Annotated in this window: 51 protein-coding genes and 1 other RNA gene (1 of these 52 only partly in view); 26 read left to right on the forward strand and 26 right to left on the reverse strand. The window is 55.8% G+C overall.

Annotated elements, in window-relative coordinates; all coding sequences use genetic code 11:
- The first annotated feature begins 15 nt into the window (after positions 1–15).
- The gene (locus WBY09_RS00270; protein WP_197146491.1) at positions 16–384 is read left to right on the forward strand and encodes a DUF1636 family protein; all 369 of its coding nucleotides are present in this window, start codon (positions 16–18) and stop codon (positions 382–384) included.
- Between the two features lie 40 nt (positions 385–424).
- On the opposite strand, the gene WBY09_RS00275 is transcribed toward WBY09_RS00270, so the two are convergent.
- Both WBY09_RS00275 and nudC read right to left on the reverse strand, forming a co-directional pair.
- Positions 425–1,225, reverse strand: coding sequence for a transporter substrate-binding domain-containing protein (locus WBY09_RS00275; protein ID WP_197146490.1), 801 nt, complete (start codon positions 1,223–1,225; stop codon positions 425–427).
- Between the two features lie 78 nt (positions 1,226–1,303).
- Entirely contained in the window at positions 1,304–2,230 is a 927-nt protein-coding gene (gene nudC, locus WBY09_RS00280) for an NAD(+) diphosphatase (protein WP_197146489.1), read from the reverse strand.
- A gap of 190 nt (positions 2,231–2,420) precedes the next feature.
- Between nudC and ffs the strand changes: the two genes are divergently transcribed.
- The 4 genes from ffs (at position 2,421) to recR (ending at position 5,618) form a co-directional block, all read left to right on the forward strand.
- An RNA gene (ffs, locus tag WBY09_RS00285) (signal recognition particle sRNA small type) lies at positions 2,421–2,515 on the forward strand.
- 179 nt (positions 2,516–2,694) lie between these two features.
- Positions 2,695–4,584, forward strand: a complete 1,890-nt coding sequence (locus WBY09_RS00290; RefSeq protein ID WP_336231751.1) for a DNA polymerase III subunit gamma/tau — start codon at positions 2,695–2,697, stop codon at positions 4,582–4,584.
- A complete protein-coding gene (locus WBY09_RS00295) occupies positions 4,581–4,904 on the forward strand; it encodes a YbaB/EbfC family nucleoid-associated protein (protein ID WP_008889081.1) in 324 nt (107 codons plus the stop codon). The genes WBY09_RS00290 and WBY09_RS00295 overlap by 4 nt, the downstream gene beginning before the upstream one ends.
- A 120-nt stretch (positions 4,905–5,024) precedes the next feature.
- On the forward strand, positions 5,025–5,618 hold the full coding sequence (gene recR, locus WBY09_RS00300) for a recombination mediator RecR (protein ID WP_197146487.1): 594 nt from the start codon (positions 5,025–5,027) through the stop codon (positions 5,616–5,618).
- 144 nt (positions 5,619–5,762) lie between these two features.
- Here recR and aroQ read toward each other — a convergent pair whose 3' ends face one another.
- The 7 genes from aroQ to WBY09_RS00335 all read right to left on the reverse strand — a co-directional run bounded on the left by aroQ (position 5,763) and on the right by WBY09_RS00335 (position 12,613).
- Positions 5,763–6,209, reverse strand: a complete 447-nt coding sequence (gene aroQ / locus WBY09_RS00305; protein ID WP_197146486.1) for a type II 3-dehydroquinate dehydratase — start codon at positions 6,207–6,209, stop codon at positions 5,763–5,765.
- Between the two features lie 38 nt (positions 6,210–6,247).
- Complete coding sequence (locus WBY09_RS00310; RefSeq protein ID WP_197146485.1) at positions 6,248–8,125, reverse strand: bifunctional sugar phosphate isomerase/epimerase/4-hydroxyphenylpyruvate dioxygenase family protein; 1,878 nt, start codon at positions 8,123–8,125, stop codon at positions 6,248–6,250.
- 81 nt (positions 8,126–8,206) lie between these two features.
- A complete protein-coding gene (locus WBY09_RS00315) occupies positions 8,207–8,860 on the reverse strand; it encodes a GntR family transcriptional regulator (protein ID WP_063085768.1) in 654 nt (217 codons plus the stop codon).
- Positions 8,861–8,872: 12 nt separating this feature from the next.
- A complete protein-coding gene (locus WBY09_RS00320; protein ID WP_008889076.1) occupies positions 8,873–9,721 on the reverse strand; it encodes a shikimate dehydrogenase family protein in 849 nt (282 codons plus the stop codon).
- 11 nt (positions 9,722–9,732) lie between these two features.
- Positions 9,733–11,001 carry a TRAP transporter large permease gene (locus WBY09_RS00325; protein ID WP_064788160.1) on the reverse strand — a complete coding sequence of 423 codons (1,269 nt, stop codon included), beginning with the start codon at positions 10,999–11,001 and terminating at the stop codon, positions 9,733–9,735.
- Entirely contained in the window at positions 10,998–11,480 is a 483-nt protein-coding gene (locus WBY09_RS00330) for a TRAP transporter small permease (protein ID WP_286792022.1), read from the reverse strand. Before WBY09_RS00330 ends, WBY09_RS00325 begins: the two co-directional genes overlap by 4 nt.
- 107 nt (positions 11,481–11,587) lie before the next feature.
- Entirely contained in the window at positions 11,588–12,613 is a 1,026-nt protein-coding gene (locus WBY09_RS00335) for a DctP family TRAP transporter solute-binding subunit (protein ID WP_063085780.1), read from the reverse strand.
- Between the two features lie 454 nt (positions 12,614–13,067).
- Here WBY09_RS00335 and WBY09_RS00340 point away from each other — a divergent pair, with 454 nt between their 5' ends.
- The 4 genes from WBY09_RS00340 (at position 13,068) to WBY09_RS00355 (ending at position 17,412) form a co-directional block, all read left to right on the forward strand.
- Complete coding sequence (locus WBY09_RS00340; protein ID WP_008889072.1) at positions 13,068–13,802, forward strand: Crp/Fnr family transcriptional regulator; 735 nt, start codon at positions 13,068–13,070, stop codon at positions 13,800–13,802.
- The gene (locus WBY09_RS00345; RefSeq protein WP_336231752.1) at positions 13,786–15,150 is read left to right on the forward strand and encodes an adenylate/guanylate cyclase domain-containing protein; all 1,365 of its coding nucleotides are present in this window, start codon (positions 13,786–13,788) and stop codon (positions 15,148–15,150) included. The genes WBY09_RS00340 and WBY09_RS00345 overlap by 17 nt, the downstream gene beginning before the upstream one ends.
- Positions 15,151–15,266: 116 nt before the next feature.
- Complete coding sequence (gene fliW / locus WBY09_RS00350) at positions 15,267–15,752, forward strand: flagellar assembly protein FliW (RefSeq protein ID WP_008889070.1); 486 nt, start codon at positions 15,267–15,269, stop codon at positions 15,750–15,752.
- A gap of 202 nt (positions 15,753–15,954) precedes the next feature.
- Positions 15,955–17,412, forward strand: a complete 1,458-nt coding sequence (locus WBY09_RS00355) for a DUF4139 domain-containing protein (RefSeq protein ID WP_336231753.1) — start codon at positions 15,955–15,957, stop codon at positions 17,410–17,412.
- 61 nt (positions 17,413–17,473) lie between these two features.
- Here the strand turns inward: WBY09_RS00355 and WBY09_RS00360 are convergent, their stop codons facing one another.
- Positions 17,474–18,088, reverse strand: coding sequence for a hypothetical protein (locus tag WBY09_RS00360; RefSeq protein WP_287444265.1), 615 nt, complete (start codon positions 18,086–18,088; stop codon positions 17,474–17,476).
- A 180-nt stretch (positions 18,089–18,268) separates the two neighbouring features.
- On the opposite strand from WBY09_RS00360, the gene WBY09_RS00365 reads away from it, so the two are divergent.
- Entirely contained in the window at positions 18,269–18,844 is a 576-nt protein-coding gene (locus WBY09_RS00365; protein ID WP_287444264.1) for a hypothetical protein, read from the forward strand.
- Between the two features lie 47 nt (positions 18,845–18,891).
- Positions 18,892–19,848 carry a 2-hydroxyacid dehydrogenase gene (locus WBY09_RS00370; RefSeq protein ID WP_336231754.1) on the forward strand — a complete coding sequence of 319 codons (957 nt, stop codon included), beginning with the start codon at positions 18,892–18,894 and terminating at the stop codon, positions 19,846–19,848.
- A gap of 76 nt (positions 19,849–19,924) precedes the next feature.
- Here WBY09_RS00370 and WBY09_RS00375 read toward each other — a convergent pair whose 3' ends face one another.
- Positions 19,925–22,474, reverse strand: coding sequence for a sensor histidine kinase (locus WBY09_RS00375; RefSeq protein WP_336231755.1), 2,550 nt, complete (start codon positions 22,472–22,474; stop codon positions 19,925–19,927).
- 273 nt (positions 22,475–22,747) lie between these two features.
- Between WBY09_RS00375 and WBY09_RS00380 the strand changes: the two genes are divergently transcribed.
- Complete coding sequence (locus WBY09_RS00380) at positions 22,748–24,004, forward strand: HD domain-containing protein (RefSeq protein ID WP_336231756.1); 1,257 nt, start codon at positions 22,748–22,750, stop codon at positions 24,002–24,004.
- A gap of 12 nt (positions 24,005–24,016) precedes the next feature.
- Here WBY09_RS00380 and WBY09_RS00385 read toward each other — a convergent pair whose 3' ends face one another.
- Entirely contained in the window at positions 24,017–24,346 is a 330-nt protein-coding gene (locus tag WBY09_RS00385; RefSeq protein ID WP_064788153.1) for a DHCW motif cupin fold protein, read from the reverse strand.
- A gap of 158 nt (positions 24,347–24,504) precedes the next feature.
- Here WBY09_RS00385 and WBY09_RS00390 point away from each other — a divergent pair, with 158 nt between their 5' ends.
- Positions 24,505–25,479, forward strand: coding sequence for a DUF294 nucleotidyltransferase-like domain-containing protein (locus WBY09_RS00390; protein ID WP_336231757.1), 975 nt, complete (start codon positions 24,505–24,507; stop codon positions 25,477–25,479).
- A 24-nt stretch (positions 25,480–25,503) separates the two neighbouring features.
- Here WBY09_RS00390 and WBY09_RS00395 read toward each other — a convergent pair whose 3' ends face one another.
- From WBY09_RS00395 to WBY09_RS00435, 9 genes are all read right to left on the reverse strand, one after another.
- Positions 25,504–25,884, reverse strand: a complete 381-nt coding sequence (locus tag WBY09_RS00395) for a 5-carboxymethyl-2-hydroxymuconate Delta-isomerase (RefSeq protein WP_064780501.1) — start codon at positions 25,882–25,884, stop codon at positions 25,504–25,506.
- A gap of 129 nt (positions 25,885–26,013) precedes the next feature.
- Positions 26,014–27,309 carry an adenosylhomocysteinase gene (gene ahcY, locus WBY09_RS00400; protein WP_008889059.1) on the reverse strand — a complete coding sequence of 432 codons (1,296 nt, stop codon included), beginning with the start codon at positions 27,307–27,309 and terminating at the stop codon, positions 26,014–26,016.
- Between the two features lie 225 nt (positions 27,310–27,534).
- Positions 27,535–29,331: a phosphoenolpyruvate--protein phosphotransferase gene (ptsP, locus tag WBY09_RS00405; RefSeq protein WP_051007567.1), complete on the reverse strand. Its 1,797-nt coding sequence runs from the start codon at positions 29,329–29,331 to the stop codon at positions 27,535–27,537.
- A 79-nt stretch (positions 29,332–29,410) separates the two neighbouring features.
- Positions 29,411–29,686: an HPr family phosphocarrier protein gene (locus WBY09_RS00410; protein WP_008889057.1), complete on the reverse strand. Its 276-nt coding sequence runs from the start codon at positions 29,684–29,686 to the stop codon at positions 29,411–29,413.
- A 64-nt stretch (positions 29,687–29,750) separates the two neighbouring features.
- Positions 29,751–30,155 (reverse strand): PTS sugar transporter subunit IIA, encoded by a 405-nt coding sequence (locus WBY09_RS00415; protein ID WP_008889056.1) that lies wholly within the window; start codon positions 30,153–30,155, stop codon positions 29,751–29,753.
- Positions 30,156–30,172: 17 nt separating this feature from the next.
- Positions 30,173–31,105: an RNase adapter RapZ gene (gene rapZ, locus WBY09_RS00420; protein ID WP_008889055.1), complete on the reverse strand. Its 933-nt coding sequence runs from the start codon at positions 31,103–31,105 to the stop codon at positions 30,173–30,175.
- A 16-nt stretch (positions 31,106–31,121) separates the two neighbouring features.
- Positions 31,122–31,562 carry an HPr kinase/phosphorylase gene (locus WBY09_RS00425; RefSeq protein WP_336231758.1) on the reverse strand — a complete coding sequence of 147 codons (441 nt, stop codon included), beginning with the start codon at positions 31,560–31,562 and terminating at the stop codon, positions 31,122–31,124.
- A gap of 110 nt (positions 31,563–31,672) precedes the next feature.
- Positions 31,673–33,322, reverse strand: coding sequence for a stimulus-sensing domain-containing protein (locus WBY09_RS00430; RefSeq protein WP_336231759.1), 1,650 nt, complete (start codon positions 33,320–33,322; stop codon positions 31,673–31,675).
- An 86-nt stretch (positions 33,323–33,408) separates the two neighbouring features.
- Positions 33,409–34,125 carry a response regulator transcription factor gene (locus tag WBY09_RS00435; RefSeq protein ID WP_008889052.1) on the reverse strand — a complete coding sequence of 239 codons (717 nt, stop codon included), beginning with the start codon at positions 34,123–34,125 and terminating at the stop codon, positions 33,409–33,411.
- Between the two features lie 315 nt (positions 34,126–34,440).
- Between WBY09_RS00435 and WBY09_RS00440 the strand changes: the two genes are divergently transcribed.
- From WBY09_RS00440 to WBY09_RS00465, 6 genes are all read left to right on the forward strand, one after another.
- Positions 34,441–36,156, forward strand: a complete 1,716-nt coding sequence (locus WBY09_RS00440) for a sensor histidine kinase (RefSeq protein ID WP_336231760.1) — start codon at positions 34,441–34,443, stop codon at positions 36,154–36,156.
- The gene (locus tag WBY09_RS00445; protein WP_336231761.1) at positions 36,153–37,562 is read left to right on the forward strand and encodes a sigma-54-dependent transcriptional regulator; all 1,410 of its coding nucleotides are present in this window, start codon (positions 36,153–36,155) and stop codon (positions 37,560–37,562) included. The genes WBY09_RS00440 and WBY09_RS00445 overlap by 4 nt, the downstream gene beginning before the upstream one ends.
- Positions 37,563–38,022: 460 nt before the next feature.
- Entirely contained in the window at positions 38,023–38,988 is a 966-nt protein-coding gene (locus WBY09_RS00450) for a TAXI family TRAP transporter solute-binding subunit (protein ID WP_008889049.1), read from the forward strand.
- 31 nt (positions 38,989–39,019) lie between these two features.
- On the forward strand, positions 39,020–39,496 hold the full coding sequence (locus tag WBY09_RS00455) for a DUF1850 domain-containing protein (RefSeq protein ID WP_286792033.1): 477 nt from the start codon (positions 39,020–39,022) through the stop codon (positions 39,494–39,496).
- Between the two features lie 5 nt (positions 39,497–39,501).
- Positions 39,502–41,517 carry a TRAP transporter permease gene (locus WBY09_RS00460; protein WP_286792034.1) on the forward strand — a complete coding sequence of 672 codons (2,016 nt, stop codon included), beginning with the start codon at positions 39,502–39,504 and terminating at the stop codon, positions 41,515–41,517.
- Between the two features lie 185 nt (positions 41,518–41,702).
- Entirely contained in the window at positions 41,703–42,986 is a 1,284-nt protein-coding gene (locus WBY09_RS00465; protein WP_286792035.1) for an MFS transporter, read from the forward strand.
- 1,012 nt (positions 42,987–43,998) lie between these two features.
- On the opposite strand, the gene WBY09_RS00470 is transcribed toward WBY09_RS00465, so the two are convergent.
- Positions 43,999–44,181, reverse strand: a complete 183-nt coding sequence (locus tag WBY09_RS00470; RefSeq protein WP_008889045.1) for a hypothetical protein — start codon at positions 44,179–44,181, stop codon at positions 43,999–44,001.
- 138 nt (positions 44,182–44,319) lie between these two features.
- On the opposite strand from WBY09_RS00470, the gene WBY09_RS00475 reads away from it, so the two are divergent.
- Complete coding sequence (locus WBY09_RS00475) at positions 44,320–45,303, forward strand: LysR family transcriptional regulator (protein WP_008889044.1); 984 nt, start codon at positions 44,320–44,322, stop codon at positions 45,301–45,303.
- 16 nt (positions 45,304–45,319) lie between these two features.
- Here WBY09_RS00475 and WBY09_RS00480 read toward each other — a convergent pair whose 3' ends face one another.
- Both WBY09_RS00480 and fmt read right to left on the reverse strand, forming a co-directional pair.
- Complete coding sequence (locus WBY09_RS00480; RefSeq protein ID WP_336231762.1) at positions 45,320–45,862, reverse strand: GNAT family N-acetyltransferase; 543 nt, start codon at positions 45,860–45,862, stop codon at positions 45,320–45,322.
- The gene (gene fmt / locus WBY09_RS00485; protein ID WP_286792039.1) at positions 45,862–46,788 is read right to left on the reverse strand and encodes a methionyl-tRNA formyltransferase; all 927 of its coding nucleotides are present in this window, start codon (positions 46,786–46,788) and stop codon (positions 45,862–45,864) included. Before fmt ends, WBY09_RS00480 begins: the two co-directional genes overlap by 1 nt.
- A gap of 57 nt (positions 46,789–46,845) precedes the next feature.
- Here fmt and WBY09_RS00490 point away from each other — a divergent pair, with 57 nt between their 5' ends.
- Positions 46,846–47,835, forward strand: a complete 990-nt coding sequence (locus WBY09_RS00490) for a methyltransferase type 12 (RefSeq protein ID WP_197146469.1) — start codon at positions 46,846–46,848, stop codon at positions 47,833–47,835.
- Positions 47,836–47,896: 61 nt separating this feature from the next.
- On the opposite strand, the gene def is transcribed toward WBY09_RS00490, so the two are convergent.
- Both def and rmuC read right to left on the reverse strand, forming a co-directional pair.
- The gene (gene def / locus WBY09_RS00495) at positions 47,897–48,415 is read right to left on the reverse strand and encodes a peptide deformylase (protein WP_008889040.1); all 519 of its coding nucleotides are present in this window, start codon (positions 48,413–48,415) and stop codon (positions 47,897–47,899) included.
- A gap of 160 nt (positions 48,416–48,575) precedes the next feature.
- On the reverse strand, positions 48,576–50,105 hold the full coding sequence (gene rmuC / locus WBY09_RS00500) for a DNA recombination protein RmuC (RefSeq protein WP_336231763.1): 1,530 nt from the start codon (positions 50,103–50,105) through the stop codon (positions 48,576–48,578).
- A gap of 514 nt (positions 50,106–50,619) precedes the next feature.
- On the opposite strand from rmuC, the gene acs reads away from it, so the two are divergent.
- The 5 genes from acs to WBY09_RS00525 form a co-directional block, all read left to right on the forward strand.
- Positions 50,620–52,563, forward strand: coding sequence for an acetate--CoA ligase (gene acs / locus WBY09_RS00505; protein WP_008889038.1), 1,944 nt, complete (start codon positions 50,620–50,622; stop codon positions 52,561–52,563).
- A 217-nt stretch (positions 52,564–52,780) separates the two neighbouring features.
- The gene (locus WBY09_RS00510) at positions 52,781–53,863 is read left to right on the forward strand and encodes a tartrate dehydrogenase (protein ID WP_336231764.1); all 1,083 of its coding nucleotides are present in this window, start codon (positions 52,781–52,783) and stop codon (positions 53,861–53,863) included.
- A 335-nt stretch (positions 53,864–54,198) separates the two neighbouring features.
- On the forward strand, positions 54,199–55,689 hold the full coding sequence (locus WBY09_RS00515; protein ID WP_336231765.1) for a SulP family inorganic anion transporter: 1,491 nt from the start codon (positions 54,199–54,201) through the stop codon (positions 55,687–55,689).
- Between the two features lie 25 nt (positions 55,690–55,714).
- On the forward strand, positions 55,715–56,569 hold the full coding sequence (locus WBY09_RS00520; RefSeq protein WP_336231766.1) for a universal stress protein: 855 nt from the start codon (positions 55,715–55,717) through the stop codon (positions 56,567–56,569).
- A 154-nt stretch (positions 56,570–56,723) separates the two neighbouring features.
- Positions 56,724–57,671, forward strand: partial view of an alpha/beta hydrolase family protein gene (locus WBY09_RS00525; protein ID WP_336231767.1) — the 5' portion only. 108 nt of this gene lie beyond the right edge of the window; only the first 948 of its 1,056 coding nucleotides appear in the window; it begins with the start codon at positions 56,724–56,726; its stop codon lies beyond the right edge, outside the window.

Below are 57,671 nucleotides of genomic sequence, written 5' to 3' on the forward strand. Positions count from 1 at the left end.
GATAAGATCACCCGCATGACCGCCAAGTCCCGCCTGAATATCTGTACGACCTGCACGTCCTCCACCGCCAGCGCACCAAGTGATCCGCGTGATGGTCAGACGCTTTTTGAGCGCATTCAGGAAATCTGTGCCACGCGCGATCTGCCGTTTGAGGTGAAACCGGTTGAATGCCTGACCAACTGCAAGTCTGGCTGTTCGGTCGCGCTGAACGGATCGGGTAAATGGGGATATGTTTATGGCAATGTTGATCCCGACAGCATGGTCGAGGATCTCTGTGAACTGGCGTCAAAATATGCCGAAAGTGAAAAGGGCATTGTTGCCTGGCGCGAACGGCCAGATGCCCTGCGGCGCAATGTTATTGCCCGCATCCCGCCGATCGAGTAGCAGATGCGGTCGGGGCTTGGCGCAGGACTTTGGTCATTGCCTAGCCAGACAGACCGATGTGAAGTTGCTGCCACAGGCGTTCGACCTCGCCAGTGGATTGCAGTTTCGCAATCAATTGATTGAAGTGTTCAAGCGGGATCGACGATCCGGCTGACAGCACCGCCACCAGATCATGGACGGCATCGGGTTGATCTGAAATCACAAGGCTTTCGCGCAAGGATGGATAATCAACAAACCGGGCGGCCAGAAAGCCCGCCGAGACAATCCCAATCGGGGCTTCCCCGGCCAGAAGTCCGTCAAGGACCTCTTGCTCGTTATAGCGCAGCAAAACATCAAAGTTCTGGCGCAGATATTCCGGATCCGCGTTGAAATCGGCAAATCCGTAATGGAACCCCAAGACGCACAGGATCGGATGATTGGTCACATTCGACAGCAGGCTTTGGATGTCATCGCGTCCAGCCAGAGTTAGATAAAGATCTTTTTCCTGAACAATGGGTTCGGAAAAGCGAACATCAAATTCCAGCCACTCCCATTGTGAACTTTCCAGCAGAACAAGGTCCACATCACCACCGGTTACGGCCTGATAGCGTCTCCGCGATGAGGTTTCTGCAAGTTCAAACACATATTCGTCCTGCAAATCGTTCAGAAGTCTGATCAGGTGCAGAACCATGCCCTGAGGCTCGCCATCCTCATAGAAATAGACCACGCCATATTCATACGCACCGACCTTGACGGGGATCCGTTCATGGGCCTTTGCGGCCGTTACTGCGAACAAAATCGCAAGCAAACAGACAGCAACGCCGGTTACACCCAAATCACGTAGAAAACGTATCGCTACCAAAGCTTTTTCCTGAATACCGATCATCACCCAGTACAGCGATGCCGTATCACCAGGATGGTGACAAAGGCCTCTTTGTTTCTATATGTGGCCGGCGCACCAGTTTTCCAGAAGGAAGCGTGCGATAGATATCGGACGCGGCAGGTTGATACCTTTTTCGGGCAGGTTTGGCACATCGTCGCGATGCACCCACATCGCAAACTCGATTTCTTCGTTATCGGGCAAAAGGTCTGTTGTTTCGGCCTCGGCGACAAAGCCAAGCATCAAGGAACCCGGAAACGGCCAGGGCTGGGATGCGACATATTGCGGGCGTTTGATCCGGACACCGACTTCTTCGAACACTTCACGCGCGACCGCCTGTTCAAGGGTTTCGCCTGGTTCGACAAACCCCGCCAGAACCGACACCATGCCGGGCAAAAATTGCGGCGACCGTGCAAGCAACACATGATCCTGATGATGGATCAACATGATGACGGCCGGATCGGTGCGCGGGAAATGCGATTTGCCACAATCCGGGTTGCTGCATTGCAGACGATAGCCCGCCTCTGCCACCACATTCGGATGGCCGCACGCGCCACAGAACTGGTGCCCCTGATGCCAGTTGAAAATCGCACGTGCCTGTGCGGCAAGGGCGGCCTCATCCACCGAAAGATTGGCCATGCGGGTGCGCATATCGCCAAAACCACCACCGAGTTTGCGGATCGCCTCGTCACGATCTGTCACCACCGCGGCAATATCGACCGCAATCACTGGCCCGCTTTCATCACGACCAAGATAAATCCACTGCCCGCGATGAAGATCAACATCCAGATGCGGAACCGCCGGGGCGCCCAGCACCACCAGTTCATGGGCGTCCATATCCTCCGGCCAGGCAAAAAGCGGATCACCGGCATGGCAAATCAGGATGCGCAGCGACTCCTCGGCCAACAGAACCTGTTGCCAGTCTTCGCGTTTGCGCAAAACCGCATCGCGATCAAGATCAACGGATTCATAAAACAGCCTGTGCATGGTGGTCACTTTCTTGAAATTCTGATGCGGAATATATCGGGCAAGCCCATGGGATCGCCGACATTTCCTGTGGTGACGGAGCATGACATTAACGTGGGTGAGGATCGGTCAAAAGCCACGATTGCTTGATAACAGAAAAAATCCCAGCCAACCCTTGCGTTTTATGGACGCTTGCGCGATATAGGGGGCGAGAGGCTGGCAGTGGACGGACCGCTCGCCAACCCGGTCAGGACCGGAAGGTAGCAGCCGTAACGAGTTTTTCCGGGTCGCTGCTCAGTCTCTCACCCTTCAAACCCTCCCATTGAAATTGCTGATATTTTCTTTGCCACTGACATTGATGGGCAGATGGTTTTTTGCATGGGAACTTTCCCAAGTTTGTGTGGGAAATATCCCACTTGGTCTTTCCCATAGGGCTTCGAAGCTGCTAAAACCGAATGAGAATTAAAACAGTCCGGACCGGATGAATGAGCGAGCAGATCGAGACCGCCAGCGAAACGGCACCAGAAGGTGACACGGTGACAGACAGTAACGTCACGGACACAACCGCGCCCGTCACCACGGCCGAGCCAGAAAGCAAAAGCGAGTATCAGGTTCTTGCGCGGAAATACCGCCCGAAATCCTTTGATGAACTGATCGGCCACGGGCCGATGGTCAAGACGCTGTCAAACGCGCTTGAAAGTGGCCGCCTTGCGCATGCTTTCATCCTGACCGGTGTGCGCGGGATTGGTAAAACCACGACGGCGCGTATCATTGCGCGTGCGCTGAACTGCATTGGCGCAGATGGCAAGGGCGGTGCGACGATCGAGCCGTGTGGTGTGTGTGAGCATTGCCGCGCGATTGCCGAAGACCGCCATGTTGACGTTCTGGAAATGGATGCGGCGTCGCGGACCGGCGTTGATGACATTCGCGAACTGATCGAAGGTGTTCGTTATCGCCCGACGTCGGCACGCTACAAGATCTACATCATCGACGAAGTGCACATGCTTTCGAAAAGTGCGTTTAACGCGCTTTTGAAAACGCTTGAAGAACCGCCAGAGCATGTGAAATTCATCTTTGCCACCACCGAGATCCGCAAAATCCCGATCACGGTCCTGTCGCGCTGTCAGCGCTTTGACTTGCGCCGCGTGCAGACCGATGAACTGGCCGCGCACTATAGCCGCATCGCCGGGCTTGAAAATGCCGAGATCGAAGAAGAAGCCGTCACCCTGATCGCGCGTGCCGCCGATGGGTCGGTCCGTGATGGCATGAGCTTGCTTGATCAGGCAATCTCGCATGGTGCTGGCAAGGTCACCACCCAGCAGGTGCGTGACATGCTGGGTCTTTCGGACCGGTCACGCATATTCGACTTGTTTGATCACACCATGAAGGGCGAGATTAACGAGGCGCTGGAACTTCTTGGCGCGCAATATGCCCTTGGTGGTGATCCGCCGGTGATGTTGCATGATATGCTTGATCTGACCCATTGGCTGACACGCGTGAAGCTGTCGCCTGATGCCGCCAATGATCCCGGCGTGTCACAGATCGAACGCGAACGCGGCAAGGAAATTGCCGCCAAGCTTGCGATGCCGCAATTGACCCGCGCCTGGCAGATGTTGCTTAAGGGCCTTGAAGAAACGCGCATTGCGCCATCACCGATTCAGGCCGCTGAAATGATCCTGATCCGCCTGGCCTATGCCGCGGAAATGCCACCGCCCGGTGACCTGATCAAGAAGCTGCGTCAGGACATGAACAATGCCGGTAACGGCGGCGGCGCGCCACAAGGTGGCGGCAATGGCGGCGGTAGTGGTGGCCCGGGACCGCGCATGCAGGTTGTTAATGGCGGCGGCGGTGCAGCCGCCGTTGCCCAGCGCCGACCTGATCCGCTGGGCGAACCCGAACAGGTCGAACAGCCAGTCTATGCCAAGATGCCCGAAACGTTCGAAGAAGTTGCCGAGTTGCTTGGCAAGGACCGGGAAACCACCGGCCTTTCGATGCAGGTCAAAAACTATATGCATCTGGTGAAGTATGAGCCGGGTCGCATTGAATTTCGCCCGGCACGCGGGGCGGGGTCGGACCTTTCGACCAAGCTGATCAAGGCGCTGAATGGCCTGACCGGTCATCGCTGGCTGGTAAGTGTGTCGGAGCGCGAAGAAGGGGCACCGACCCTTAAGGAACAGGAACTTGAAGCCCTTGAACAGCGCAAGGCAGATGCCTCGCAAGATCCGCTGGTCAGGGCCATTCTGGATGGTTTACCAAAAGCCAAAATCGTTGCCGTCCATCTGCCACCCGGCCAGGAAAATGCCGAGGGCGAAGAGGACGAAAGCGGTTCCGTATATGACGACGCATTTTATCTCGAAGGAGACGACGAGCTATGAAGAACCTTGCAGGGATGCTGAAACAGGCCCAGCAGATGCAGTCCAAAATGCAGGAAATGCAGGAAGGACTGGTTGAACTTGAAATCGAAGGCCAGTCCGGTGCGGGCATGGTCAAGGTGATGCTGAATGGCAAAGGCGAAATGCGCGGCCTTTCGCTTGATAAAAGCATCGTTGACCCGAACGACACCGAAGTCCTCGAAGACCTGATTGTGGCCGCCTATAACGACGCCAAGGTCAAGGTCGAGGCCGCCGTTCAGGAAAAGATGAAAGACGTCACCGGCGGCATGAACCTGCCGGAAGGCTTCAAACTGCCGTTCTGATCTTTCATCGGACACGCGATAAAATTCGTACTTTTAATGTACGCGGCAAAGGGTGGCGTTGCGCCGCCCTTTGTTTTTGATACAAGCTAACTATCAGAAAACACCACACACGGGGTCATTATGACCGGACGGGAAATTGAAAATCTGATCAAGCTGCTTTCGCGTCTGCCCGGACTTGGGCCGCGTTCGGCACGGCGTGCGGTCTTGCAGATGCTCAAAAAGCCTGAAACATTGATGATCCCGCTGGCAGATGCGCTGCATTCCACGGCGGAGGTCATGACGACCTGTTCGAATTGCGGCAATATCGATGTCACCGACCCTTGCCATATCTGTGCAGACCAAAACCGCGGCACGGACATCATCTGTGTGGTCGAGGAAGTCCAGGATCTTTGGGCGCTTGAGCGCGGGGCATCGTTTAAGGGCAAGTATCATGTGTTGGGCGGGACGCTGTCGCCGCTTGATGGTGTTGGCCCGGATGACCTTAAAATCGATCAGCTGGTCAACCGCGTGCGCGAAAACGCTGTGTCCGAGGTCATCCTTGCCACCAATGCCACGGTCGATGGTCAGACCACAGCACATTACATCACCGAACGGCTGATCGAAACCGGGGTCAAGGTCACCCGCCTTGCCCATGGCGTGCCGGTGGGCGGTGAGCTTGATTATCTTGATGATGGCACACTGGCGGCCGCATTGCGCTCAAGAAGCTCGGTCTAAACAGCAATCATTCAGACAGAAAAAAGGGCAGCCATGAGCTGCCCTTAATTATTTTCACAATTACTGTGTCGTAATTATTCAAACCTTCTGAGGTCAGAATTACAGTATTCTGCCACAGCCGGATTGAATAATTCAGAGCCTTTTTCAGGCAGCCTTGATCTTTTCCGCAGCAAGGCGGGTTGCCAGCTCATAGCCATAGGCACCGGCACCTGCCATCACCGCATCGGCGACCGAGCTGATCCAGCTGGTATGGCGGAATTCCTCACGCGCGTGCGGGTTGGAAATATGCAGCTCGATGATATAGCCCTCAAAGGTCTTGAGCGCGTCATGGATCGCAACCGAGGTATGGGTATAGGCACCGGCATTGATGATCAGGGCGGCTGATTTGGTGCGGGCCTCGTGGATCATGTCGATGATCGCACCTTCATGGTTGGACTGGCCAAACCGCACCGAAACGCCAAGCTCCTTGGCAAGGGCACTGCATTTTTCCTCGATCGAGGCCAGCGTGTCATAGCCGTAAATTTCCGGCTGGCGCTGTCCCAGAAGGTTCAGGTTCGGTCCGTTGATGACTAGAATTTCCTGCACGCTCATTTCCTTGTTCCCGCCTTTATGCGCTTGGTGCCCTGTGGTTATTTCGCCGCATCGTTACGACGGTTCATGCGCGTCTGTGACGCAAGCCGGATCGGCGCATTGGCCGCCCCGAAGCCACGATACGCGCGACGCTCGACCAATTCAAAGAAGAAACGGTTGGCGAAGGTACGCGTATAGGCCTGATAATATTCACCTTCATCATCACGATCATAGAGAATATTACGTGCGCGCAAACGATCAAGCAGTTCCGGCTCCAACCCAAACCGTGCTTCGATATCGTCATAATAGTTTTCCGGGATCGGCAGGATTTCAACGCCATGTGCCATGCAATAATCCACCGAGGCAAAGATATCGTCGCTGGCAAAGGCCAGATGCTGCACACCGCTGCCAAAGAACTCGTTGAGGAACTGGGAATGCTGGGTATGCGGGCTTTGCGAGCCATTGAGGATCAAACGCACCGCATCGCTTTGCACCACCTGACTTTGCACAAGCCCGCCCGGATCCGGGATATCAAGGGTCGGCATTTTGCCGAGATCAAAGATCGAGGTGAAATACAAAAGCCAGGTCAGCATTTCCTCATACTGCATCGAGTATGACACATGATCGACCTTGCGAAGTTTTGCCTTTCCGGCGTCAGCGTAAGCACCCTTTTCGGGTTCAAACTCGACATCCCAGATGCGCGAAAGCTCGCTATGGTCATCAAGGAAATAAACAAGGCTGCCGCCGACACCCCGGATGGCCGGCATTTCAATTTCGCCTTCGCCAACCGCCTGACTGAAGGGGGCTGCCAGCAAAGATTGCGCGCGATCCATCGTTGCCTTGGCGTCATCGACCTTAAGCCCGACCGCACAGACCGACGGGCCATGCACGATGTTATAGGAATGCGCAAAGCCATCCTTGTCGCAATTGATCACAAGGTTGATGTCACCCTGTTTCCACCATGTCACCGCCTTGGTCTTGTGACTGCCGCGCTTTTCAAAGCCAAGGGCAGCGAACAGTGTCGCAAGCTTTTCGGCGTTTTCTTCCTCGACCGCGAACTCGACAAAGCCGACTTCCTTGGCATGCGCCTTGGGCGGCAGGGCCGTGCCCTTCTCACCAACCTGAACGCCTTCGATGCCGTCGCCGAGATAGATCAGGGAGCGCAAACCATCCTTGGCCACGTTCTTGGTCGAGCTTGAGCGGAACTGATCGTTGAAAATCTCAAGCGACAGCGGCCCGTCATAGCCGGTCATGGCAAGGTTGCGCATGAACTCACCGAGCGGGAAGTCCCCCTGCCCCGGGAAGCAGCGGAAATGGCGGCTCCAGGACAGGGCATCCATTTCAAGGATCGGCGCATCGGCCACCTGCACGAGGAAAATCTTGTCGCCCGGGATCGATGAAATCGCATCGAGCGGCACCTTGCGCGCCATGATGTGGAAGGTATCAAGCACCAGACCAACATTCGGGTGATTGGCGCGCCGCACGACTTCCCAGCTGTCGCGATAGTCGCTGATATGCTTGCCCCATGAAAGGGCCTCGAACGCGACACGCAAGCCCCGTTTGGCGGCACGATCGCCAAGCTCTGCCAGGTCCTTGGCGGCGCGATCAAGCCCGCCCAATGATTGCGGGGAGACGTTCGAACAAACCATCAATAGGTCTGTGCCCAGTTCTTCCATCAGGTCAAACTTGCGCTCGGCGCGCTCAAACGCGCGGGTGCGCTGGGGTTCGGGCATGCCTTCGAAATCGCGGAACGGCTGGAAGGTGACCAGTTTCAGACCCAGATCACGGATCGTTTTGCCAACATCTTCCGGCGATCCGTCAAAGGACAGAAGGTCATTTTCAAAAATCTCGACCCCGTCAAAGCCGGCAGCGGCAATGGCATCGAGTTTTTCCTGAAGATCGCCTGACAGTGAAACTGTGGCAATTGAGGTCAGCATTTTATCCCTCCGGGATGCATGTGGGGCACCGGCACATTCACAGAAGGATGCTGCAATCGCGGGGCGTACCCCGCGCGCAGATCAATGCTGTGAACGGCGCCGATAGGTTTCGATATGGTCGGTCAGTTTGGCAATCGCGCCATCCAGATCCCGTGCAAGCGACAGCTCACAGATTTCGCGATGCTCATCGATGATTTCCTGGGCACGGAAACCATGGGTTTTGAGTTCGATCACCACATAGCGGCGGAACTGATCGAAAATCTCGTGGTGCAGGCGCATATGCAGGTTCGACCCACAGGCCGAAATCAGCGCCTGATGAAATTCGCGGTCATACTGGCTCCAGCGCACGGTCAGTTCGCGGCTGTCACGGTCAAGCATCTGCTTTTCAACAGTGGAAAGCTTGTGATGGGCGGCCGCAACCCGGGCTTCCCATTCAACGTCGCCATGCTTGATCGAGGCCGCCAGACCATCGCGTTCAAGCAACAGTCGCATCGCCGTCAGTTCCATGAAGTTCGACGGCGATGTTTCAACAACACGGAAGCCCTTCTGGCCTTCGACAAACACAAAGCCCGACGCCACCAGACGATTAAGCACTTCACGCAGCGTGTTGACCCCGACGCTATAACGTTCGCGCAGCGCCTCGAGCTTAAGCTTCACGCCCGGCTGCAATTCGCCATACAAAATGTCATCGCGAATTTCGTTATAGACTGTCTCGGCAACGGTACTGCTGCTCATGGTCTTGGTCCCCTAGCCTGTCAATGCCTCGGGATAGGCATTGAAGTATTCGTCCCTCGCAGCGTCGGCATCAATCTCTGCCCCGCTGAAAACTTCAAATGCTTCAATACCCTGAAAGAAGAAGAGTTCAAAGCCGGTCATGACGTCGATCCCCGATTTGGCCGCAGCGCGCAGGAAGGCGGTTTGAACCGGGGTATAGACCGCATCAAACGCCCATTTCTGTCCACCAAACAGATCGGTATCAAACGGGCAGCCGGGATACTGGTTCATGCCAACCGGCGTGCAGTTGATCAAACCATCGGACGCGCGCACCGCATCAGAAAGGTCATCTTCACCGACAAAGGCCGCATTGGCATTGGCCGCAACAAGGGTTGCCACCAGTTCTTCACCGCGCGCGGCATCCTTGTCATGGATCAGGATCTTGTCCGCACCAAGCCCGCGCAGGCCAAACGCCGTGGCAAGGCCGACACCACCCGCCCCCATCTGCAAAACGGTTCCCGGCTTGGCATCGCCGAACTGTTTTTGATAGCCGCGCATGAAGCCGACAAAGTCGGTGTTATCCCCACGCCAGCCATCTTCGCGGAAGACAACGGTGTTTACCGAGCCCAGGGCTTCGGGCAGGCGTTTGCGCGGGGTGATCAGTTTGCGCGCACTTGTTTTGTACGGATGGGTCACATTGACCCCGGCATAGCCGGTTTCCGCACAGGTAGTCAGCTGCTTGATCAGGTCAAAATCCTTGATCACATCGCTGTCAAGATAGTCGTACGTGACATCCATACCGCACATACGGCCCAGCAATACGTGCAGTCGTGCCGACTGGCTCCGCGAAATGCCTTTACCAATAAGACCGAGTTTCAACATGGACAGGTATCCTAAAATCCAAACAGATCGGGCAAGAACGTAACGATGCCCGGTACAAAGGTGATGATCAGCAACACCGCCAGTTCAACGATAAAGAACGGCATGATCGCGCGGATCATTCGGGCCATACCGACGCCCGCAATCGCATCCGCAACAAACAAGCACAATCCCATCGGCGGCGTAATCAGGCCGATCATCAGGTTAAAGATCACGATGATCCCGAAATGGGTCGGATCAATGCCAAGGCTGATCGCGATCGGATGCAGGATCGGCACCAGCACCAGCATCGCAGCAATCCCTTCAAGCACCAGACCAACCGCCAAAAGCATCAGGTTGATCAGGATCAGGAAGGTGACCGGGCTGTCGACATAGCCCAGAACGAACTTGCTGACGGTCTGTGGAATACCGGCAAAGGTCATGAACCAGTTTGCCGCCGCCACCGTTGCCATGATGATCAGGATGCTTGATGAATCGCGCATCGCACCTGCGAAAATTGCCGGCAGATCGCCCGGTTTCAGTTCCCGGAATACGAACAGGCCAACAACCAGTGCATAGAACACAGCAAAGCTTGCCGCCTCGGTCGGGGTGACGATGCCAGCAAGGATCGAGCCGATGACAAAGACCGGCATGAACAGCGGAATAAGGCCGTTCCAGATCGCCTTGAGCTTCTCGCCCATATTCATGCGTTCGCGCGGCTTGGCGTGGTTTTTGACAAAGAAGCGCACATAAACCGACAACGCAATCGCCAGCAAAACACCGGGCACAATCCCGGCAAGGAATAAGGCCGGCACCGACACATTGGTGGTGATCAGCGCATAGATAATCACCGGAATGCTGGGCGGAATGATCGGACCGATGACCGATGATGCAGCCGTCAGGGCGGCGGCAAAATCACGCGGATAGCCTTCCTTTTCCATCGACGGAATAAAGATACGGCCAATTGCGGATGTATCAGCAACCGCAGATCCCGAAAGACCGGCAAAGATCACCGAGGACCAGATATTGACCTGGGCAAGACCGGCCTTGGCATGGCCTACAAGTGCATTGGCCAGATTGATCACACGCGATGTGATGCCACTGGCATTCATCAACTCGCCGGCCAGAACAAACAGCGGAATGGCAAGAATGGTAAAGCTGTCCATCCCGGCAAAAATACGCTGCGGCAGAAGATCAATGCCAAACGTGCCGGTACTGATATAGGCGACAATGCCAAGCGCGATCGCAAAGGCAACCGGTGCACCGATCGCAAGCAGTGCCAGAAGGGTGACGCCGGTAATCATGCTTCACCCCCGGTGGAATTCTTATTCAGACAAGATGCAAGGCGCAAAATGGCGGCAATCACCAGACAAACACCACCAACAGTGATGGCGATTTGCGCCCAATACATCTGAATGCCGATGCCCGAGGCAACAATACCGCCGCGCTTGGCGGCAAATACATAACCTGCATAGGCAAGGATACCGCCCAGCACCAGCGTCGCGGCATCAACAATGATTGCGAGCTTGCGGCGGCTGCGTGCGGGAATGGTATCAACAACAATGCTGAAAGTGATCTGGGTACCCTGCAGATAGGCATAGGCCACACCGAACATGCAGCCATAGATCATCGCGTATTTCGCGATTTCTTCGCTCCATTGCAGCGGGGAAGAAAACAGATATCGGCTGACACTGCCGGCAAAAACGACACCAAAAACAATTAGGATACTTAATCCCGAAAGTCCGGCGAGCAAACGCTTGTAAGCATTCTCGGTGCGTTGCATGGGTTCCCCCGGATCGCTCTGAAAATTATTATGCTTTTATAAGCACGGTGGCGGGAAAAAAGGGCAGGTCAGGCGCAAGGAGGAGCACCCGACCCGCCAAACACCGATTACATTGAAGCTTCAGCTTCGGAAACGGCAGTTTGCAGTTTTTCGATCCATGCAGCATCGATCTCGCCCGAAAGCCATTCGATGACTGCCGGCTGAGCGGCATCACGGAACATCTTGAGCTGTTCGGCGGTCGGCGTGGTTACTTCCATGCCTTCCTCTGCCAGTTTGGCAACGCCTTCGGCAGAGTTGAACTGCTGAACCGCACGGCCAACGTTCGATGCAACACCGGCTGCGCGACGCAGAAGTGCCTGATCAGCCTCGGAAAGGTTCTGATAGATTGCTTCGTTGATCACGATGAAGTCGGTGCCATACACGTGACGGTCAAGCGTCAGGTATTTCTGCATTTCATAGAACTTGTTGGCATAGATCACGCTGATCGGGTTTTCCTGACCGTCCACCGTGCCGGTGGTCAGTGCGGTCGGAACTTCCGGCCACGGAATCGGGGTCGGTTCGCCACCAAGTGCCTTGACCATTTCCACGAACAGCGGAACGGTCATGACGCGAATTTTCAAGCCTTCCATGTCTTTCGGCTCGGAAATTGCGCGCTGGGAGTTGGTGAAGTTACGGAAACCGGTTTCACCATAGGCCAGCGTACGCAGACCGGTTTTTTCCAGGCAGTGCGCGGCAAGTTCCTTGCCGAAATCACCATCCAGAACGTTCCAGGCAACGTTGGCATTCGGGAAAACATAAGGGATATCAAGAACGGCTGCCTCAGGGCAGACCTTGGAGAACGGACCCGATACCATCGACATGGCAAGCGTACCGTCCTGGGTATTCTGCAGCAGATCAGTTTCACCGCCCAGCGCACCGGCCGGGAACAGAGCGACCTCAATACGGCCAGCCGATTCTGCTTCGACAATGTTTTTAAAGACCTGTGACGCTGCACCTTTTTTCGAGGTGGTCCACTCTGCCGGGTCAACATGGGCAAAGTTCAGGGTCACATCGGCTGCCTGCGCGTTAAAACCAAATGACGCGGCGACCATTGAAGCGGCGCCAAACAAGGCACCTTTGGAAATCATCTTCATTTCTTCCTCCCGATATAAAACGACATCCGCGGACCGTGGTTGCTTTTGACACTCTTGTTCTTGGGCGGTCCCTGTTCGGAATTAGGATAATTTAAAAAACATAGGAGATTTTGTCAAATGTTCTATATTTTACCTGTGAGCCGCGTAAAATAAGGCCTTCGGACCCATTCAGATCGTTACCATTTTCTGCGGCCAGCCCCGATCTCTCTGTCAAATTCCTGCCAAAAAGCGATGCTTTAACATCTATAAGCTTGGGGGAGGGCTGTCTGAATTTCAAACCAGTGACATCAAAAAACCTTGTCGCATCACAAGCATTCCAGTGACTTGGCAACAGATGCAATGGCCAGATGCCAATTGCAAAACAGCTTGCTGTAAAGCAGGATATTTGTGCTACTTTGGCATTCGAATTCTGCGATTCGCCCGCTGAAACGAAACCATTTTCAAAGTGAACCCCGTGAACAGTGTAACCGGCCCAAAATCACCGCAACTTGCGAAGATTGCTTCGCGCATTCTGGCAGGCAGCTTCCTGTTTGAGGATCTGGACCCCGAACTGTTGGAGCAACTGTCAAACCAGGCGACTGTCCGCCGGTTTGACGATGGTCAGTTGCTGTTTGAAAAGGGTGCACCGGCAGACGGGCTGTATGCGGTCGAGGCCGGCAAGGTTCGCATTTCATCGGTTTCGGAAACCGGCAAGGAAATCGTGCTTAACGTTCTGGCCCCCGGTGCGGTATTTGGCGAAATCGCATTGCTGGATGGCGAACCGCGCACAGCGACCGCACGGGCGGTTGGCCCGACCCGGACACTTTTCATTTCGCGCGATGACTTCTTTGAAATCTTTGACCGTGAAGCTCCGCTGCGCCGTCACATCACCGCCCTTTTGTGCCGTCGCCTGCGTTGGGTCAGTGACCTGCTTGAAGATGCCAACTTCCTTGATCTGACCGCACGTCTGATCAAACGCATCCTGTGGCTGGCCGAACGTCATGGCGGCCCGGACCCGGAAGGCATTCGCATCGCACTTCCGCTGTCGCAGCAGGAATTGGGTCTGATGCTGGGTGTGACCCGTGAAGCGGTGAACAAGAAGCTGCGCGAACTTGAAAAACAGGGGATGATCACGCGCCGTGATGGTCGACTGGTCGTCAAGGACAGCGAAGGGCTGAAACAACTTCTTGCTGATGCCGTCAAAAACTGAGCCTTCCGAGTCAATTTTTGAACGCCTTGTCGCCCGCGAAGAAAAGCGCGGGCTGATCCTTGTTGCCTTCTTACGCATCTGCCTTCTGGCGTTCATCCTGCTTTTGTTTAGCAAACCTGATTCGCCGACTGGCAAGCTTTACACATTGCTTGAGGTCCTCGGCTGGTTCATTCCCGGCGTGTTTGTTCAGCTTTTCGTCGCCTTTCGCGGCGGCAAATCATACTGGATGATCTATCTGCTGGCGGTGATTGATGCGGTTCTGATTGTCTATGTCTCGGTTGTGCCTGATCCGCTTAATCCGTTGCTGGATCATCCGGCATGGCTATATGGATTTGTCGTGCGCGACCGTGGCGTGGTCTTTTCGATGATCATGATGGCAATCATCATCATGACCTTTTCGCCGCGCCTGATCCTGTGGTTCGGCTTCTGGTTGTTTGCGTCATGGTGCGGGGCGATCTGGTGGCTGATGACGCGGCCCGGCGTGATCGTTTCCCAGCATTTCGGCGATGAATGGAACCCCAGCCAGCAAGAAATCATCGATACCTATAACCTGCCGGAATTTGTCGATATCTCGGCCCTTGCCGAACAGGTGATTATTGTCATCGTCTTTACATTAGCCTGTGCGGTGATGGTTTCGCGTTTGCGGGTGTTGATCAACCAGTCCGCCGCATCCGAACGTGCGCATGGTAATCTGGCGCGATATTTCCCGACTGCCCTTGCCGATCAGTTGGCCGATCGTGATGAACCGATCCGTGTGGGTGAACGCCGCGAATGCGTTATTCTGTTTGCCGATGTTATTGGCTTTTCACGCTTTGCCGAAAAGCGCGACCCGCAGGAAGTCATGCGGTTCCTAAACCAGTTCCATCACATCGCAACATCGCAAATCGGTGCCTATGGCGGCATTGTTGAAAAATATATCGGTGATGCGGTGATGGCGAGTTTTGCCGCCTTCGACGATCTTGAAAACCCGGCGGCCAATGCATTTTGTGCCGCACAGGCAATCATCGCACAGGTCGCCGAATGGCAGACCCGGGCCCCGGCAAATGGCGGCGAACCGCTTGAAATCGGGGTTGGGCTTAATTTCGGCCCGGCCGTTGTGGGCGATATCGGCCAACGCGAGGCGGTCACACCCGCCGTCATCGGGGCCACGGTCAACCTTGCCGCCCGCCTTGAAAAGGCAACCCGCGAACTTGGCAGCGATACGGTGATGAGCGAACAATTCGCCAACCGCCTGCGCAAGGAAGCCCCGGTCGCCGGACCGATTCTTCTTGCCCGCTATGCACAAACGCAAACAATTCAGGTCAAAGGGTTTAGTGAACCTGTCGGGGTCCGCTTTAACGGCTGCTAAATAAACTGCTAATAGAATGTCTTCCGGTCTGCCAAGCCCTTGAATATCCGGCAAACCAATCCAAAGTGCTTTGATATTTCTGGTGCAGCATGAAAACGGATCAGCAGGAGGACGCGATGGCGACCGAAAAAGGCGCGAACCCGACGGCCAAGGGGCCCGTCCCGTCCGCCGTAAAACTGACCACCCTGTTTGGCGAACGCGAATTCGCCTGGGACAAGGCCATTTACTTCCCGGCCGGGCTTAAGGGCTTTCCTGATCATAACGTCTTTGCGCTGGCAAGCTTCCCGGGTGAAAGCGGCAATGCATTTCTTTTGATGCAATGCCTGACCGAACCGGAACTGGCCTTTATCGTGGCACCCTATAACCTTGAAAGCGATACGATCCGGCCCGAACACCTTGAACAGGGCTTTGGCATTCACGGCATCAAAAAGGAAGATGGCGCGGTGTTGCTGATTGTGACCCTGCACAAGCCCGATGATGGCCCCGTGAGCATGTCGGTCAATCTGCGCGCGCCGATCATTATTGATACCGCCCGTCAGGCTGCCTACCAGCATCACCTGCCCGAGGTCGGTGGATATTCCTTCCACCACGTTCTGAGCTAAGCATAAGCCCCATCTTCGGATTCTGACCTTTTGCTGCGCATCGAATTGCGCGGGCAAACGTTTGCGTGCATTGGCACCATGCGTTTATGCGTCTTGCCTGAAATTATCCCTGCATGTCCTTGATCCTGCCATCTTTTCACGCAAAGGTGGCAATCAGAGCAAATTGCATAGCCCCACTTCATCATGACAAAAGGGATCGGGAATGACAGCAGCATTACGCAATCGTTTTGCACTCGCCGCCTTGTTGGGATCAGCGGTATTTTTCGGACCGGATGCTGAGCCTGCCCGCGCGCAAAGCCCGTCCGTTGGACTATCAGCCGACAACCGCACCAGCCTGCAGCTGACGGTTTATCCCGGCAACCTGTCGCTGATTACCGAAAAACGCGATGCGGCCATTCCCGCAGGCCAAAGCACGCTTCGCATTGATGGCCTGCCCCAGACCATCATGAATGACTCCTTCCTGCTCGGCACTGCCAAGGATGCCGATCTTGTCTGGACGTCCTTGCGCAATCGCGGCAACGGATCAAACGCCATTGAAGACCTTGTGCGCGATCAGATCGGCAAGACCGTCACCATTCGCCGTGACGACGCCCTGATTGAAGGCACCCTTGTCGCGGTAAGCCATGTTGCCCTGATTGAAACCGATGCCGGTCTGGAACAGGTGCCGCTTGATCAGGTGATTGTTTCCGAACTGCCCGATGGCTTTACCACCAGTCCGACCCTTGATGCGGATATCGCGACCGGTAGCACGCTTGACCACGTATCGATGGCCTATCTTCTGGGCGGGATCGGTTGGAACACGTCCTATACCGCCTATTACGACCGCGCGGAAAACAGCCTGAAACTGACAGCAATCGCCAAGGTCATGAACGGATCAGGCAACGATTATGACAATGCGTCCTTGCGTCTGGTCGCCGGTGACCCCAACCGGGTGCAGCAGCCCCCGATGGCCAAGGCCGCACGCACCGAAATGATGATGTCGGTCATGGCCGATGGTGCTGCACCTTCTGCTGGCGCGCCGGACCGGGCAAGTTTTGAAAACCTGCATGTTTATGGCCCGTTTGACGGCCTTTCGATGCAGGATGGCGACACGGTCATTCTGCCGTTGCTTGATCCGCAAATCCTGCCGGTCAAACGCCACGCGATCTTCCAGGCATCAAGCAGCGTCTATAATATGGCGCAAAATGACACCAACGATTTCGTCCGCCCGGATCTTGAAATCGACATCACCAACGAAGGCGGCAAAGACGCCAAAAGCCCGTGGCCGGATGGCATTGTGCGCATCTATGCCCAAACTCCGGCAGGCGATACCGGCTATCTTTCCGAAGACATGATTTCGCTGACCCCGGTTGGCCGTGATGCGACCCTGCGTCTGGGCAAGGCCAGCGACCTGAACGGCACGCGTAATGTCACCTCGTTTGACCGCAAGGCGCGCCCGAACCTGCCAGACGCCATTAAGGCCGATCTGAAATGGACCATCCGCAATACCAGTGACCGTGTCGAAACCGTCACCGTCCGTGAAGACCTGCCAGTGGATTGGAAAGTGACGGCCGAAAGCCACAAGCACGAACGCGATCAACCCGGCCAGATCAGCTGGGACATCGACGTTCCGGCAAATGGTGAAGTGACATTGACCTGGTCGGTAGCAAGCACCCGCTGATCAATCAATCCATGCATTGGAACGGCTACAGGGAACCTTCCTTGTGGCCGTTTTTGTTTGCTCAGGACTTGCCGCGCGCAGAGTAAAACGCCTTGGCCAGCGGCAACAAAACATTGGCATCGGGCAGTTGTCCGGTCCGGTTGCACAGATCGGCATAGATACAGATCAGCTTGGTCAAAAGGACAAACGCATCCTGATTGCGCATCCCGGCAAAGGCGCCCAGCGCTTTGACCGCATCGCATGCCGCATCGCGCGCCAGATCAAGCTTGCCCGCCCCTTGCAGGGCCAGAACAAGCGCGGCCAATGAATAGCCAAGATCCAACCGTTCCTTGTCATCCTTGCGCCCGACACAATTGCGCAAGCGATCCTGACGCAGTTCGACGGCCTGACAGGCAGCATCCACCGCCCAGTCCCATTCACCGGCCTCAATCTCAAGCGCGGCCCGGTTATTGAGGCTAAGTGCCAGCCCCGCCACGGCCGCATCACGTGCCGTCGGCAGATGCAGTGCGAAAATTGCATCGGCGGCATCAAACAGCGCCAATGCCTCTTCGCGCTGATCGGGTCTGTGGTTGCTTGCCATTTCAAGATACAGCCGCGCAACCGCCAGCGAGTTGGGATCGGTTTTTTCAAGATAGGACAAGCGCAACGCATATTCTTCGTCCGTATTGTCCGTCATCCTGATCCCGCCACCTCGTTTTGCCGTCTCAAGGGCCCGATGACCCGTGCAAGAAAAAGACGTTTGGCAACCCCACCTTGTGAAGGACGGGCATTCGGGGATAAGCTGTTGGACTGTTGCCCACAGACTGCTAGACACATTCATGTCTGCTTTGCCCCACAGCCCGGAAACAAGCCCTAAATGAACACCTCCAGCGAAACCCTGCGCGCCCTTTACGGCACATGGCGTCTTGCCCGTGGCGACACCCAGGGTCTTGGATTTTTTAATTTTTCAATCGAGGGATTCTGGCGTTCGTTTCTGGCGGCAGTGATTGTGTTTCCGGCCTTTGCCATGTTGCGCTGGAACGACATCTTCGATGCCCCGGACGACTTCCCGGCAATGCGTTACATGCTGGTCGAAGTCATCGCCTATGTCATCAAGTGGGTCGCCTTTCCGCTGATCATGTTCCACGTCATCCCGATGCTGGGCCGTGCCGAACGCTATATCGCGTTTATCACGGTCTATAACTGGGCAAGCGTGCTTCAGATGGGGCTCTATCTGGCGGCCTTGATGCTGGGTGTTTTGTTCCCGTCGTTGGGGGCCGGTGGCTTTGTCTTTATCGCGGTGATCGCAACACTGGTGTATGGCGTCTATATCGCCAAGCTGACCCTGTCGGTCCCGATCCCGACGGCAAGCACCATTGTTCTGGCCGACTTCCTGTTGTCGCTGGTGATCACATCAATCGGTATCCGTCTGGCCGTCGGGCAGTTATTCTAAAACAATTGAAAACTTAAAAACAAAATCGCTTCAGGGAGAAACCCATCATGAAACCTGTTCTTGCCGTCACCCGCCGATTGCCCGATGCCGTCGCCAAGCGTGCGGCTGAAAGTTACGACATCCGTACCCAGGAAGATGACGATCCCCTGACCCGGGCCGAAATCCTGGCGCTGTGTCATGGTGCGGATGCCGCCCTAGTTTCGGTTGGCGATCCGATTGATGCCGAATTTTTCGATCATCTGTCCGACAGTGTGAAAATCATCGCCACCTTCTCGGTCGGGACCGATCATATCGATCTGGCCGCCGCCAGGAAAAAGGGCGTGATCATTGGCAACACCCCGGGTGTTCTAACCGATGCCACCGCCGATATTGCCTGGCTTCTGATCCTTGGTGCAGCACGTCGTGCCAGCGAGGGGGAGGCCGAAGTCCGCAACGCCACCTGGTCAAGCTGGCGTCCAACCCATCTGATGGGCACACAAGTGACGGGCAAGAAACTGGGCATCGTTGGCATGGGCCGTATTGGTCAGGCGGTTGCCAAACGCGCCCGCGGCTTTGATATGGACATCCACTATTACAATCGCCGTCAATTGCCCGCAGATCAGGAAATGGGGGCGACCTATCACGACAGTATCGCGGGTCTTTTGCCCCATTGTGATTTCCTGTCGCTGCATTGCCCGTCAACGCCTGAAACACGCGGCATGGTCAATTCGGATTTCATTTCCAAGCTGCCCGATGGTGCGATTATCGTGAACACCGCGCGCGGCGATGTCGTCAATGACCAGGATCTGATTGCCGCCCTGAAATCGGGCAAACTGACCGCAGCGGGCCTTGATGTCTATGCCGGTGAACCGAACATCGAACCGGCCTATCGCGACCTTGCCAACACCTTCCTGCTGCCGCATCTGGGCTCGGCCACGGTTGAAACCCGCAACGCCATGGGTTTCCGCGCGCTTGATAACATCGATGCCTTTGTTGCCGGTAAGGACGTGCCATTTACGGTCTGATCAACCATGATCACCCCATCAAAGCAAAAGGCGCCATCTGGCGCCTTTTTCGTATCTGTCTGACGGGTCTGCGGCCTTAGCCGAGATCGCTTTCCTCGCCCGCGGGCAGGATACAGGCGATCTTGCGGCCATCGCGGCTGATCTTCACACGTCCACCATGGATTTCGACCACGGCGCGGACCATTGCCATGCCAAGCGCACGACGGGCCGATGGGGATTCACCATCGCGCAAGCCTTCAAACAGCATAGGTTGCGGGGCTTCGTCCGAAAGCGAGATCGAAATTTCGATATCCTCGCCACTGCGCTTTGCGACCACGGAAACCTCGCTGCCTTCGGGTGCTGTGCGCAGCACATTGGTCACCAGAATGAACAAGGCCTGTTTCAGGCGGCGTTCATCGGCCACCATCCAGCCAATTTGGCGCGAACAATAAAGGCGCAGCGACACGTTCAGCTCCGCCAAGCGCGCCCGTGTCAGGGCTTCGAGGGAGCGCAGCAAACGTCGTGGATCGACGGTATCAAGTTCAAGGGCGACCTGCCCGGATCCAAGGGTTGCCAGATCGCGCATATCATCGACAAGTGCTAGCATGCTTTGCGCCTCGGTCCGGATGGTTTCGACCGAGCGCGCCACATTGCCGGTCAGATGCGGGATCAATCGATCAGACTCGCCATTGATGTGATCCAGCGGCTTGGTCAGTTCGCGCGACACGGTGGAAATGAAGTCGGACTTCATCTGGTCGGCGGTGCGCAGTGCCTCGTTGCGTTCACGAAGCGCACGTTCGACCCGGATGGTGTCCGTCACATCGATATAGGACATCATCACCGCCCCGTCGGGCAGCGGAACGATGGCAAAATCAACAATCGAATTATCGGCCCGTTCCAACCGGCCATTCATCGGTTCATGGTTGGTGATCCGCGCGACCATGCGGTTTTTGAACTTTTCCCAGTCGTCGCGTTCGCGCCAGTAATCCTTGGATTTCTCGACCACGTCGCCCAGATGGGGCGCGACATCAAGGAAGGTGCTTTCAAGGCCCCAAAGATCGGCAAAGCCATGGTTATAAAGCCGCAGGCGCCCATCCCCACTGATCACGCCAACCGCCTCGTGCAGGCTTTCAAGCGTTTCACGCTGAACCGCGATCAGGGTGTTGTACGAACTTTCCAGAACCAGCTTGTCAGTGACGTCCTCATAGACAAACATCAGCCCGCCAAACGGATGGGGCGAGATAAAGCGACGCAACGTCATGCCATTTGGCAGATGCATCAGGTCTTCTTCAGGTTTCAGAAGGTCCGTGAAACGCTGGTTTTCGGTATTGCGGAACTGGGCGAAATCGGTGACTTCGGGCAGTTTGCGTTCATCGCGCAGACGCCGCAAAACATCATCATGGGTCGGCTCGGTCCAGAGCCATTCATCATCAAGATCCCAAAGCTTGGTAAACGCGGTGTTAAAGAAAATAAGCCCCTTATCGCCGCCATAAACCGCAATCGCCGTGCCCAGGTTTTCAAGCACCTCGGCATGGGCGCGGATGTGACGCGACAGATCGGACTGCAACTCTTCGACCGGGGTGCAATCAATCGCAAAACCGATCAGGCCATCGGGTTCGTTCGCCGCCCCACCCGGCATTTCGGTAATGCGCAGCAATTTGCGATCGCCCCGAATGACAACATGGAAATCGCGGGTCAGGCTTTCATTATTGCGCTGAACCGATGCCGCCAGTGATCGCCCGTGATCGGGAATCACCCCCGCACCGATTTCGGCCTGTGCGGCGAGGGCATCCTCAATCGTTTGATATTCGACCGCATCGGCATAGGCGATGTTGCAATCAATCAGGCGCAGTTCGCTATCGCGGCGCCAGACCGGGAAGGGCAAGCTATCAATTAACTGACGCAGGCCCGATACTTCGTATTTAAGCAGCTGAAAATCGCCAAACTGGTTTTCGCGTTCGCGCGAATGGCGGGTTTCATCGCGGAACCACAAACCGTGCGCCAATACGTCCGATGACCGGTCCTTACGCGCGGCCATGCCGGTCACGTGGAATTTTCGCTCATCGACCGTGGTGATCCACAGCTCAAACCGGTCATGCCCGGTCTTGAGGTTCCGCACCCGTTCCTTGAGTGCTGCGGCATCTTCATCGCGCAACAGATCCAGCAGATCGGGAAAACGGCCATCCTGACCCAGCTGGAAGGCGCGTTTGAGCGATGGGCTGGCCCCCTCGGCAAAGCCATGGCGGCTCCAATAGTAAACCGGGTCGGGTCCGGCAAATAAAAGCTGTGTGAAAAGCTCTGTCTCGCCCGCCAGTTCGTGTTCGTGATCTTCGACTTCTTCGAGGTGACGACGCATGCGCAGCGACAGCCGCCAACCAACCCAACCGGCAATCGCCGCACCACCAACAGCCGCCAAGCCAACCACCAGCCAGTCGCGGTCGCTTAGGCCCGCCAGGCTTCCGAAAATCGTTGCACCAATGCCATCAGCCTGAGCCACAGCGGGAGTCGCACCCTCCGCTGTGTTTGTTGTGGTATTGAGGCGAAATTTTTCCTGGGCCTGCACGGTTATCGACAGACCAAACGTGGCAACCATCGCACCCGTGCTGCGCCAAAAGGCCGGGCGCGCCAAATCAGACAGTCTGCGCATGATCGCCACTGTCTTTTTGCCTGCGCAAAGCTGTGTGGATGCCTGTTCGGATGCTCGCCGTGTCACGTGTTGTTAACCGTTTGTGTTTATGAGCTATTATTATGGTGAAAACGCCGTGCTTTTACCACCGTTTCACATCATTACGGCAACAGGCTTGTCTGGTGGCGTATTTCATGGCGAAATCCTGCGGAAAAACCGCAATGACATGGCCGGTGATTCCGTTTATGTCTGCGGGACACACATTCTCAACTGAGCGCATCAACCATTCCTAAAATGAGCCCAAAACCGCAGCTAGATCTTTTTGCCCAGCGCGCAGAGCCCAAGCAGGCCGCGCCACAAAAGGACTCTGCCGTGCTCAAGGCGGCGGCAAAACCGGCACCCGAAATCGGTGATCTGTTTGATACCAATTTCAATGCCGATGACATCGCCGAATGGGAACTGCTGTTTCGCGATGTGCCGCAATATAACTACCACTTCAAACGCGCCCAGATCGCCTCGGCCTTTGACCGGCCATTGCACAAGAAACTGATCGCATCGCCCGCCTTTGAACGGTTGCGCGAAATCTCGTTTTTGGGTGCCATTGATTATCTGTTCCACCCCAATGGACGCCCGGCCAATATCCGTCATTCGCGCTATGACCACACGATTGGCGTGGCATTGTTGTCGCAACGTTATTGCCGTTTGATGGGACTATCGGATGCCGATTGCGACCTTTTGGGTGCCGCCGCCCTTTTGCATGATATCGGCCATGGCCCGTTTTCCCATACGCTGGAACCGGAATTCGCGCGCCGCTTTAACCGCAACCACCATCAATTGACCAATCAGATCATCACCGGCGAGGTCGACCTTGATCTGTCGGTTAATCATCTGCTGGTCAAACATGGTGTCGATCCGTACGAAGTGATCGCGCTTTTGTCCAAGAAGTCCGATCACCCGCATGCGGCCCTGTTTTCCGGCCCGGTCAATATCGACACGTTGGAGGGCATCAGCCGCACCAAGACGTATGTCCATCCCAACCATGTGCATTGCCACCCGCGCCTGTTGCTTGAGGCGGCAGTAAAACTTGATGCAGATTCGCTGAAACGTTTGGACAAGTTCTGGCAGCTGAAAGAAGACATCTATCGCAATTTCATCTTTGGTCCGATGTGCTTTGCCACCGACCATCTGTGCCGCGAATTTGTCGTCAAAAATGCGCCGGACTTTGCCGCCGATGACTTCCTGCTGACCGAAAAGGCGTTCTTGAACAGTCATCCGCCGTTCAAGAAATTCCTGCATAGTCTCAAAAACCGGATCGAGCTTGATGGCGTTGCCGATGTTGTCGATCATCAGCTCAGCGCATCGGCCAGCAGCTTTGACCTGCACGAGGCCAAGGTGCCGCGGCGTGAATTTCACATCAACAAGGATGTCGAAGTCCGCTGCTTTGCCGATCTGTCAAAACGCTATTACGAGGAAAAGCATTCCTTCCTGCGGCGTGTCGGCAGCCTGACCGATCCGGCCCAGCAGGCTGCCGCCGCCAGCCTGTTTGATTAAGGCACGGCCTTTTTAATCAACGACGAAAAGGGTCGCGCCGGTTTCGGTTGAGGAACGATGGGCCTCTGCGTTATCTGCAACCTGATAGCTCATACCCGGTTTCAGGACATAGGTCCGGCCATCCTCAAGCTCGGTCACCAGTTCGCCTTCAAGACACAATAAAATGTGCCCTTTGGAACACCAGTGATCTGCCAAATACCCGGCGGAATATTGCACCATCCGCACACGGATCGGGCCAAACTGGCGGGTCCGCCAGGTCGCCATGCCGGTTTCACCGCTATGTTCGGTCGGTTCAATCGCAGACCAGTCGGTTGTACCGAACGGCAGATCGGAAATGTCCATGATGGGAAAACTTTCGTGGTCAAGGGGGACGCAGAAGGTTCAAGATATTGAACAAGCGCGAAAAATATCTGCCGCGCCCATAAAACTGTCAATCAGCTTAATTGGACAGTGCCATATCAGTTAAACGTGGTTTTAATCTTTAACCATTAGGCAGATACTTGGATATCAACGAGTCGCACCAAGAGGCTGTCCCGATCTTGTTACCGCAAACCATCGCAACCAATCAGCACTACTCGGCCACCCGTCTGGCCGAGATGCGCGAAGCATTGGGTAAAAGCCTGTCGGGCGATACATTTTGCGTGGTGGTCACCGGGTCCTATGGGCGGCATGAAGCATCCGATCAATCCGATCTGGATTACTTTATCATTGGCCGCGAAGCCGAACGCAGTCAGGCCCCGCACCAACAGGTCGCCGACATCCTTGGCAAGATGGTCACCAAGAAACCGGCGGTAAACGGCCCGTTTTCGTCCTATATCACCGCCGAGGAACTGGTAAACCGCATCGGGCTTGATGGCGATACCAACTCGATCACCACACGTCGGTTGTTGTTCTTGCTGGAATGTGAGTGGCTCTATAACGAGGCGGGCAAACGCAAGTTTTTTGACGATCTGATCGCCAATTACGTCACCAGTTCGGTAACACGTGATTCCATTGCGCGTTTTCTGGTCAATGACGTGATCCGCTATTACCGCACCATCAGCGTCGATTTTGAAATCAAGACCCGCGAAGGCGATGCCAGCAAGGCCTGGGCACCCCGGCGGCTGAAACTGGTTTTCTCGCGCAAGATGCTTTATTTCGGCGGCATTATCGCAGCAGCCGAAACCGCAGGCCGGGATTATGCCGGCAAACGCGAAAAACTGTCCGAACTTTTACAGCTGCCACCCATAACGCGCCTGCAAACCGTGTTTGGCGAAAAAAGCCTGCCGGCACTCGAACTCTATGACCGCTTCCTGCGCGAACTTTCCGATCCGGAAGTACGTGCGCGCCTCGATGGCGTTGGGCCGCATGATCGCAATGATACGGAATTGCGGTCCCTGCTTGATGCCGGCAAGGGCTTTTCACGGGAACTGATCAAACTGCTTAATGATCGTTATGGCCCGGATCATCCAATCCACGAAGCGCTTCTGATGTAATCACCCCTAAACGCGGCGGCGCAATTAGGCCGCGCGCGGGCCGTCGGTGACATGCTTGAAGTAGTTTTCCCGATCAAGGTCATGGACCTCGACGGTAAACTGCACCTGATAATCGCCAACCAGCCATTCCAGCCGATCAATCAGGGCTGCAAGGGCGGCCTCGCCAGTGGCGAATTTCACCGCATTGATCCTGCCTGACAGAAGCCGGATATCAAGATGCACCATAGCGTTTTTCGGATCGCCATCGCCGATCACGACATTTTCCAGCGGCGTGATCCGGGTCTTGAAAGAACTCAGTTCCGCATCGGCCTCGCGGGCGATGACGTAATGCAGATCAACCGCCAGCTTGGACAATTCATCCTTGATTGGCAGTTGGGCAGAATATTCGATTTCAAGCTGGGGCATGGCTGTCATCCGTCTGACAAGATTAAAATGCTTCTAACAACTTGCTTTGTATCTGGACACCAAAAAAGCCGGTCTGAATGAACAGACCGGCTTTGATGCAAATCGGCAGATGCCAATTAGTAGCGCCAATTAGTAACGGTAGTGATCCGGCTTGAACGGACCAGCCTGCGGAACACCGATATACTCGGCCTGTTCGGACGACAGCTTGGTCAGTTTCACGCCAAGACGATCAAGGTGCAGGGCTGCAACTTTCTCATCAAGGTGTTTCGGCAGGACGTAAACCTTGTTTTCGTAGTTCGCGTGGTTTTTCCACAGCTCGATCTGGGCCAGCACCTGGTTGGTGAAGGATGCCGACATCACGAAGCTCGGGTGACCGGTTGCGCAACCAAGGTTGACCAGACGGCCTTCGGCCAGAACGATCAGACGTTTGCCATCCGGGAATTCGACTTCGTCGACCTGCGGCTTGACGTTGTCCCACTTGTAGTTACGCAGCGAACCGATCTGGATTTCGGAATCGAAGTGACCGATGTTGCAAACGATTGCGCGGTCTTTCATCGCACGCATGTGGTCAAGCGTGATGATGTCGATGTTACCGGTGGTGGTGACGAAAATGTCGCCAACCGGTGCTGCGTCTTCCATGGTGGTGACTTCGTAACCCTCCATCGCGGCCTGCAATGCGCAGATCGGATCGATTTCGGTTACCAGAACGCGTGCGCCCTGGCTGCGCATGGACGCAGCCGAACCTTTGCCCACGTCACCGAAACCGGCAACAACGGCGATCTTGCCGGCAACCATGACGTCGGTTGCGCGCTTGATGCCATCAACAAGCGATTCGCGGCAGCCATACAGGTTGTCGAATTTCGATTTGGTGACCGAGTCATTGACGTTGATCGCCGGGACCTTGAGCGTGCCTTTTTTCGCCATTTCATAGAGGCGGTGCACACCGGTGGTGGTTTCTTCCGACAGACCTTTGATGTCTTCGAGAAGTTCCGGATACTTGTCGTGGATCAGCTGGGTAACGTCGCCGCCATCATCAAGGATCAGGTTCGGCTTCCAGCCGTTCGGGCCGGAAATGGTCTGCTCGATGCACCACCAGAATTCTTCCTCGGTCTCGCCTTTCCAGGCAAATACCGGGATTTCAGCAGCCGCGATCGCCGCAGCAGCCTGATCCTGGGTGGAGAAGATGTTGCACGAAGACCAACGAACTTCTGCGCCAAGTGCCGTCAGGGTTTCAATCAGAACTGCGGTCTGAATGGTCATGTGCAGGCAGCCGACGATGCGCGCGCCAGCAAGCGGCTTGGCCGCGCCATATTCATCGCGCAGCGCCATCAGGCCCGGCATTTCGGTTTCGGCAATCGCGATTTCCTTGCGGCCCCAACCGGCCAGCGAGATATCAGCGACCTTGTAATCGGTAAAGTTCGACATATCGTCTCCAATCAAACAGGAATGGCGCATCCGCATGGAATTTCCATCCTGCCGATACGCCGAAGAATTCTGTTGCGATCATTTCCCTGATCGCTATAGGCCACATATAAAGATATCTTTATATCGTTTTCAAGTCCTTTTTTGACGGAATTTGCATTCCGGGCAAAACTGTCCCCTATGTTGGGACAGATGCCGATCACAACAAGCTATGAGGAACGGGATTTTTCAGGCGAGATCGTTGAAGTCATCAAGCATCATGGCAATCCGGGCAGAATCCCATTGTTCCATGACGCGGTTGGCCTGATGTTCGGAATTACGACTATCAAGCCGGCGCAGGCGCTGTTTGACCAGCAACAGATTGACCGGCGACATCGACAGGTTACGCAAGCCAAACCCGATGAAAAGCGGCACATAACGCGGATCACCGGCCATCTCGCCACAGACACTGACCGGGATGTCGCGTTCGCGGGCCACCTTGATCACATCGCGGATCAGGCGCAGCACCGCCGGATGCAGCGGGTCAAACATGCCCGCCACCTGATCATCGGTGCGGTCAATCGCCAGGGTATATTGCGTCAGGTCGTTGGTGCCGATGGCAAAGAAATCACTGTCGCGCGCCAAGGTATCCGCCGCCAGCGCCGCGGCGGGAATTTCGATCATCGCACCAAGTGGTGGCAGGGTTTCGGGGATCGGATGCCCGTCCTTGCGCAGGCGTTTTGCCACCGCCTCATAGATCTGACGCGCACGCGTCATTTCATGCACGTTCACCACCATCGGAAGCAACACCCGAACCGAGCCATGCAGGGATGCACGCAGGATCGCGGCAAACTGTGCTTCAAGCAGTTCGGGCTTGCGCAATGATAACCGTATGCCACGCAATCCAAGGGCCGGGTTCGGGCCAGACACGATTTCATCTTGAAGGGCGACGGCCAGTTTTTCACCACCGATATCAAGGGTCCGGATGGTGACCGGTTTGCCATCCATGCGTTTGACGATATCGGCAAGTTCTTCGTATTGCTCGTCCTCGTCGGGCAGATAGTCCTTGTTCATGAACATGAACTCGCTGCGCAGAAGCCCGATACCGGTCGCCCCGTTTTCCAGGGCCGCGGCAAGTTCGATTGGCAGTTCGATATTGGCATGCAGGTCAATATCAATGCCGTCACGCGTTGATGAGGGCACATCGCGAAGGGATGCCAGCTTTTCGCGCGCCGCCAGCCAGTCAGCACGGCGTTGGGTATAATGTTCAATATCGGCATCGCTTGGCGACAGGATCACTTCACCGCGCCCGCCATCGATAATGATCTGATCGCCGCCAGCAACGCCGCGAACGATATCAGCAGCCCCCAGAACGGCCGGGATACCAAGGGATCTCGCCATGATGGCGGTATGCCCCTCTGCCCCGCCAAGGGCGGTGACAAAGGCGGTCAGTTGGCCCGGTTCAAAGCGCGCCATATCGGCCGGACTGACATCCTCGGCAATCAGGATGGACCCCTGTGGCGCGTTGTCCATTGCCCGGTCGGTTTCGCCGATCAGGCAGCGCATCAGGCGCAGGCCGACCTCGCGAATGTCTGTGGCGCGTGCCGCAAGATAGCTGTCTTCCATGCCCGAAAACTGTTCGGCAATCGCATCGATCACTTCGCTGACCGCATGCACGGCATTAAGCTTGCGCGAGACGATCAGCTCTTCGGCCCCGCGCACCAGACGCGACTGGGTCAGCATGTGGATATAGGCATCCATCAGGAAGCCAAGTTCCTCGGATGCGGCACTTTCGGCACTTGATGATTGGGATTTCAGGCGTTTGAGCTGATCAATGCTTTCGGCAACGCCATCATGAAGACGTTTGCATTCAGCCTGCACGGCATCTTGGGAAATCGGCTTGCGGCTGACATGGACGATCTGGCGATCCAGAACAAAGGCGCGACCGATCACAATCCCGCCCGATGCGCCCAATCCGGTTATGACCCGGCGAACGCCCGAGTTATTTTCATCTGAAACAGTTTGGTCTGTCGGAGGAACTTGCAAGCCTTGTCTGCTACCAACTCGTTCTTGTTGTTTCCCGAAACTCAGACGCCCGCGGCCTCACATCGTGATCCGCGGGATCCTATTCTTCGTCGAACTTGGCATCGACCAGTTCGTTAAGCGCATCAATCGCCTGTTTGGCGTCCGGGCCGGTGGCCTCGACCTCGATCTCGGTGCCGATCGATGCGGCCAGCATCATCAAACCCATGATCGACACACCCGACACTTCGGTGCCACGGTTGCGCACCATGATGCTCGATTGAAATTCACCTGCCAGTTTAACAAATTTTGCAGCTGCCCGCGCGTGCAATCCGCGCTGGTTGCTGATTGTTAAAGTGCGTTTTTCCTTCTGCGCCATGTATGTCCCCGCAAGCCTGATGCACTGTCCCCGCGCATCCGGCCCTGTTCTTTTTGTGGCTGACTTATTCCTCGCCGCTCAGCAAACGCGACGCAACGTTGATGTATTTACGCCCCGCATCCTGGGCCGCATTGACCGTTTCGGCCAAGGTGCCGTCGATGCGAACAGATGCGAGTTTAATCAGCAAAGGTAAATTAACCCCTGCGATGACTTCGACATTTGCCTGTTCCATAATGGAAATCGCCAGATTGGACGGGGTCCCGCCAAACATGTCAGTCAGAAGGACAACACCTTTGCCGCTGTCGACCTTTTCGACACTGGCAAGAATATCTGCGCGGCGTTGTTCCATGTCGTCATCCGGTCCGATACAGACCGCTTCGACATTTTCCTGTTCGCCAACAACATGCTGCAAGGCAGATACGAACTCTTTCGCGAGATCGCCGTGGGTGACCAGCACCATCCCGATCATGCAGTTTTCTCCATTTTTCACTCCCCCGAGGTCGGCTCGTCCGGTTTGTCCCGATGGCTGAGATGTGTGTCATATCCCAGATCGGCAATCCAGTCATTGAGTAACCGCGCGATATAAACCGAACGATGTTGACCACCTGTGCACCCGACCGCAATGGTCAGATAGCTTTTACCTTCCTGCGCATAGCGCGGCAAAATCGGCTCCAGCATTGCCTTCAGGCGGTCGATAAACCCGGCGAAATCCGGGTCTTCTTCTATGTATTGCCCAACAGCCGCATTCATCCCGGTCATCAGGCGAAGCTCGGGATCATAATGCGGGTTGCGCAGAAAGCGAACGTCAAAAACAAGATCGGCTTCTGCCGGCACGCCCTGACGGAACGAAAAGCTGCGCACAAAGATCGCAAGGCCTTCATTTTCGCCAATGTCGAACTGGTCTTGCAGGATCTTGCGAAGCTCGGCCGATTTCAGGCGCGATGTGTCAATGCGCATATCCGCGGTCGCTGCAATCGGTGCCATCAGGCGTTTTTCATGTTCAATCGCGTCGACCAACGGCCGATCATGGCTGAGTGGATGCGGGCGTCTGGTTTCGGTAAACCGGCGCTGCAGAACCGTTGTGTCGGCATCAACATAGATCATCAACGGATCCATGCCGGTCTGTTTGCGCAGGCGACCGACAATCTCGACAAACTGATCAACGCCGAAATCACGGGTCCGGATATCAAGGCCGATGGCAATCGGCTGTTCCGGGCGGCAATCGCCTGGCACCAGGGCGGACAGCATGCGCAGCGGCAGGTTATCGACCGCATCAAAGCCGAAATCTTCAAGAATTTTAAGGGTCGTCGTGCGCCCGGCACCGGATACCCCGGTCACAAGAACCAGTCCGCTTTTGCCATCAAACGCCCCCAGGGCCTTATTCTGGCTGTCCGAAGAATTCGCCGAAGTTTTCTGCAAGTCTGGGTCCTGTGGATTACGGTTCAAGTGTCATTCCACCCGTCGCGAGCGCCAAAGCTACTCCAATCTTTGCCTCGATGGCCAGATCGGATGCACATAATGTCCAACGCGGGATCGCAATGCCACAAATCTCTTCAAGTTCGGGTTCGGGCATGCGTTCAACCGTGTTTGGATCGGTGACCAGATCAATCAGAACCCGCACGTCGCCTTCGGTTTTTTGCGGCAAACCGCGCACAACACCGATGCCGCGGACTTCACACAACCCGGCAATCTGATCGGGTGCGCTGGCAATCAGGCGACCATCGCGCGCCACAAGGTCGGTTCGATCATCGGAAACAAGAAAACCGCCCGCATCAATCAGACGCAGCGAAAGCCCGGATTTTCCAGATCCGGATGGTCCGCGCAACAGCACCGCATGGGCGCCGATCCGGACACAATTTGCGTGAAGCTTGGACATAATGCAAAACGATGCTTGGCAGAGGTTGGCTTGTCAAACCCCAAAAGCCCGGGGCGTGATCCACTTAACCTCCCGCATAGGCATTTCGCACTTTCTGCGCAGAAAAAACCTTAGTCGAGCGGCAGGCGAATGGTAAAGACAGCGCCCTTGACCTCGTCACGGACCACGCGATTCTGTGCACTGAGCTCGCCATTATGGGCGGCAATGATTCGCTTGGAAATCGAAAGCCCCAAGCCCGAATGCTGCCCGAATTTCTCGGTCGCGGGGCGTTCGGTATAGAACCGGTTGAAGATCGCCTCTTCCTTGCCGGGCGGGATGCCCGGGCCATCATCCTCGACCGTGATCACCGCCCAGTTTTTATCCCGCCATGCCCGCACGCGCACTTCGCCACCTTCGGGGGTAAAGGTAATCGCGTTGGAAATCAGGTTCCTGAACACCTGTGTCAGACGGCTTTCAAGCGCCGGGACATTTAGGTTTTCAGGCACCGAAACCTTGACCCGCGGGCCCTCGGCATCGGCGTTATAAAGTTCACCCAGCGTATAAAGCAGCACACCAAGATCGACTTCCTCGCTTTCGGCGCGCGACAATTCGGCATCCATACGCGAATAATCGGAAATATCACTGATCAGGCGATCAAGACGCTGGACATCTTCGGCGATGATTTCCATCAGGCGGCGCTGGCGTTCCGGATCCTTAAGGCGCGTGGCAGTTTCCACCGCCGAGCGCAGCGAGGTCAGCGGATTCTTGATTTCATGCGCAACATCGGCGGCAAACCGTTCAATCGCATCCATGCGATCCCACAGCGTTTCGGTCATATCGCGAAGCGTGGTCGACAAATCGCCGATTTCATCACGGCGATCCGACAGATCGGGAATGGCGAACTGGCGGTTTTTGCTGCGCCGGACCCGTTCGGCCGCACGTGCCAGCCGGTTCAGCGGCCGTGTGATCACCCCGGCAAGATAGATCGACAACAACACCGTAATGCCAAAGGCAAAGACAAAGATTTTCAGGATATCAAGGCGGACCGCATGCAGGGCGTTTTCAATCGATTCGCCGCTTTTGGTCATCATCACTGATGCCAGAACCTGCTTGAACCGTGCAACCGGCACCGACACCGACAAGACCCGGCGTCCTTCGCTATCAACACGGACCACCCCGCGCGAATAGCCCGCAAGGGCTGCACGCACTTCCGGATAATCGGCCGCACTGGCAACCGGCGGATCGACATAAAGCGGCAAGGGTTGCTCACCCTCAAATAATGTCAGGATGCCATCGGTCAGTTTGCGCATGATATCGGCAAAGGCATCTTCTTCGCCGGGTGGTGGAAGCTGTTCGGCCTGAATGGTGCCCGCACCAAGTGACTGGATGCTGCGACTATCAGCCAGAAGGCTGCCATTGGTCGCGAAAAGACGGGTGCGTGCGCCGGTAATCCCGACGAGACGGCGCACCATTTCGCGCGCCACTTCGATTTTCACCCGGTTGGTTGCATCATCACTGGAACTCACCGCCGACGTCGACAGGGCGGCGGCATACATTTCCGCCTGCACCGCCATGGCTTCCAGTTCGGAATGAATAAGTTCCTGTTTGTAGCGGCCCAGATACAAAATACCCGCCACCAGCACGAAAAGTGCCAGCGCATTCACGGCCAGAATCCGCCAAGTCAAAGGCGAAAAAAGCCCGTGGCGTTCCTCTATCCGTGTCGTCCGGGGTTCGGACGGACCTGTGTGCTGGTCGTGATCACCAGTCCCAAGATCGCTCATTCAAACCTGCAATAACCGGCCCGGGAAGCGGGCCTGCAAAAGAGTGCGCGCCGAAGCACAAAGCTCCGGCGCGTCATAAATCCTGATCAACCTGCCACAGTGGCCGTGTCGCGGTACCGGTAACCGACGCCATACAGGGTTTCGATTTCCTTGAATTCCTTGTCGGTCTCGCGGAATTTCTTGCGCAGGCGTTTGATGTGACTGTCGATCGTGCGGTCATCGACATAGATATGTTCGCCGTAGGCCGCATCGATCAGCTGGTCACGGTTTTTCACGTGCCCCGGATGTTTGGCCAGTGCCTGAATCAACAGGAACTCGGTCACGGTCAGATTAACGTGCTGACCCTTCCAGCTGCACATGTGGCGCGACGGATCAAGCACCAGATCACCGCGTTGCAGAACATCATCCGACCCGTTCGGGCGCACACCGCCCGCACGCATGATTTCCGCGCGACGCAAAAGGGTGCGAATACGTTCAATCAGCAAACGCTGGGAAAACGGCTTCTTGATGTAATCATCGGCACCCATGCGCAGGCCGGTCAGTTCATCAACCTCGTCATCTTTGGACGTCAGGAAGATCACCGGCATTTCGGTTTTCTTGCGCAAATGGGTCAGAAGTTCCAGTCCGTCCATACGGGGCATCTTGATATCAAGCACCGCAAGATCAGGCTCTTCCTTCGTGATGGCATGAAGTGCCTCCGAGCCATCAGAATATGTCAGGACCTCATATCCTTCTTCTTCCAACGCCATCGAAACCGACGTCAGGATATTACGGTCGTCATCAACAAGTGCGATCTTACTCACCTGGACCTCATCTACTGGACAGATACATTTCACTCATTCGTGTGGTGACTATACAATTTACATTCCAATGTGGCGAAAAAATAACCACTTGCGGCATAATTAAGGCTTGTCGAATACAGTCGCAGTGCAATCTGTCACATCGCTGTATTTGTTGACTTTGCGCCACTGCGGCAAATAACAATCATCGCATCAGGGTAAAATGCCCACCTGTCCCGAACGCGGGACAAACCAAATTGATCCCTGACCCGACGGGAGGTCGCGATTTTCTATTGGTTAAGCAAGTTCAGCCGTGCCAGCCTGACCGCTGCCGGGGTTTTGATTTCGACACTTGTTGTCTGGCTTGTTGTCAGTTCGACCGGCAATCTGACGATCAATGAATTGCATCGCACCGCACAGGCACGCTTGGCGTTGTATGACAGTTCACTGCGCGCAGCCGTCGATCAATATCGCTATCTGCCCTATGTCGTTGCCCGCCATCACGAAGTGATCGCTGCCATCACCGGCACCGGAAATCCCCGCACCGCGGACATGTATCTTGAACGGGTCAAACAACGATCCGGCGCGGCCGCCCTTTATGTCATGGACAAAACCGGCATGACGGTCGCGGCAAGCAACTGGAACACACCCGACAGCTTTGTTGGCGAGGATTACGGATTTCGCCCCTATTTCAGTCAGTCGATTACGGGTGGCGAGGGATTTTTCTTTGGCATCGGGGTGACCACCGGGCGGGCCGGCCTGTTTATTTCCAACCCGATCCGCGGTGACGATGAAATCATCGGCGTTGCAGTGGTGAAGATCGAACTCGATGAAGTCGAAAGTAACTGGCAGGAAGGTGGGGAAACCGTCTTTGTCGCCGATGAAGACGGTGTGATTACCATGACCAGTCGCGGCGACTGGAAATACCGCACGCTTTCGGAACTCTCGCCCGAGGTGCGCGGCCGGATTGTCCGCCATCAACAATATCCCGGCAAGGAACTGGCATCCCTTGATATCGGCCAGCAACTGGCCAAGGGTACGGGCATTGTCACCATCAATTCCGAACGCTTCCTGTTTGATGACAAACACATGCAAGACAGCAAATGGCGGCTCTATTACCTGACATCGATGGATTATGTTTCCAACCGTCAGGCCGCCGCCCTGTTCATTGCCGTCAGTGGTGCCGGACTGATCATTCTGATCATCCTGTTTTTGCGCGAACGCGAACTCAAGCTCGCCTCCCAGCGCGAGGCGCGCGAATTTGCCCGCATTCAGGCACTGAACATCCGCCTTGAGGAAGAAATCGCTGTTCGGCGCAAAACCGAAGAAGAACTGCGCGGCACCCAGAACGAACTGGTCCAGGCCGGAAAGCTTGCCGCCCTCGGTCAAATGTCGGCTGCCATCGCCCATGAAATCAACCAGCCGATCACAGCAATCCGGACATTCTGCGCCAGTGCCAAACTGATGCTGGAACGTGGCAAAACCGAAAAGCTTGATCAGAACATCAACCAGATCTCCGCACTCACCGAACGCATGGGCGCGATCACAGGCCAGCTCAAGACGTTTTCGCGTAAATCCACCGGCGTGCTGGAGCCGGTCGACCTCAAGGTCGCCCTTGATAACACCCTGCAATTGCTTAGCCCCCAATTGCAGCAGGAAGAATGCACGCTTGAGCGCAATGAACCCGATACGCCACTGGTGATCCAGGCCGATCTTGTGCGCATCGAACAGATTTGTGTGAACATCATCCGCAACGCACTGGATGCCATGGCCGACAGTTCGGTCAAACGCATCCGCATTGACCTTACGAGCACCAAAGCCGACGTCATCATGCAGATTACCGATACCGGGCCTGGCATGAATGAAGAAACCCTGTCGCTTTTGTTTGATCCGTTCTTTACCACCAAGGATCCGGGGCAAGGCGTGGGATTGGGACTTTCGGTAACTTATGGCATTGTGCGGGACTTCGGGGGCAGCATAAAAGCCTATAACACCGAAACGGCCGGGGCCTGTTTCGAAGTCCGTCTGCCGTTACTCAAGGGTAAAACACCGTGACGACCACCAAGCAAGTGCCACACAGTGACGCAGAAATTCAGATCACACCGCACATCATCATTGTCGACGATGACGAGGCGATGCGTATCTCGCTTGCCCAGTGGCTTGAACTTTCCGACTTTGACGTCACGGTCTATGAAGATGCCCGCCAGGCCCTGCATGATATCAGCCCCGAATTTGCCGGCGTGATCCTGACCGATGTCAAAATGCCCAAGCTTGATGGCATTACATTTACCCGTTCCGTGCTGGCCGCCGACCCGGACATACCGATCATCCTGATGACAGGCCACGGCGATGTGCCGATGGCGGTCGAGGCGATGAAAAGCGGCGCCTATGATTTCGTCGAAAAACCGTTCGAGCCCAAAGACATTGTCGAAAGTCTTGAACGCGCCATTGAAAAGCGCCATCTTGTTCTTGAAAACCGCAACCTTCGGCGTCAGATCGCAAGCCGCGGCAGCCTTGAATCCCGCCTGATCGGCAATTCGATGCCGATGCGGAACCTCAAGGATGAAATCGCCAATATCGCGCCAACCGAAGTCCCGGTTCTGATTTCAGGCGAAACCGGTACCGGCAAGGAACTGGTCGCACGTGCCATCCATGACCTAAGCGACCGGCGCAATGAAAAATTTGTCGCGGTAAACTGTGCCGCCATCCCCGAAAGCACGGCCGAAAGCGAACTGTTTGGCCATGAAAAGGGCGCCTTTACCGGGGCGGCAAGCCAACGGATCGGCTGGATCGAACATGCGATTGGCGGCACGCTGTTTCTCGATGAAATATCAAGCATGCCACTGGCCCTTCAGGCCAAATTGCTGCGCGTGATTGAACAGCGCGAAGTGGTCCGTCTGGGGTCGAACGCGCCGGTGAAGGTCGATTTCCGTTTGATCTGTGCGACCAACGAAGATCTGGTCGCCGCCGTTGCGAAGCGCAATTTCCGTGAAGATTTGCTGTTTCGCATCAACACGTTTGAACTGTCCATCGCCCCCTTGCGCGAACGCCAGGATGATGTCGCGCTTCTGTTTGATATCTTTGCAGAACGGGCGGCTGAGCGGTTCGAACGCCCGTATGAACGCCTGTCCCCGACATTAATCGCGCAACTCAGGGCCCATGAATGGCCGGGCAATGTCCGCGAACTTAAAAACATGGCCGAACGATATGTTCTTTTGGTCGGAAGCCCTGAGGAACGCTTCAAACGGCTGTTCAAGGGTGGTTTTGAACCAACAACAGCCCCCACTGGCGATCTTGCCCTTGCCGATCAGGTCCGCGAGTTTGAGGAACGCATCATTCGCGATGCGCTTGACCGCCATGACGGCAATGTCAAATCGGTGATGGAAGAACTCGATATCCCGCGCCGGACACTCAACGAGAAAATGAAAAAACTCAACATCCGGCGTGACAAACCGGCCTAAGGTATTGTTGCATTGCGATATTTTGTTCGCACACGCAACAAGTCGGCAAGAATCCGCCGATCCATTTTGGTAAATCGGCAAGATTATGCCGAATTGACAAATTGAAGCAATCTAAGTCATTGATTTGTAATTGTTAATTTTATTTCCTGTTTGGCATACTCATTGCAGTTTAAAACACCAAAATGATAAACTGACAAAAATCCGAGGGAGGAAATCTGACAGCCGGTCCGGTTCGGACGGTTCAAACGGCTGACTTAAAATCATCTCTTGGAATTGGTCTTTGAAGGGTGCCCGTTTGGCTTGATCGGCCAACCATGTTGCGATCAACATCCGGCATCTTCGAAAACCCAAAAACAACAGGCCCGGTTTACAGGCCGCCAACGAACGTGAAGACCCATATTGTTTTACGATCTCTTGGATCTATTCGTCGCTTAAGTGTTTAACCCTAGGGAGGACTATCATGAAGCTCCGTACCCTGCTCACCGCAGCAGCCGCAGCCATGATGCTGACCGTCGCACCCGCGTCGGCACAGCAACTGTCAATCGCAACCGGTGGTACCGGTGGCACCTATTATCCGTATGGCGGTGGCCTTGCGGAACTGATCACCAAATACATCGACGGCACCAGTGCTGTTGCCGAAGTCACCGGCGCATCTGTTGAAAACATGGGCCTGATTGCCCGTGGCGACAGTGACATCGCAATCGGTCTGGCTGATACCGTTTATGCTGGCTACACCGGCACCGGTAAATTCGAAGGCCGTACCCTTGATAACGTTCGCGCTCTGGCGTCGATCTATCCGAACGCTGTTCAGCTCGTCACCATGGCCGACAGCGGCATCAACGGCCTTGCCGACCTTAAAGGCAAGCGCGTTTCTGTTGGTGCACCGGGTTCGGGTACCGAAGTTTCGGCACAGACCCTGCTTGCTGCTAACGGCATCACCTATGATGACATCGAAGAACAGCGCCTGAACTTCAACGAAACCGCAGATGCCCTTCGTGATGGTGACATCGATGCCGGTTTCTGGAGCGTTGGTCCGCCCACCAGCTCGATCCTGAACCTCGCGACCACGCGTGAAATCAAACTGATCGCGCTGACCGACGATGAAATCCTGGCGGCCCTCGATGCAGAGCCGACCTTCGCACCGTACGCCCTGCGTAAAGGCGTTTACGAAGGCGTAACTGCACCGGTTAACACCATTTCGACCCCGAACGTTCTGTTCGTGAACGAAGAAATGGACGAGGAACTGGCTTATCAGATCACCAAGACCCTGTTTGAAAAGGTCGACGAACTGATCGCCATCCACCCGGCAGCAAACGACACCACGGTTGATTTCGCTCTGAACTCGACCCCGATCCCGATGCATCCGGGCGCACTTCGTTACTACGAAGAAACCGGCATGCCGATTCCGCCGAAGCTGATCAAGTAAGATGCTTCTGCAAAAGTTCGGGCGGCCAGCAATGGCCGCCCTTCTTCTCCTGATCACGGCATGTGCTGGCCCGGCCGATCAGGATAACGTCAAACCCGGCACCGTCATTGATCATCTTGAGGTGATCGGTGCGGACGGGGCGCTTCTGGCCAGAACCGAAATTCCGCGTCAAACCGGCTGGTGCCTGTATTGGAACCATTCTGTCACCGGTGATGGCGTGATTGACTGTTATGTAGACGATCTTGGCAAGATGGTTCTCCATCGCGCCTATCAGCCCGACTTCGCGGCGGGACTTGGTCATTATCCCGGTCGCGGTATTCTGACCAGCGCAGAAGGCGGCGGATACTGGATCGAAGATATCGACGAACCTGTACGCGGCAATGCCTATGTGTTGCGCGTCGGCTCACTTGCGGTGAACCACCGTATCGTCACCGACCGTGACGAAATCAACCTTTCAAAGATGGCTGAACACACCCGTGTCACCATCCGCCTTGATACCGGGGAATAAATTTCATGTCCGAACAGGCAACGCTGCCATCCATGACGGATAGATTGCCACAGCCAAAACTGGTTTTGTGGGCAATCTCGATTGTCGCAGTCGCACTCTCTTTGTTCCAGATGTATGGCGCAGGGATCGAGCCGCTTGGCCTGTTCTATCAACGCAGTATTCACCTTGCGTTCGTGATGTTCCTGGCCTTTTTGATGTTCCCGATTTTCGGCAGCAACAAAAAGCGCGGCTTCCTTGGCTGGGTGATTGATCTCGCCTTTTTGGCCGGCGCCTTTACCACGGGCTTTTATCTTACGTTCTTTCTTGATGAAATCATCAACCGCGCCGGTTTCTGGAGCGAAACCGACCTGATCATCGGCGTGATTGCCACCGTCACCGTGCTGGAGGCCAGCCGCCGTGCCGTCGGCCTTGGCATGACCGTGATTGGCATCGTTGCCATCATTTACGCCCTGTCGGGTCCGCGCGGTGCGCTGCCGTGGGTCGGTGAATGGCTTCCGGGCATTCTTGCCCATCGCGGCAACGACGTTGATCGCCTTGTCGGGCAACTTTACCTCGGCCAGGAAGGCATTTATGGCCTGCCGATGGGGGTTGCTGCGACCTATATCTTCATGTTCGTTCTGTTTGGGGCGTTTCTTGAAGTCACCGGTGCTGGCAAGTTCTTTATCGATATGGCCTATGCCGCCACCGGCAAGAAACCAGGCGGCCCGGCCAAGGCCGCCGTTCTGGCATCGGCCGGTATGGGATCGATCAGTGGGTCAGCCATTGCCAACGTGGTCACCACAGGTGCCTTTACCATTCCGCTGATGAAAAAGCTCGGTTATCGCCCGGCACAGGCCGGCGGTGTTGAGGCCGCGGCATCCACCGGTGGTCAGATCACCCCGCCGCTGATGGGGGCGGGTGCGTTCCTGATTTCCGAATATACCCAGGTGCCGTATCTCGACATCGTTCTGGTCTCGATCTTCCCGGCGATCCTCTATCTCGGCACGGTTTATCTGTTCGTGCATATCGTTGCCCTGAAACAGGGCATGCGCGGCATGCCGGTCGAAGAGCTTCCGGACTGGAAAGAAGTTCTCAAGGAAGGCTGGCAGTTCATCCTGCCGCTGGGCATCCTGATTTACCTGCTGGTGCTTAACATCTCGCCGATGCGGGTGGGCTTCTGGGCCATTCTGTCAGTGATGGCGGTTGCCGCCCTGCGTTATGCCCTGTGGTTCTTCTTTGTCGCCCCACAGCAGGGTGAAAAACCAAGCCACGAAAAACTGATCGCCGCCATTCGCAAGGGCATCGCGATCACCATTGCCGCCCTTGAACTTGGTGCGAAAAACGCCGTTGCCGTTTCGATGGCCTGTGCGGTTGCCGGTATCATTGTCGGCGTGGTTGGCGTGACCGGTCTTGGCCTGAAATTCTCGTCTATGATGATCGCGTTTTCGGGTGGCAACATCGTTCTGGCGCTTGTTCTGGTGCTGATCGCAAGCCTGATCCTCGGTATGGGTCTGCCGGTCACGGCATCCTATATCGTTCTGATCGTGCTGGTGGGTCCGGCCCTTTCGAACGAGTTCGGCATTCCGCTTCTGATCGCGCATCTGGTTGTGTTCTGGTATTCGCAGGACAGTAACGTCACACCGCCGATTGCCCTGGCGGGCTTCGCGGGGGCCGCGATTGCCAACGCCAGTCCGATGGAAACCAGTATTCAGGCGTGGAAATTCGCCAAGGGTCTCTATCTGATCCCGGCCTTCATGGTTTTCAATCCGGAAATCATCGAAGGCGGTTCGATCCAGATCGTCCTTTGGACCGGCTTTACCGCGATCCTGTGTCTGGTCGCCTTTGCCGCCGCCCTTGAAGGCTATCTGTTTGCCCCGATGGATGTGCTTTCACGCATCATCATCGTTCCGGCAACCATCGGCGTGTTCTATCCCGACATCCGGGCAGAAATCGCTGGCACGATCGTCCTTCTTGCGGTTCTTGGCTTTAACTGGTGGCAGGGCAAAAAGAACACCCCGACACCAGCAGTCGCCGCAAGCTAAACCATCTCCGTCCCGACGAAAGTCAAAGCCCGCAAGTATCATGCTTGCGGGCTTTTTCTTTGCCGCATCCCCGGGCGACCTGATCCCATCCCACCCATGCGGGCAGGTAGACAGCTGTTCACACGCCAGATACATTCCTCATACTATTTAATTTTGCGCCCCACTCTTACCTCGCCGGAATCCGCATGCAGTTTTTGATCTTGCTTCGCCAAGCGCCCCGCCAACTTGCCTTTGGCGCGTTGCACAGTTTTGGCTCTTCATTCGGGCAGACGTTTCTGGTCGCACTGTTTGTGCCCTTCATCTCGGCAAGCTTGGCACTCAATGAAACCGAATTTGCCAATATCTATGCCGGGATCACCATTGCCAGCGCACTGTGCCTGCCTGTTGTTGGCCGCTGGATCGACAAGGTCGATATCCTGTCCTACAGCCTCGCCACCATGGCGCTGCTTGCCCTTGGCTGTGTGATGATTGCACTCGCTGGCAATGTCTGGATGCTGATTGCCGCCCTGTTTGTGCTGCGTCTGGCCGGTCAGGGATTGATGAGCCATGTCAGCATGACCGGCATCGCGCGCTATTTTTCGCGCAGTCGCGGACGGGCGCTGGCGATTGCCAGTTTCGGCTTTCCCCTGGCAGAGGCGATCATGCCCGCGACCTTGCTGGCCCTGATTGCCGCCTTTGGCTGGCGATATACCTATGCCGGATCGGCGGCGTTTATTCTGCTGGTCCTGCTGCCGGTTGCGATCTGGCTTATTCGAAGCGATGCGAAATTCCGCAAGGCGCCTGCAAAATCGACCGAGTCGGCCACCGCCGCGAATCCGAACAGTGCGGATCACGCCGAGTCCCCGACAGACACCAGCCAAAGTGATCACCCGCGTCTGTTCAAATCGCTTTATGTCTGGTTCTGCATGCCGATGCTGGCAGCACCGCCCTTGATCATGACCGCGCTCTTTTTCCATCAGGGGGCGATTTCGAACAGCAAGGGGATCGAGCTTGGCTGGTTTGCTGCCGGGTTCACGGTCTTTGCCATTACATCGGTGCTGGGCGCGTTTGGCAGTGGCCCGCTGATTGACAAACATTCGGCGCGCCGCCTGTTTCCCTGGCACCTGATCCCGATGATGGTTGGCATTGCCATTCTGGCGCTCACAACCACGCCGTGGGTGATCCTGATTTATATGGGGCTGGTCGGCATTACGGTGGGGTTTGCCACGACACTGCGCGCCGCCATCATCCCGGAACTCGTGCCGCTTGATGAAATCGGGGCTGTGCGCAGTACGCTGACCGCGGTCATGGTACTGGCATCGGCCATCGGCCCGGCGATTTATGGCTGGATGTTTGCCGCCGACATGTCGATTGCCTCCATGCTGATCATAACCTTGATCGCATCCGGCCTCGTCAGTGTCGCATCATGGTTTTCCGAACGGCCGGGCTTTTATGTGCCGCCGGGAGTTTCTCCGAAACTCATAGATTAACTTTTTTCAATCGACTTTCTGGCTGTGAGTCTACTCTCTGACCTCAGAATCGAGTTTTCATATCCAACAAGACACGACGAACTTTATTGAGATTTGTCCATCGCTTGAAATTCGCCTCTTGCTCAGAAACATGTCCATTTAGCAGGCGGTTACAAGGCAGGCCTAATTGAAGGTGAAATACGGAACTACTAGCCTCTATCTCTGAATCAATCAGTTGCCAGACCTTTTCTCGAAGATCCGTTGGCATATTCCAGACAGACTGGACGTGCTTCTGCTCGTTTATGATGTTTATGAGCATTAAGCCGCGGTAAGGCGTCGTAGTAGTGTAACTTACAAAACGGTCCTGGTCCCCCGTTACGTGATGTTGTTTAACTATCGTTGGGAGGGTTATGTTACCGCCTTCACGACAGATCATCATTGCATCGTCATCTGGATAAGACACCTTCGACAACACATATTCGGTGTGTCTTACGATCTCTCCCGCTACTTCCCTAACCCAACGTTTTTCGAGGTATGGGTCTGTGGAACTGGTTAGATTCCAAGTGAACAAATTCATATTCAAATCGACGAGAGAGAACCTCGGGTAAACAAAAACGACCAACGAAACGCCGCCCAAAATAACGACGCTCCATAACCGTCTATTCAAAAACCTAACTGAACTCCTAACCATTAATCTCATCGTGTTCACCCAAAGCTAAAGTCGCATTTCCGCCATTTCTTTCAATGGTCTTACTGAGAAGATTCTATGTAGCCCGATGCGGAGAGTTATCTGGAGTTTTCTCTAGATACTAATCGCTTACTGCTTCGGCTTCAAAATGTGAACATCTGAACTGGAGGTCATCTAGGCAAAAAAAATGGCCCGGATCACAAAAGTGACCGGGCCAGTCGGGAAAACAGCGTCAAATAGGGAGGAAGACGCTAGATAGAAACCGTCGTCATAGTCACTGCCTGCGGGAGCACCTCTTGGGGAGGAAATCAATCGGCGCTCGACCGCATGCAGTTAGTTCGTCAGTTAGGCAGCACCGCCAACGGTGCCGGCCGGATGGTTTACGTCGGCTGATTTCTCGGAACCTTTGAACAGGTTACGGAAGAAGGAGCCTACGAATTCAGCGCGGAGCTGCTGACCTTTACGTACACCTGCCTCGATTTCGGTGGTGGAGATGTAACGGGTGGTGATTTCTTCGTAAGTGGCCATGGTGACCTCCTAAAATTTCGTTCGTTGCGACGCCGTGTCGCTCTCGATGAACTCAATCTAATTTCCTTTACGGGGAAAGAGAATTACCTCAATATGCACATTACTTGTGAATGTCCGTCATAAATAGGAAAGCTGAATATGGATCGCGCCGCGGAAATGGAAATCTTTGTCCATGCAGTCGAGGAAGGCAGTTTCTCGGCCGCTGCCCGGACAATGCGTCTGTCACCGTCAGCTGTTTCGAAATACATCTCACGCCTTGAAGATCGTCTGGGTGCCCGTCTTTTGATGCGCACCACCCGTCAGCTCAGCCTGACAGAGGAAGGCCGCGCCTTTTATGAGCGCGCCCGCACGATCTTAAACGAGATCGAGGAAGCCGAAGAAGTCGTTACCCAGCTTTATGCCGCCCCGCGCGGTACCCTGCGCATCAACGCATCGGTCGCCTTTACCAAGATGCAGGTCGTGCCGCTGATCCCGGAATTCCTTGCGCGCTATCCCGATGTGCGGATTGAGCTAACCCTTGATGACAAATTCACCGATCTGGTCAACGATGGCTATGACCTTGCCATTCGTCTCTCGGCACTCGAAGACTCGTCGCTGATTGCACGTAAATATGCGGTCAACCGGCGTATGATCGTCGCATCGCCGGAATATCTTGAAAAGAACGGCATCCCGCGCAAGCCGCAAGACCTTGAAAACCATAACTGTCTGCATCTGTCGTCACGCGAAAGCTTTAACGACTGGCACTTTGAAACACCCGATGGTCACGTCGCGTTCCGCGCACAGGGCTCGTTCTCGGCCAATGATGGTGACGTGCTCCACGAGGCTGTTCTGGCCGGGCTGGGCATGGCGCGCTTGGCCGAATATCTGGTGCACGAAGATATCCGCACCGGTCGCTTGACCCCGGTTCTGACCGAATATGTCCATGATCAGGCGTGGATTTCGGCGGTGTATCCGCACAAACGCCACCTCTCGCCCAAGGTGCGTGCCTTTGTTGACTTTCTGGCCGAAAAATTCACCCCGGTCCCGCCGTGGGAGCTTGGCTTCCGCGATGCGCGTGCGGTGCGCCGCAACAGTGACGGCACCACCGACACCAGCAAAACCGCCCGCGATGTTGGCAAATAGCCGATAGGCACCCGGCCTAGAACGCCAGGGCTTTCTGATAGGCCGCAAAGTCAAACCGGAACTGCCATTCCGACGAATTGGAAAGATCATCCAGAATGCGGCTTTCGCCTGTGCGCGCAAAGCCGCATTTTTCATAAAACCGATGCCCGGCCTCAAACCGCGTATCGGTCCACAGCATCACCACTTCGCATTCAGGATGCGTCTGGCCCAGCCAGACCAACGCCTTGGCCATCAGTTTTTGCGCCACGCCACGCCCGCGCACAGCCGGATGCAGATAGACCTTGTGAAGCTCGCCTTCGCGGCTGGTCACATCATACTTAACCCCGAAACAGCCCAGAACCCGGCCCTGATCATCAACCGCAACCCAGATCCGACCGTCATCGGCCTTGAAGTCATCGGCAATCGCATCAAGTTCGGGGAATTCGGCGGCGCGATCAAACACGCAGCCGGGATAATCGGCAAACACCAGCGCGATCAGATCGGCAATGCCATCTCCATCGCGGTTAAAGGCCGGCCGGATCGTCACATCACCACCGGTATGTGCAGTGATATTTGCCATCAGCCGAGCTTTACACCCTTGGCAAGCTTGTCATAACCGCGCAGCACCGCATCAGTATCCATCACCGATTTGCCCGGGCGCTGAATGCAGGTCGGACGCAGCGCGCCGGTGCCACAGCCAATCGTCAGCTTGTCATCAAGGATCTCACCGACCGGGCCGGATTGATCAATCACCTCGGCCGCCTGCACCTTGATGCGTTCGTTACCGAGCTCGAAATAGGCCCCCGGCCACGGGGTAAAGGCACGAATTTTGCGCTCAAGGGCGGCGGCATCATCGGCAAATTCAAGCTTGGCCTCGGCACGTTCAAGCTTGGCCGCGTAGGTCACGCCCTCTTCGGGCTGCTTGTTCGCAACAAGCTCCCCCTTGGGCAGCTTTTCAAGCGCCTCGACAATCATCTTGCCGCCAAGTTTCGCCAGATCATCATGCAGGGCATTGGCATAGGTCTCTGGCGTGATTGGCAATTCACCAATCAACAACATATCACCGGTATCAAGCCCGACATCCATCTGCATGATGGTGACCCCGGTCGCCGCATCCCCGGCCAGAATGGCGCGCTGAATCGGCGCCGCCCCGCGCCAGCGCGGCAGAAGCGACGCGTGAATATTGAGACACCCAAATTTCGGCGCATCGAGAATGGCTTTCGGCAGGATCAGGCCATAGGCCGCGACCACCGCAACATCGAGATCAAGATCGGCAAAGGCCTTCTGTTCCTCGGCCGATTTCAGCGACACCGGATGACGGACCTCAATCCCCTGCTCGGCCGCCCAGGCATGTACCGGACTTGGCGTTTCCTTGTGCCCGCGGCCTGCCGGGCGCGGCGGCTGTGAATAGACGCAAACCACGTCATGACCCGCCGCCACCAGATCCTTCAGCGCCACAAGGGCAAAGTCCGGGGTTCCCATAAAGGCAATGCGCAGCTTGGTCATATCAATCCCATTCATCTTTTGACTCTTCTGGCGGCAATTTGGCGTTATCCTGCCGAAATGACAAGCCAAGCCTTACCTCAATCGCCGAAATACCCGGTCAGCCACATCTGGCATGCGGACTGGAGCCTGTCGGCCAAGGGCCGCTGGGTCGCCAAAGCCACCCGCACGGAAGTTGGTTGGCAAATCCACGCCATTGAGCCGGTCGGAATGCTCCATCAGTTCCGCCAGTCGCTTGCCAGCCATGGCAAGGACGATGTGCTCTGGCTTGGCCTTGATATGCCAATCGGATTTCTGGATACGTGGTATGATGGCGCGAATGTCAAAGACTTCAAGTCCTTGCTGGGATTGCTTGAAAGTGATGAATGGCAGGAATTCTTTGATGTCTGCCAATCGCCGGATCAAATCCGGCACACCCGGCCATTCTATCCGAAAAGCTCCGGCATCAAGGGCAGCGTAAAACGGGACCACCTGATCAAGGCACTGGGCCTGACCGATTTCGATGCCCTGCATCGCGCCTGCGAATTTCCAACCACCCAACGCAATGCCGCCTGCCCGCCCTTTTGGACGCTTGGTGCCAATCAGGTCGGCAAGGGCATGCTGCATGGCCTCAAACACCTGATCATGCCGGGATATGCCGATGGATTTAACATCTGGCCGTTTTCGGGCGATCTTGAAGCCTGCAGCAAATCCCCCGACGTCACCCTGATTGAAACCTATCCCGGTGAAATTTATGGCTGGCTTGACTATACAAGTGAGTTGACTAAATCAAATCAGGAAAGCCGTAAGGAATTCTTGCAAAAACTGCGCGATGCCGCCCGCACCAAGGGCATTGAAATCAGTCCTGCGGTCTGGGACGACATCAAGGATGGCTTTGGGCCGGACCACGGCAAGGACGATGCCTTTGACGCGCTGATCGGCGTAATGGGCTTGATCGAAATTGCCGAAGGCCGCCGCCCGGAACATCTGCCCCGCACGCCAAGTGTTCTGAACCGGGAGGGCTGGATCGTCGGGCTTGACCCAAAAGACATCAAACCCCGCAAACTCTGAACCTACGCAAAACAAAAGGGCCGGAAAACCGGCCCTTCGCATGCGTTTCTGATCAGACGTCTCAGGCAGACTTTTTGGTTTTCTGCAGCTTCTGGACTTTTTTCAGGATCATGTTGCGCTTGAGCGCGCTGAGATAATCGGTGAACAGAACGCCATCCAGATGATCGATCTCGTGCTGGATGCAGGTCGCAAGCAACCCGTCCGCCTCGATCTCGTGCGTTTCGCCGTTTTCATCCATATAGCGCATGCCAACTTCGGCCGGGCGTTCGACATCGGCGTATTGTTCCGGGATCGACAGGCACCCTTCCTGATAGATCGAGGTTTCCTCAGACTCCCAGATGATCTCCGGATTGATCAGTTTGAGCGGTTCCGGCTTGTCCTTGTCATCGGACACATCCATGACCACCACGCGCTTCATCACCCCGATCTGCGGCGCAGCAAGGCCAATGCCCGGTGCCGCATACATGGTTTCAAGCATGTCATTAAGAAGGGTCTTGATCTCATCATTCACTTCCTCGACCGGTTCGCATTCCTTTTTCAGGCGCGGGTCTGGAACGATAAGAATTTCACGCAGGGCCATGGGTCTCTGATCCGGTTTCGAACTTGATGCAATATATAATTATAGCGAATTTCGCGCTTCGAGATAAGGTTTCCCCACGCCCAAGTCAAGCAAACAGCCCGATTTAGCCGCGATGGCTGCCATGTTGCGCACAAGGGATCTCGGCCAAGAGCGGTTTGGTTCAATCCCTAGCGTCTGGCTTCACATCCGCGTCTGGCGTCGCATCCTCTGGCCCGGCCAGCAATTCCGTCTTGGTGATTTCGCGCACATGGGTTTCCGACGGGGACGGTTCCTCGATCATGCGGTCATCAGAGACAATATGCTTTTCCTTGAGCTTGCGGGCCGACACCAGAACCGATCCTTCGAGTGACCCCAGCGTCTTGTTGTAATGCTTCACCGTACTTTCAAGCGATTTTCCCATCGATGAGAAATGCTTGGCAAGCGCGCCCAGACGGTCATAAAGCTGCAAGCCGATTTCACTGATGTCGCGCGCGCTTTCGGCCAGCGCTTCCTGTCGCCAGCCATATGACACGGCCTTAAGCAGGCCCAGCAAGGTCGTCGGCGTTGCCAGAATGACCCCGTCGCGGAAGCTGTCCTCAATCAAACGCGGGTCACGTTCAAGGGCGGCCGAGAAGAAGCTTTCACCGGGCAGGAACAGCACAACAAATTCCGGACTGTCGACCGACTTCCAATACGATTTTTTCGAAAGATCCGTGATCACCTTGCGCACATTGGTGACATAGGTCGCCATCAAGGCTTCGCGACGATCATCGTCATATTTCTCGTCAATCGCCTCAAGATAGGCCGATGTCGGGGCCTTGGCATCGACCACAATGTTCTTGCCGCCCGGCAGGTGAATGACCATGTCGGGCTTCTGAACACCTTCGTCGGTATTGAAATGCACCTGCTCGTCAAAGTCGCAATGCTTGAGCATCCCGGCCAGTTCGACAATCCGCTTAAGCTGCAATTCGCCCCACTTGCCCGACACCGATGAACTTGACCGCAGGGCAGAGCTCAGCGTCTGGGTTTCCTTGGACAATTTGTGTTGCGATTGCACCAGGGTCCCGACCTGTTCACGCAGCTCGCCATAGGCTTCCTTGCGGTTTTTTTCAAGTTCATTAACCTTTGTATCAAAGGCCTCAAGCCGTTCCCGGATGGGCTTTACGATCCCGTCAATGGCTTGCTGGCGTTTTTCAAGATCGCCCTTGGCCCCTTCCTGCAGGCGGGAGAAATTCTCACGCGCCAGCTTCATGAACTCGTCGTTATTGACCTTAAGCGCATCAGACGACAGCGCCTTGAAGCTATCAAGCAGCTTGGTCTTGGCATCTTCGAGCATCTCGAGCTTTTCCTTGGCCGCCTCGCGCTCTTTCTCTAACGCGGTCTCAAGCTCGGATCCCTTTTCGCGCCAGTGATCAAGGGCGGTGCGAAGCTCCTTCATCTCGGCTTCAAGCACCGGCACCCGGTTGGCCGTGGTTTCGGCAATGGCGCGCTTTTCCGATGCCTCGGAAAGCTTTTCACGCATCTGGGCAACCTCGGTCGCAAGATCACGCCGGGTATTGTCCGCATGTTCAAGCTGGGACGCCAGAAGGGCTGTGCGCGACTCCGTCTCGGCCTCTGCGGCATCCTTGATGCGCTTGACCATCATGATGCTAAAGACAAGTGCCAGAACAGATGCGCCAAGCGCCCCTGCTGCCAAAGAAATCGGATCCATTATCCCACCATTTGATTACGTACTGGCTTCTTTGTATCTGTTTTGTTCCGTCAAATCCAGAACCGAACCAAGCTGGCCCCACATCCACGCATGGAAAAAATGTAATCGGCTTCACTGGCGAGCCTAAGAATTTCGGATATATTTCAATTGGATAAGGGAACAGAACCAAGGATCGGCACCCAAGGCGGCCAAAGATGACGACCAAGCCAGCTGTTGCGGCAAACGCGCGCGAACCAACGCGCACCCGGCCAGGCCCGCCCCCGTCTTAAGTTGTATTCCCTCAATACTCTCTGCGCACTAGCATAGGGCGCAAGCGACAGAAGTAACTTTGCCGTGCCCGCCCCCTTTGAACGGGACCGATCACACACCGGACCGGGCAGCATGGCAAAGCAGGTTCTGAACCGCACCGAAATTACTGCATCGGACGGATGCCTTTTTCGAGCCCGTTGGAAAAGTCATCGAAAGCACCCCGGTGCCGACCTAGAGACCACAGGAAACGAACAAGAGGCCACATATGTCTGCGAACGTTTATCCCGTACCTGACGACATCGCGAAGGGCGCTTTGATCGACAAGGCAAAATACGACGCCATGTACAAGCAGTCGGTCGAAGACCCGGAAGGCTTCTGGGGCGAACACGGCAAACGCATTGACTGGATCAAACCCTATAAGACCGTCAAAAACGTCAGCTACGACGCCAAAGACCTCTATATCAAATGGTATGAGGACGGGACGCTCAACGTCGCGGCCAACTGCCTTGACCGTCACCTTGAAAAGCGCGGCGATCAGACCGCCATCATTTTCGAGGGCGATGATCCCAACGTCTCCGAACACATCACCTATCGCGATCTTTATGAGCGCACCTGTCGTTTCGCCAACGCGCTGAAATCGATGGGCGTTGCCAAGGGTGATCGCGTTGTCATCTATCTGCCGATGATCCCCGAGGCCGCGGTTGCCATGCTAGCATGTGCGCGTATCGGCGCGATCCATTCCATCGTCTTTGGCGGTTTCTCGCCCGAAGCCCTTGCTGGCCGTGTTGAAGATTGCGGTGCGAAAGTTGTTATCACGTCTGACGAAGGTTTGCGTGGTGGCCGCTCGGTGCCGCTGAAACGCAATGCGGATGAGGCCCTGTCGCATCCGGGTGTCAAATCGGTCGAGAAAATGGTCGTCGTCAAGCATACCGGCAAGGACGTTGCCTGGAACGATGCGCGCGACGTCTGGTATCACGAAGTTTGCGAAGCAGCCTCCACAGACTGCCCGCCGACCGAAGTCAATGCCGAAGACCCGCTGTTTGTCCTTTATACCTCGGGCTCGACCGGCAAGCCGAAGGGTGTTCTGCACACCTCGGGCGGTTACCTCGTCTACGCATCCATGACCCATGAATATGTCTTCGACTATCACGAAGGCGATATTTACTGGTGTACGGCCGACGTCGGCTGGGTCACCGGTCACAGCTATATCGTTTATGGTCCGCTGGCCAATGGTGCCACGACCCTGATGTTTGAAGGTGTGCCGAGCTATCCGGACGCATCGCGCTTCTGGCAGGTTTGCGAAAAGCACAAGGTCAACATCTTCTACACCGCACCGACCGCGATCCGTGCCCTGATGCGCGAAGGCGAAAGCTTTGTGAACAAGGCTGATCTGTCCAGCCTGCGCATCCTTGGTTCGGTGGGCGAGCCGATCAACCCGGAAGCCTGGGAATGGTATTACGAGCATGTCGGCAAAAAGAATTGCCCGATTGTCGATACCTGGTGGCAGACCGAAACCGGCGGTATCCTGATTACGCCGCTGCCGGGTGCCACCGACCTGAAACCGGGTTCGGCAACGCTGCCGTTCTTTGGTGTTCAGCCGGCCTTGCTTGATAACGAAGGCAAGGAACTGACTGGCGCAACCGATGGCAACCTTGTCATCAAGGACAGCTGGCCGGGTCAGATGCGTACGGTCTATGGCGACCATGAACGCTTCATCCAGACCTATTTCAGCACGTTCAAAAACGTCTACACCACCGGTGATGGTGCGCGTCGTGATGACGATGGCTATTACTGGATCACTGGCCGTGTTGATGACGTGATCAACGTATCGGGTCACCGTATGGGCACCGCCGAAGTTGAAAGCGCGCTGGTTGCGCATTCCAAGGTGGCCGAGGCCGCCGTGGTCGGCGTGCCGCACGACATCAAGGGTCAGGGCATTTATGCCTATGTCACGCTCAATGCCGGCGAGGAACCAACCGACGAGCTGCGCGCCGAACTGGTCAAATGGGTCCGCAAGGAAATCGGCCCGATCGCAAGCCCGGACTTCATCCAGTGGTCGCCGGGTCTGCCGAAAACCCGTTCGGGCAAAATCATGCGCCGTATCCTGCGCAAGATTGCCGCCAACGAATATGATCAGCTTGGCGATACGTCGACCCTTGCCGATCCGGGTGTTGTCGATGACCTGATCGATAACCGCCAAAATCGCTAAGGCCTGAATCGTTAAGGCCAAAACTCTGGCGACGATAAGTCTCCAGATACCCTTACACGGAAAGGCCCCTGCCAATGGTAGGGGCCTTTCTTGTATCCGGGCCTTAATCAGAACTGTAATCCGGATCGCTTCCGGGGCTCGACGAAACGTCCTATCAACGCAATAATCCCCAAACTGAAAAGCCACCAAAAAACTCACATCAGCGGAGAACAGCACCGTGACACGCCCCACCCATAAAATCGCAGTGATCGCCGGCGACGGCATCGGAACCGAAGTCATGCCCGAAGGCATCCGCGTGCTTAAGGCCGCCGCCGAAGTGTTCGACCTCGATCTGGTGTTTAATGAATTCGAATTCGGCTCGTGCGACTACTATCAAAAGCACGGCCAAATGATGCCCGATGACTGGCGCGCACAGATCGAACCGCATGATGCGATCTTCTTTGGCGCGGTCGGCTGGCCTGAAACGGTGCCGGACCATATTTCGCTGTGGGGCTCGCTGATCATGTTCCGCCGCGACTTTGACCAGTATGTCAATTTGCGTCCGGCCAAGCTGATGCCCGGTGTGCCATCGCCGCTCGCCGGTCGCAAACCGGGTGATATTGATTTCTATGTCGTGCGCGAGAACACCGAAGGCGAATATTCCTCGGTCGGGGGCAAGATGTATCCCGGCACGGACCGTGAAATCGTCATTCAGGAAACCGTCATGTCGCGCACCGGCATTGATCGCATCCTGAAATACGCGTTCGAACTGGCCCAGAAACGCCCGCGCAAACACGTAACCTCGGCCACCAAATCAAACGGCATTTCAATCACCATGCCCTATTGGGATGAACGCGTGATCGAAATGGCGAAAAACTATCCCGACGTCACCTGGGACAAATACCATATCGATATTCTGACCGCCCAGTTCGTGATGAACCCCGACCGCTTTGACGTGGTCGTGGCATCCAATCTGTTTGGCGATATCCTGTCTGACCTTGGCCCGGCCTGTACTGGGACAATCGGCATCGCGCCATCGGGCAACATCAACCCGGAACGCAAATTCCCCTCCCTGTTCGAACCGGTCCACGGTTCCGCCCCCGATATTGCCGGCAAGGGCATCGCCAACCCGATCGGGCAGATCTGGTCAGGGGCAATGATGCTTGATCACCTCGGCCATACCGATGCCCATGACGCCATCATGCGCGCGATTGAGGCCGTCCTGCTCGATGAAAACCTCCGTACCGCCGACCTTGGCGGCAAGGCCAATACCGTCACTTGTGGCGAGGCAATCGCCAAGGCGCTTCTTGATAACGCCTGATTGCCAGAGCCTGTTCAGATAAATTTCAAACGTTGCCTGATCCCTGCTTCGCCGGGGTCAGGCTTTTCTTTTGGCAAACGGGCACCAACAAGCTTGTATCGGGTGGGCGCATCAGATCGCCACGTCGCCCGTCCCACGGTTGTGCAAAATCTTAAATTGGTATAGGTACAGCCTGCTGCGACGCAGCAACGAACGGGATGGTCTTGGGGAGACCTGTCGCTGAATTTCCGGCTGACGGATCATGAAGACCGCCTGATGACATTCCAGCCCGCGGGACATTCAATCGCCAGATCTGGCAATTGCGCGGTCGGGCTTGACCGAGACGGAGATTTTCTGTGAATAGCGATTTTCTGCCGCGTTTGCGGGCTGAATGGCTTGGCAACATTCGCGCCGATGTGCTTTCGGGCCTTGTGGTTGCGCTGGCCCTGATCCCTGAGGCGATTGCCTTTTCCATCATTGCCGGTGTTGACCCGAAGGTCGGGCTTTATGCTTCCTTCTCGATTGCCGTGATCACCGCCATCTTTGGCGGCCGTCCGGGCATGATTTCGGCGGCCACCGCCGCCACCGCCGTTCTGATGGGATCGCTTGTCCGTGAACACGGGCTAGATTATCTGCTGGCCGCGACCGTTCTGGCCGGTGTCATTCAGATGCTGGCAGGTGCGCTTCGTCTGGGATCGTTGATGCGCTTTGTCTCCAAGTCGGTCATGACCGGCTTTGTCAACGCGCTTGCCATCCTGATCTTCATGGCACAGCTGCCGGAACTGACCAATGTCAGCCCCATGACCTATGTGATGGTCGCAGGTGGCCTTGCCATCATCTATCTGTTCCCGCGCATCACCAAGGTCATCCCCTCGCCGCTGATTTGCATCATCGTTCTGACCGGCTTGTCGTTCTTTATCGATGCCGATCTGCGCACCGTGGGCGATATGGGCGCGCTTCCTGATGCCTTCCCGGCGATCTATTTCCCGGATGTGCCGCTGAACCTTGATACCTTCCTGATCATCCTGCCCTATTCGGCGGCGGTTGCGGCGGTCGGTCTTCTGGAAAGTCTGATGACGGCCCAGATCGTTGATGATCTGACCGACACCGCATCCAACCGTACGCGCGAATGCTATGGTCAGGGGATCGCCAACTTCTTTACCGGCTTTATCGGCGGTATGGCCGGTTGTGCGATGATCGGCCAGTCGGTGATCAACGTCAAATCGGGTGGCCGTTGCCGCCTGTCGACCTTCCTTGCCGGGATTTTCCTTCTGATCCTGATTGTGGTTCTGGGCGATCTGGTGGCGATCATTCCGATGGCGGCCCTTGTCGCCATCATGATCATGGTGTCGATCGGGACATTCAGCTGGTCCTCGATCAAGGACCTCAAAACCCATCCGCGCAGCTCGTCGATCGTGATGCTGGCCACCGTGATCACGGTGGTGGGCTCGCACAACCTTGCAATCGGTGTTCTGGTCGGTGTGTTGCTTTCGGGTATCTTCTTTGCCTGGAAGATCGCGCAGATTTTCCGTGTTACCAGCACGCTTTCGGCTGACAGCACGCACCGCACCTACGAAGTGCGCGGCCAGATCTTCTTTGCCTCGGTCGAAGACTTCACCAAGGCATTTGATTTCCGCGAAGCGCTCGACAAGGTCACGATTGATGTCAGCCACGCGCATATCTGGGACATTTCAAGTGTTGCAGCCCTTGATATGGTCGTGCTCAAATTCCGCCGTGAAGGGGCCGAGGTCGAGTTGATCGGTCTCAATGAAGCCAGCGAGACAATCGTCGATAAACTGGCCATCCACGATAAGCCCGGCGCGCTTGAACGCCTGATGGGCCACTAGGGAAACTGGGAAAGGAAGACGATCCATGACACATCTGATCGCACTGATCGATGGATCAGGCTATTCGCAAAGTGTATGCGACCTGACCCGCTGGGTGGCAGAACGCACCGACGCATCGGTCGAACTGATGCACGTGCTGGGCCGGCGCAATACCGATTCCGAACCGGCAGACCTCAGTGGCAATCTCAAACTCGGTGCCCGTTCGGCCCTGCTGAAAGAACTGGCCGATCTCGACGAGCAGAAAAACAAGCTCGAACTCAAGCGCGGTCGTTTGCTGCTTGAAGAAGCCAAAACCGGGCTTGAGGAAAAGGGTGTTGGCACCGTCACCACCAAGCTTCGCCATGGCGATCTGATCGAAACCATTGCCGAATTCGAAGGCGATGCCGATCTGATCCTGGTTGGCAAACGCGGCGAGGCCGCCGACTTTGCCAAGTTGCATCTGGGCTCCAACCTTGAACGGGTTGTGCGTTCGGCCAAGAAGCCGGTGCTTGTCGCATCACGTGCATTCAAGCCGATCAATAAGTTCCTGATCGCCTTTGATGGCGGCGAAAGTGCGATGAAGGCCGTGCGCCATATCGCATCGGGCAAACTGTTTACCGGTCTGCCCTGCACGTTGCTGTCGGTTGGCAAACCCAATGACACCTTGCAGGAAAAGCTTGATGACGCGGCAACCATCCTGCGCAAGGCGGGGTACGATGTTGATGCAGGCTTTGCTTCGGGCGAACCCGAAGACGTGATCAAGGACAAGATCGAAGCGGAAAATATCGACCTACTCGTCATGGGCGCCTATGGCCATTCGCGTATCCGCAACCTGATCATCGGCAGCACCACCACCGAAATGGTCCGGTCCTGCCATGTGCCGGTGATGATGTTCCGCTAAAACCCATCCTGATCCGCGACCAAAAACCAAGCCCCGGCCAAACGACCGGGGCTTTTTTTGTGCCTGAAAGGTCCTTGATCGCGATCAAGGACGCCAAAATCCCCTCGACCGGTAAAACTCATCGCACCCTTTCATTTGGTTTGAAGGATCAAGCATGTTGCGTTTTACCCTCACCACGCTGGCCACTTTGGCGGCTTTTGTCATGGCAACCCCATCTCATGGCGCGCCCTATGCCGCTGGTTTTACGGAAACCACCATCGCCGCAAGCGATAAGAACCGCGCATTGGTTGGTGCAATCTGGTATCCGACCAGCGACACAAACCCAGCCGTACCAATCGGCGAAAATCCGGTCTTTTTCGGTCAGATGGTGCAACCTGATGCCGAAATTCAGGACGGTCGCCATCCCTTGGTTGTGATGTCGCACGGGTTTGGTGGCAACTGGCGCAATCAGGGATGGCTTGCCACGGAACTTGCCCGGGCGGGCTATGTGGTGGCCGCGATCAATCACCCCGGCACCACCAGCCGCGATGTCACCGCCGAAGTCGGATCCGCATTATGGCTCCGCCCGCGCGATATCGGCCACGTGATCACATCGCTGACCGATAATCCCACATGGACGTCCTCCATCGATCCGGACAACATCACCGTAATTGGTCATTCACTGGGCGGATGGACGGTGCTGGAGCTCGCCGGGGCGCGAATGGACATGGATCGGATGGATATGGAATGCCAAGCGCATCCCGAATTCGCCGCCTGTGATGGCCTCGCAACACTTGAGGTTGGCCGCACACTGGCCGACCGCGCAAAGCTGGCAGCCGACCTTGAAGACGAACGGATCCGTGGCGCCATCTCGCTTGATCTTGGCCTTGCCCGTGGTTTTACCCCGGAAAGTCTGGCGACCATCGACATCCCGGTTCTGGTCATTGCCGCCGGTGCGCCCAATCCGAAAATCCCCAAGGACCTTGAATCGGGTTATCTGATCGAACACCTGCCGACCGATTTAACCCGTTACCATGATCTGCCCGGTGCGGCGCATTTCAGCTTCCTGCCGGAATGCAAACCGAATGCCGCAATCCTCCTTGAACAGGACGTCCCGGGTGAT

This window comes from Thalassospira sp. CH_XMU1458 (assembly GCF_037027205.1).
GTDB lineage: Bacteria > Pseudomonadota > Alphaproteobacteria > Rhodospirillales > Thalassospiraceae > Thalassospira > Thalassospira tepidiphila.

What these genes read in the sequence shown, in the direction of transcription:
- WBY09_RS00270 (WP_197146491.1), top strand. Translation starts at nt 16, where the DNA reads ATGACCGCCAAGTCCCGCCTGAATATCTGTACGACCTGCACGTCCTCC.
- nudC (WP_197146489.1), bottom strand. Translation starts at nt 2,230, where the DNA reads ATGCACAGGCTGTTTTATGAATCCGTTGATCTTGATCGCGATGCGGTT.
- WBY09_RS00290 (WP_336231751.1), top strand. Translation starts at nt 2,695, where the DNA reads ATGAGCGAGCAGATCGAGACCGCCAGCGAAACGGCACCAGAAGGTGAC.
- WBY09_RS00295 (WP_008889081.1), top strand. Translation starts at nt 4,581, where the DNA reads ATGAAGAACCTTGCAGGGATGCTGAAACAGGCCCAGCAGATGCAGTCC.
- recR (WP_197146487.1), top strand. Translation starts at nt 5,025, where the DNA reads ATGACCGGACGGGAAATTGAAAATCTGATCAAGCTGCTTTCGCGTCTG.
- aroQ (WP_197146486.1), bottom strand. Translation starts at nt 6,209, where the DNA reads ATGAGCGTGCAGGAAATTCTAGTCATCAACGGACCGAACCTGAACCTT.
- WBY09_RS00310 (WP_197146485.1), bottom strand. Translation starts at nt 8,125, where the DNA reads ATGCTGACCTCAATTGCCACAGTTTCACTGTCAGGCGATCTTCAGGAA.
- WBY09_RS00315 (WP_063085768.1), bottom strand. Translation starts at nt 8,860, where the DNA reads ATGAGCAGCAGTACCGTTGCCGAGACAGTCTATAACGAAATTCGCGAT.
- WBY09_RS00320 (WP_008889076.1), bottom strand. Translation starts at nt 9,721, where the DNA reads ATGTTGAAACTCGGTCTTATTGGTAAAGGCATTTCGCGGAGCCAGTCG.
- WBY09_RS00325 (WP_064788160.1), bottom strand. Translation starts at nt 11,001, where the DNA reads ATGATTACCGGCGTCACCCTTCTGGCACTGCTTGCGATCGGTGCACCG.
- WBY09_RS00330 (WP_286792022.1), bottom strand. Translation starts at nt 11,480, where the DNA reads ATGCAACGCACCGAGAATGCTTACAAGCGTTTGCTCGCCGGACTTTCG.
- WBY09_RS00335 (WP_063085780.1), bottom strand. Translation starts at nt 12,613, where the DNA reads ATGAAGATGATTTCCAAAGGTGCCTTGTTTGGCGCCGCTTCAATGGTC.
- WBY09_RS00345 (WP_336231752.1), top strand. Translation starts at nt 13,786, where the DNA reads ATGCCGTCAAAAACTGAGCCTTCCGAGTCAATTTTTGAACGCCTTGTC.
- fliW (WP_008889070.1), top strand. Translation starts at nt 15,267, where the DNA reads ATGGCGACCGAAAAAGGCGCGAACCCGACGGCCAAGGGGCCCGTCCCG.
- WBY09_RS00355 (WP_336231753.1), top strand. Translation starts at nt 15,955, where the DNA reads ATGACAGCAGCATTACGCAATCGTTTTGCACTCGCCGCCTTGTTGGGA.
- WBY09_RS00360 (WP_287444265.1), bottom strand. Translation starts at nt 18,088, where the DNA reads ATGACGGACAATACGGACGAAGAATATGCGTTGCGCTTGTCCTATCTT.
- WBY09_RS00365 (WP_287444264.1), top strand. Translation starts at nt 18,269, where the DNA reads ATGAACACCTCCAGCGAAACCCTGCGCGCCCTTTACGGCACATGGCGT.
- WBY09_RS00370 (WP_336231754.1), top strand. Translation starts at nt 18,892, where the DNA reads ATGAAACCTGTTCTTGCCGTCACCCGCCGATTGCCCGATGCCGTCGCC.
- WBY09_RS00375 (WP_336231755.1), bottom strand. Translation starts at nt 22,474, where the DNA reads ATGCGCAGACTGTCTGATTTGGCGCGCCCGGCCTTTTGGCGCAGCACG.
- WBY09_RS00380 (WP_336231756.1), top strand. Translation starts at nt 22,748, where the DNA reads ATGAGCCCAAAACCGCAGCTAGATCTTTTTGCCCAGCGCGCAGAGCCC.
- WBY09_RS00385 (WP_064788153.1), bottom strand. Translation starts at nt 24,346, where the DNA reads ATGGACATTTCCGATCTGCCGTTCGGTACAACCGACTGGTCTGCGATT.
- WBY09_RS00395 (WP_064780501.1), bottom strand. Translation starts at nt 25,884, where the DNA reads ATGCCCCAGCTTGAAATCGAATATTCTGCCCAACTGCCAATCAAGGAT.
- ahcY (WP_008889059.1), bottom strand. Translation starts at nt 27,309, where the DNA reads ATGTCGAACTTTACCGATTACAAGGTCGCTGATATCTCGCTGGCCGGT.
- WBY09_RS00410 (WP_008889057.1), bottom strand. Translation starts at nt 29,686, where the DNA reads ATGGCGCAGAAGGAAAAACGCACTTTAACAATCAGCAACCAGCGCGGA.
- WBY09_RS00415 (WP_008889056.1), bottom strand. Translation starts at nt 30,155, where the DNA reads ATGATCGGGATGGTGCTGGTCACCCACGGCGATCTCGCGAAAGAGTTC.
- WBY09_RS00425 (WP_336231758.1), bottom strand. Translation starts at nt 31,562, where the DNA reads ATGTCCAAGCTTCACGCAAATTGTGTCCGGATCGGCGCCCATGCGGTG.
- WBY09_RS00430 (WP_336231759.1), bottom strand. Translation starts at nt 33,322, where the DNA reads ATGAGCGATCTTGGGACTGGTGATCACGACCAGCACACAGGTCCGTCC.
- WBY09_RS00450 (WP_008889049.1), top strand. Translation starts at nt 38,023, where the DNA reads ATGAAGCTCCGTACCCTGCTCACCGCAGCAGCCGCAGCCATGATGCTG.
- WBY09_RS00455 (WP_286792033.1), top strand. Translation starts at nt 39,020, where the DNA reads ATGGCCGCCCTTCTTCTCCTGATCACGGCATGTGCTGGCCCGGCCGAT.
- WBY09_RS00460 (WP_286792034.1), top strand. Translation starts at nt 39,502, where the DNA reads ATGTCCGAACAGGCAACGCTGCCATCCATGACGGATAGATTGCCACAG.
- WBY09_RS00465 (WP_286792035.1), top strand. Translation starts at nt 41,703, where the DNA reads ATGCAGTTTTTGATCTTGCTTCGCCAAGCGCCCCGCCAACTTGCCTTT.
- WBY09_RS00470 (WP_008889045.1), bottom strand. Translation starts at nt 44,181, where the DNA reads ATGGCCACTTACGAAGAAATCACCACCCGTTACATCTCCACCACCGAA.
- WBY09_RS00475 (WP_008889044.1), top strand. Translation starts at nt 44,320, where the DNA reads ATGGATCGCGCCGCGGAAATGGAAATCTTTGTCCATGCAGTCGAGGAA.
- WBY09_RS00480 (WP_336231762.1), bottom strand. Translation starts at nt 45,862, where the DNA reads ATGGCAAATATCACTGCACATACCGGTGGTGATGTGACGATCCGGCCG.
- fmt (WP_286792039.1), bottom strand. Translation starts at nt 46,788, where the DNA reads ATGACCAAGCTGCGCATTGCCTTTATGGGAACCCCGGACTTTGCCCTT.
- WBY09_RS00490 (WP_197146469.1), top strand. Translation starts at nt 46,846, where the DNA reads ATGACAAGCCAAGCCTTACCTCAATCGCCGAAATACCCGGTCAGCCAC.
- def (WP_008889040.1), bottom strand. Translation starts at nt 48,415, where the DNA reads ATGGCCCTGCGTGAAATTCTTATCGTTCCAGACCCGCGCCTGAAAAAG.
- rmuC (WP_336231763.1), bottom strand. Translation starts at nt 50,105, where the DNA reads ATGGATCCGATTTCTTTGGCAGCAGGGGCGCTTGGCGCATCTGTTCTG.
- acs (WP_008889038.1), top strand. Translation starts at nt 50,620, where the DNA reads ATGTCTGCGAACGTTTATCCCGTACCTGACGACATCGCGAAGGGCGCT.
- WBY09_RS00520 (WP_336231766.1), top strand. Translation starts at nt 55,715, where the DNA reads ATGACACATCTGATCGCACTGATCGATGGATCAGGCTATTCGCAAAGT.